The 48,952-nt window shown below is 72.5% G+C and carries 48 protein-coding genes, 4 tRNA genes and 1 pseudogene; 32 read left to right on the top strand and 21 right to left on the bottom strand.

Going from position 1 to position 48,952, the window contains the following annotated elements; genetic code table 11:
* From ACZ34W_RS26050 to ACZ34W_RS26035, 4 genes are all read right to left on the bottom strand, one after another.
* A partial coding sequence (locus ACZ34W_RS26050; protein ID WP_465607502.1) for a DEAD/DEAH box helicase occupies window positions 1–1,929 on the bottom strand: 1,929 nt, incomplete at its 3' end.
* 195 nt (window positions 1,930–2,124) lie between these two features.
* The gene (locus tag ACZ34W_RS26045) at window positions 2,125–2,952 is read right to left on the bottom strand and encodes a hypothetical protein (RefSeq protein WP_329489027.1); all 828 of its coding nucleotides are present in this window, start codon (window positions 2,950–2,952) and stop codon (window positions 2,125–2,127) included.
* A 294-nt stretch (window positions 2,953–3,246) separates the two neighbouring features.
* Window positions 3,247–3,621 carry a fluoride efflux transporter CrcB gene (gene crcB, locus ACZ34W_RS26040; RefSeq protein WP_465607500.1) on the bottom strand — a complete coding sequence of 125 codons (375 nt, stop codon included), beginning with the start codon at window positions 3,619–3,621 and terminating at the stop codon, window positions 3,247–3,249.
* Between the two features lie 58 nt (window positions 3,622–3,679).
* A complete protein-coding gene (locus ACZ34W_RS26035) occupies window positions 3,680–4,156 on the bottom strand; it encodes a fluoride efflux transporter FluC (protein WP_465607498.1) in 477 nt (158 codons plus the stop codon).
* 70 nt (window positions 4,157–4,226) lie between these two features.
* Here ACZ34W_RS26035 and ACZ34W_RS26030 point away from each other — a divergent pair, with 70 nt between their 5' ends.
* The 4 genes from ACZ34W_RS26030 to ACZ34W_RS26015 all read left to right on the top strand — a co-directional run bounded on the left by ACZ34W_RS26030 (window position 4,227) and on the right by ACZ34W_RS26015 (window position 4,985).
* Entirely contained in the window at window positions 4,227–4,568 is a 342-nt protein-coding gene (locus ACZ34W_RS26030; protein WP_329489024.1) for a metallopeptidase family protein, read from the top strand.
* A 113-nt stretch (window positions 4,569–4,681) separates the two neighbouring features.
* A tRNA-Glu gene (locus ACZ34W_RS26025) sits at window positions 4,682–4,754 on the top strand.
* A 56-nt stretch (window positions 4,755–4,810) separates the two neighbouring features.
* Window positions 4,811–4,884, top strand: a tRNA-Asp gene (locus ACZ34W_RS26020).
* 27 nt (window positions 4,885–4,911) lie between these two features.
* Window positions 4,912–4,985, top strand: a tRNA-Phe gene (locus ACZ34W_RS26015).
* 180 nt (window positions 4,986–5,165) lie between these two features.
* Here the strand turns inward: ACZ34W_RS26015 and ACZ34W_RS26010 are convergent.
* Window positions 5,166–7,376, bottom strand: coding sequence for an MMPL family transporter (locus ACZ34W_RS26010; protein ID WP_465607495.1), 2,211 nt, complete (start codon window positions 7,374–7,376; stop codon window positions 5,166–5,168).
* Window positions 7,377–7,641: 265 nt separating this feature from the next.
* On the opposite strand from ACZ34W_RS26010, the gene ACZ34W_RS26005 reads away from it, so the two are divergent.
* The 3 genes and pseudogenes from ACZ34W_RS26005 to ACZ34W_RS25995 all read left to right on the top strand — a co-directional run.
* Window positions 7,642–8,913, top strand: a complete 1,272-nt coding sequence (locus ACZ34W_RS26005) for a sensor histidine kinase (RefSeq protein ID WP_465607493.1) — start codon at window positions 7,642–7,644, stop codon at window positions 8,911–8,913.
* Window positions 8,910–9,617, top strand: coding sequence for a response regulator (locus tag ACZ34W_RS26000; protein WP_465607491.1), 708 nt, complete (start codon window positions 8,910–8,912; stop codon window positions 9,615–9,617). Before ACZ34W_RS26005 ends, ACZ34W_RS26000 begins: the two co-directional genes overlap by 4 nt.
* A gap of 17 nt (window positions 9,618–9,634) precedes the next feature.
* Window positions 9,635–9,826: pseudogene (locus ACZ34W_RS25995) on the top strand (Uma2 family endonuclease); the annotation flags it as partial.
* 74 nt (window positions 9,827–9,900) lie between these two features.
* Here the strand turns inward: ACZ34W_RS25995 and ACZ34W_RS25990 are convergent.
* Window positions 9,901–10,986 (bottom strand): alpha/beta hydrolase family protein, encoded by a 1,086-nt coding sequence (locus tag ACZ34W_RS25990; RefSeq protein WP_465607489.1) that lies wholly within the window; start codon window positions 10,984–10,986, stop codon window positions 9,901–9,903.
* Window positions 10,987–11,073: 87 nt separating this feature from the next.
* Window positions 11,074–11,994 carry a zinc-binding dehydrogenase gene (locus tag ACZ34W_RS25985; RefSeq protein WP_465607487.1) on the bottom strand — a complete coding sequence of 307 codons (921 nt, stop codon included), beginning with the start codon at window positions 11,992–11,994 and terminating at the stop codon, window positions 11,074–11,076.
* Window positions 11,995–12,175: 181 nt separating this feature from the next.
* On the opposite strand from ACZ34W_RS25985, the gene ACZ34W_RS25980 reads away from it, so the two are divergent.
* The 3 genes from ACZ34W_RS25980 (at window position 12,176) to ACZ34W_RS25970 (ending at window position 17,514) form a co-directional block, all read left to right on the top strand.
* A complete protein-coding gene (locus tag ACZ34W_RS25980; RefSeq protein ID WP_465607485.1) occupies window positions 12,176–13,147 on the top strand; it encodes a LysR family transcriptional regulator in 972 nt (323 codons plus the stop codon).
* A 185-nt stretch (window positions 13,148–13,332) separates the two neighbouring features.
* Window positions 13,333–17,334, top strand: a complete 4,002-nt coding sequence (hrpA, locus tag ACZ34W_RS25975; protein WP_465607483.1) for an ATP-dependent RNA helicase HrpA — start codon at window positions 13,333–13,335, stop codon at window positions 17,332–17,334.
* Between the two features lie 106 nt (window positions 17,335–17,440).
* Window positions 17,441–17,514, top strand: a tRNA-Asp gene (locus tag ACZ34W_RS25970).
* Between the two features lie 359 nt (window positions 17,515–17,873).
* Here ACZ34W_RS25970 and bldC read toward each other — a convergent pair.
* Complete coding sequence (gene bldC, locus ACZ34W_RS25965; protein WP_014137253.1) at window positions 17,874–18,080, bottom strand: developmental transcriptional regulator BldC; 207 nt, start codon at window positions 18,078–18,080, stop codon at window positions 17,874–17,876.
* 603 nt (window positions 18,081–18,683) lie between these two features.
* Entirely contained in the window at window positions 18,684–19,664 is a 981-nt protein-coding gene (locus ACZ34W_RS25960) for a DUF8083 family protein (RefSeq protein WP_359805538.1), read from the bottom strand.
* Between the two features lie 216 nt (window positions 19,665–19,880).
* Between ACZ34W_RS25960 and ACZ34W_RS25955 the strand changes: the two genes are divergently transcribed.
* Both ACZ34W_RS25955 and ACZ34W_RS25950 read left to right on the top strand, forming a co-directional pair.
* Complete coding sequence (locus tag ACZ34W_RS25955) at window positions 19,881–21,044, top strand: Glu/Leu/Phe/Val dehydrogenase dimerization domain-containing protein (RefSeq protein WP_442906835.1); 1,164 nt, start codon at window positions 19,881–19,883, stop codon at window positions 21,042–21,044.
* 473 nt (window positions 21,045–21,517) lie between these two features.
* A complete protein-coding gene (locus ACZ34W_RS25950; protein ID WP_329489015.1) occupies window positions 21,518–21,775 on the top strand; it encodes a DUF3073 domain-containing protein in 258 nt (85 codons plus the stop codon).
* A 167-nt stretch (window positions 21,776–21,942) separates the two neighbouring features.
* On the opposite strand, the gene purM is transcribed toward ACZ34W_RS25950, so the two are convergent.
* From purM to ACZ34W_RS25935, 3 genes are all read right to left on the bottom strand, one after another.
* Window positions 21,943–23,028, bottom strand: coding sequence for a phosphoribosylformylglycinamidine cyclo-ligase (gene purM, locus ACZ34W_RS25945; protein WP_329489014.1), 1,086 nt, complete (start codon window positions 23,026–23,028; stop codon window positions 21,943–21,945).
* Between the two features lie 78 nt (window positions 23,029–23,106).
* Window positions 23,107–24,690, bottom strand: a complete 1,584-nt coding sequence (gene purF / locus ACZ34W_RS25940) for an amidophosphoribosyltransferase (RefSeq protein ID WP_329489013.1) — start codon at window positions 24,688–24,690, stop codon at window positions 23,107–23,109.
* A 339-nt stretch (window positions 24,691–25,029) separates the two neighbouring features.
* Entirely contained in the window at window positions 25,030–25,878 is an 849-nt protein-coding gene (locus ACZ34W_RS25935) for a diacylglycerol kinase family protein (RefSeq protein ID WP_329489012.1), read from the bottom strand.
* A gap of 126 nt (window positions 25,879–26,004) precedes the next feature.
* Here ACZ34W_RS25935 and ACZ34W_RS25930 point away from each other — a divergent pair, with 126 nt between their 5' ends.
* Both ACZ34W_RS25930 and ACZ34W_RS25925 read left to right on the top strand, forming a co-directional pair.
* Window positions 26,005–27,288, top strand: a complete 1,284-nt coding sequence (locus tag ACZ34W_RS25930) for an adenylosuccinate synthase (RefSeq protein ID WP_329489010.1) — start codon at window positions 26,005–26,007, stop codon at window positions 27,286–27,288.
* 122 nt (window positions 27,289–27,410) lie between these two features.
* On the top strand, window positions 27,411–28,013 hold the full coding sequence (locus tag ACZ34W_RS25925; RefSeq protein ID WP_465607479.1) for a GNAT family N-acetyltransferase: 603 nt from the start codon (window positions 27,411–27,413) through the stop codon (window positions 28,011–28,013).
* Between the two features lie 76 nt (window positions 28,014–28,089).
* On the opposite strand, the gene ACZ34W_RS25920 is transcribed toward ACZ34W_RS25925, so the two are convergent.
* On the bottom strand, window positions 28,090–28,506 hold the full coding sequence (locus tag ACZ34W_RS25920) for an ATP-binding protein (protein WP_329489008.1): 417 nt from the start codon (window positions 28,504–28,506) through the stop codon (window positions 28,090–28,092).
* 288 nt (window positions 28,507–28,794) lie between these two features.
* On the opposite strand from ACZ34W_RS25920, the gene ACZ34W_RS25915 reads away from it, so the two are divergent.
* The 6 genes from ACZ34W_RS25915 (at window position 28,795) to metG (ending at window position 33,684) form a co-directional block, all read left to right on the top strand.
* Window positions 28,795–29,691, top strand: a complete 897-nt coding sequence (locus ACZ34W_RS25915; RefSeq protein ID WP_465607476.1) for a DUF5753 domain-containing protein — start codon at window positions 28,795–28,797, stop codon at window positions 29,689–29,691.
* Window positions 29,692–29,695: 4 nt separating this feature from the next.
* A complete protein-coding gene (locus ACZ34W_RS25910; RefSeq protein ID WP_329489006.1) occupies window positions 29,696–29,896 on the top strand; it encodes a DUF397 domain-containing protein in 201 nt (66 codons plus the stop codon).
* Window positions 29,897–29,973: 77 nt separating this feature from the next.
* Window positions 29,974–30,162, top strand: coding sequence for a DUF397 domain-containing protein (locus ACZ34W_RS25905; protein WP_329489005.1), 189 nt, complete (start codon window positions 29,974–29,976; stop codon window positions 30,160–30,162).
* A 34-nt stretch (window positions 30,163–30,196) separates the two neighbouring features.
* Window positions 30,197–30,598: a hypothetical protein gene (locus ACZ34W_RS25900; RefSeq protein WP_465607474.1), complete on the top strand. Its 402-nt coding sequence runs from the start codon at window positions 30,197–30,199 to the stop codon at window positions 30,596–30,598.
* A complete protein-coding gene (locus tag ACZ34W_RS25895; protein ID WP_465607472.1) occupies window positions 30,567–31,742 on the top strand; it encodes a damage-control phosphatase ARMT1 family protein in 1,176 nt (391 codons plus the stop codon). The genes ACZ34W_RS25900 and ACZ34W_RS25895 overlap by 32 nt, the downstream gene beginning before the upstream one ends.
* A gap of 211 nt (window positions 31,743–31,953) precedes the next feature.
* Window positions 31,954–33,684 (top strand): methionine--tRNA ligase, encoded by a 1,731-nt coding sequence (gene metG / locus ACZ34W_RS25890; RefSeq protein WP_465607470.1) that lies wholly within the window; start codon window positions 31,954–31,956, stop codon window positions 33,682–33,684.
* A gap of 70 nt (window positions 33,685–33,754) precedes the next feature.
* Here metG and cutA read toward each other — a convergent pair whose 3' ends face one another.
* Entirely contained in the window at window positions 33,755–34,084 is a 330-nt protein-coding gene (gene cutA / locus ACZ34W_RS25885; protein ID WP_465607468.1) for a divalent-cation tolerance protein CutA, read from the bottom strand.
* Window positions 34,085–34,239: 155 nt separating this feature from the next.
* On the bottom strand, window positions 34,240–34,707 hold the full coding sequence (locus ACZ34W_RS25880; protein ID WP_465607466.1) for a MarR family winged helix-turn-helix transcriptional regulator: 468 nt from the start codon (window positions 34,705–34,707) through the stop codon (window positions 34,240–34,242).
* A 127-nt stretch (window positions 34,708–34,834) separates the two neighbouring features.
* On the opposite strand from ACZ34W_RS25880, the gene ACZ34W_RS25875 reads away from it, so the two are divergent.
* Both ACZ34W_RS25875 and ACZ34W_RS25870 read left to right on the top strand, forming a co-directional pair.
* A complete protein-coding gene (locus tag ACZ34W_RS25875) occupies window positions 34,835–35,245 on the top strand; it encodes a DMT family transporter (RefSeq protein ID WP_329488999.1) in 411 nt (136 codons plus the stop codon).
* A 62-nt stretch (window positions 35,246–35,307) separates the two neighbouring features.
* Entirely contained in the window at window positions 35,308–35,628 is a 321-nt protein-coding gene (locus ACZ34W_RS25870) for a DMT family transporter (protein WP_465607464.1), read from the top strand.
* A gap of 44 nt (window positions 35,629–35,672) precedes the next feature.
* Here the strand turns inward: ACZ34W_RS25870 and ACZ34W_RS25865 are convergent, their stop codons facing one another.
* The gene (locus tag ACZ34W_RS25865; protein WP_465607462.1) at window positions 35,673–36,629 is read right to left on the bottom strand and encodes a class I SAM-dependent methyltransferase; all 957 of its coding nucleotides are present in this window, start codon (window positions 36,627–36,629) and stop codon (window positions 35,673–35,675) included.
* 395 nt (window positions 36,630–37,024) lie between these two features.
* Between ACZ34W_RS25865 and ACZ34W_RS25860 the strand changes: the two genes are divergently transcribed.
* Window positions 37,025–38,080: an aldo/keto reductase gene (locus tag ACZ34W_RS25860; RefSeq protein ID WP_465607460.1), complete on the top strand. Its 1,056-nt coding sequence runs from the start codon at window positions 37,025–37,027 to the stop codon at window positions 38,078–38,080.
* Window positions 38,081–38,130: 50 nt separating this feature from the next.
* Here ACZ34W_RS25860 and ACZ34W_RS25855 read toward each other — a convergent pair whose 3' ends face one another.
* Window positions 38,131–39,033, bottom strand: coding sequence for an NAD(P)-dependent oxidoreductase (locus tag ACZ34W_RS25855; protein WP_329488995.1), 903 nt, complete (start codon window positions 39,031–39,033; stop codon window positions 38,131–38,133).
* A gap of 97 nt (window positions 39,034–39,130) precedes the next feature.
* Here ACZ34W_RS25855 and ACZ34W_RS25850 point away from each other — a divergent pair, with 97 nt between their 5' ends.
* On the top strand, window positions 39,131–39,490 hold the full coding sequence (locus ACZ34W_RS25850) for a winged helix-turn-helix transcriptional regulator (RefSeq protein ID WP_465607458.1): 360 nt from the start codon (window positions 39,131–39,133) through the stop codon (window positions 39,488–39,490).
* Between the two features lie 104 nt (window positions 39,491–39,594).
* Here ACZ34W_RS25850 and ACZ34W_RS25845 read toward each other — a convergent pair whose 3' ends face one another.
* Entirely contained in the window at window positions 39,595–40,017 is a 423-nt protein-coding gene (locus ACZ34W_RS25845) for a DUF350 domain-containing protein (protein ID WP_465607456.1), read from the bottom strand.
* Between the two features lie 160 nt (window positions 40,018–40,177).
* On the opposite strand from ACZ34W_RS25845, the gene ACZ34W_RS25840 reads away from it, so the two are divergent.
* A complete protein-coding gene (locus tag ACZ34W_RS25840) occupies window positions 40,178–40,525 on the top strand; it encodes a hypothetical protein (protein WP_352291219.1) in 348 nt (115 codons plus the stop codon).
* A gap of 5 nt (window positions 40,526–40,530) precedes the next feature.
* Window positions 40,531–41,760, top strand: coding sequence for a glutathionylspermidine synthase family protein (locus ACZ34W_RS25835; protein WP_352291220.1), 1,230 nt, complete (start codon window positions 40,531–40,533; stop codon window positions 41,758–41,760).
* Window positions 41,761–41,823: 63 nt separating this feature from the next.
* On the opposite strand, the gene ACZ34W_RS25830 is transcribed toward ACZ34W_RS25835, so the two are convergent.
* Window positions 41,824–42,309: an LURP-one-related/scramblase family protein gene (locus tag ACZ34W_RS25830; RefSeq protein ID WP_329488990.1), complete on the bottom strand. Its 486-nt coding sequence runs from the start codon at window positions 42,307–42,309 to the stop codon at window positions 41,824–41,826.
* 182 nt (window positions 42,310–42,491) lie between these two features.
* On the opposite strand from ACZ34W_RS25830, the gene ACZ34W_RS25825 reads away from it, so the two are divergent.
* Together ACZ34W_RS25825 and ACZ34W_RS25820 are read left to right on the top strand one after the other, a co-directional pair.
* Window positions 42,492–42,974 (top strand): GNAT family N-acetyltransferase, encoded by a 483-nt coding sequence (locus ACZ34W_RS25825; RefSeq protein ID WP_465607556.1) that lies wholly within the window; start codon window positions 42,492–42,494, stop codon window positions 42,972–42,974.
* Between the two features lie 193 nt (window positions 42,975–43,167).
* Window positions 43,168–44,322 (top strand): acyltransferase family protein, encoded by a 1,155-nt coding sequence (locus tag ACZ34W_RS25820; RefSeq protein ID WP_329488989.1) that lies wholly within the window; start codon window positions 43,168–43,170, stop codon window positions 44,320–44,322.
* A gap of 1,050 nt (window positions 44,323–45,372) precedes the next feature.
* On the opposite strand, the gene ACZ34W_RS25815 is transcribed toward ACZ34W_RS25820, so the two are convergent.
* Complete coding sequence (locus tag ACZ34W_RS25815) at window positions 45,373–45,843, bottom strand: NUDIX domain-containing protein (protein ID WP_465607453.1); 471 nt, start codon at window positions 45,841–45,843, stop codon at window positions 45,373–45,375.
* Window positions 45,844–45,847: 4 nt separating this feature from the next.
* Window positions 45,848–46,591, bottom strand: coding sequence for an XRE family transcriptional regulator (locus ACZ34W_RS25810; RefSeq protein ID WP_465607451.1), 744 nt, complete (start codon window positions 46,589–46,591; stop codon window positions 45,848–45,850).
* 146 nt (window positions 46,592–46,737) lie between these two features.
* On the opposite strand from ACZ34W_RS25810, the gene ACZ34W_RS25805 reads away from it, so the two are divergent.
* The 4 genes from ACZ34W_RS25805 to ACZ34W_RS25790 all read left to right on the top strand — a co-directional run bounded on the left by ACZ34W_RS25805 (window position 46,738) and on the right by ACZ34W_RS25790 (window position 48,674).
* On the top strand, window positions 46,738–46,992 hold the full coding sequence (locus tag ACZ34W_RS25805) for a hypothetical protein (RefSeq protein WP_465607449.1): 255 nt from the start codon (window positions 46,738–46,740) through the stop codon (window positions 46,990–46,992).
* Window positions 46,993–47,484: 492 nt separating this feature from the next.
* Window positions 47,485–48,003 carry a hypothetical protein gene (locus tag ACZ34W_RS25800; RefSeq protein ID WP_465607447.1) on the top strand — a complete coding sequence of 173 codons (519 nt, stop codon included), beginning with the start codon at window positions 47,485–47,487 and terminating at the stop codon, window positions 48,001–48,003.
* Window positions 47,958–48,440: a protein-L-isoaspartate O-methyltransferase family protein gene (locus tag ACZ34W_RS25795; RefSeq protein WP_465607445.1), complete on the top strand. Its 483-nt coding sequence runs from the start codon at window positions 47,958–47,960 to the stop codon at window positions 48,438–48,440. Before ACZ34W_RS25800 ends, ACZ34W_RS25795 begins: the two co-directional genes overlap by 46 nt.
* 33 nt (window positions 48,441–48,473) lie before the next feature.
* Entirely contained in the window at window positions 48,474–48,674 is a 201-nt protein-coding gene (locus tag ACZ34W_RS25790) for a hypothetical protein (protein WP_465607443.1), read from the top strand.
* Window positions 48,675–48,952: the final 278 nt, after the last annotated feature.

Here is a 48,952-nt window from a genome sequence, read left to right as displayed (position 1 = left end):
ACCGGAGCGGCCGCCGCGGTCGTCACGGTCACGGTTGAAGCCACCGCCGCGGTTGTCACGGTCACCGAAGGAACGGCCACCGCGGTCGTCACGGTTGAAGCCACCGGAGCCACCGCCGCGGTTGTCACGGTCACCGAAGGAACGGCCGCCGCGGTCGTCACGGTTGAAGCCACCGGAGCGGCCGCCGCGGTCGTCACGGTCACGGTTGAAGCCACCGCCGCGGTTGTCACGGTCACCGAAGGAACGGCCACCGCGGTCGTCACGGTCACGGTTGTACGCCGGGCGCTCGGTGCGCGCCTCGCGGTAGGACGGGGCCCGCTCCTCGGTCACGGCGGCGGCCGGGGCGGCCGTCTCCGCGGGAACCTCGGCGGCCTCGGCGGTCTCGGCGGCCTCGGCCTCGGCGGCGGGCGCCTCGTCCTCGATGCCCAGGTCGGCCCGCTCGCGCGCGGCGCGGGCGGCCAGGCGGTCGGCCTCCTCGCGCAGCTCGGTGGCGCGGCGCTGCGCGCGCTCCAGCTGGCGGGTCATGTCGGCGAGCTCGCGCTCGGCGGCACCGGCGATGCCGGCGGCGCTCTCGGCCTGGACCTCGATCAGCGAACGGGCGCCGGTGATCTTGGCGACCTCGGCGTCGAAGGCGTGGTCGAGGATGTGGCGCGAGGCGTCGACGCCCGCGTCCTCCATCAGGCGGAACACGCCACGGCGCTGGTGCGGCAGCACCAGGGTGACGACGGCGCCGGAGCGGCCGGCGCGGGCGGTGCGGCCGGAGCGGTGCAGGTAGTCCTTGTGGTCACCGGCCGGGTCCACGTTCAGGACCAGGTCGATGCCGTCGACGTGGATGCCGCGGGCGGCGACGTCGGTCGCGACGACGACGTTGACGTAGCCGTCCTTGAAGTCGCCGAGGACGCGGGTACGGGCGCCCTGGGTCATGCCGCCGTGCAGCGCGTCGGCCTTCACGCCGGCCTCGATGAGCTGCTCGGCGACGCGGTCGGCGCCCATCTGGGTGCGGACGAAGATGATCGTGCGGCCCTTGCGGGCGGCGATCGCGTTGGTGATCGGCGCCTTGTCCTTGGGCTTCACCACGAGGATGTGGTGGGTCATGGTGGTGACCGCGCCGGCCGACGGGTCGACCTCGTGGGTGACCGGGTTCTTCAGGTAGCGCTTGACCAGGCTGTCGATCTCGTTCTCCAGGGTGGCGGAGAACAGCAGGCGCTGGCCGCCGGCCGGCACCTGGTCGAGGATCTCGGTGACCTCGGGCAGGAAGCCCATGTCGGCCATCTGGTCGGCCTCGTCGAGCACGACGGTCTTGACCTCGCCCAGCTTGGCGCTGCCGCGGTTCAGCAGGTCGCGCAGGCGGCCGGGGGTGGCGACGAGGACGTCGACGCCGCGCTCCAGCGCGTAGATCTGGTTCGACATCGAGGTGCCGCCGCAGACGACCTTGAGCTTGAGGCCGAGCACCGAGCCGAACGGCTCCAGCGCGTCGGCGACCTGCATGGCCAGCTCGCGGGTCGGGACGAGGATCAGGCCGCGCGGGTGCTTGGGCTTGGTGCGCTCGCCGTCGGCGAGGCGGGTCAGCAGCGGCAGGCCGAAGCTGAGGGTCTTGCCGGAGCCGGTACGGCCGCGGCCCAGCACGTCCTTGCCGGCCAGCGCGTCCGGGATGGTCGCGGCCTGGATCGGGAACGGGGTGGTGACACCGCGCTTGGCGAGGGCGCGCACGACGTCGTCGTGCAGGCCCAGGTCGCCGAAGGTGACGGTGGGCTCGGCGGCCTCGGCGCTCTCCTCGGTCGCGGCCTCGTCGGCGGCGTCCTGGTCGGCGGCGGGGTCGATGTCCTGGTCGGCGTCGAACAGCTCGACCTCGGGGGCATCGACGAGGGTGACATCGGCGGCGGACTCGCTCGCGGGCATGGCGAAGCGGGCGTCGTCAACGAGAGACATGCAAAACCTTCCGGAAGTGGCACGCGCCAAAGTCCGGGTTCTGTTTCACAACCGCCTCTATGCGGTCAGCCACGGATCGCCGGTACGCGCCAAGGGCGCCAGATGGGAATTAGGGCGCCAGTCAAATGAATCAAACGAACGATCTACCACCATAGGGGAACCTCGGGATCAAAGGCAAATGCACTGGCCAGCGCGCTAGTGGCCGCCCGAAGCGGCGCTCGGGGCCGAAGATCCGGAGTTGCCGGGCGTGGGCTCGGGCGCCGGCGTGGCGGGCGGGGCGGGGGTGACCGGGCTCGGATCGGGGGAGGCCGACGGCCGGACGGTCGGGCTCGCCGCCGGCGGGGTCGCGGCGCCGCCGCCGGAGCGCCCGTCCCCGGTGCCGCCGGTGGAACCGCCGCTGCCGGTGCCTCCGGCCGCCCCCGCACCGCCTGTGCCACCCGTACCGGCCGCCGCCCCGCCGGCCGAGGTACCGGTACCCGGTTGGGGTGCGCTACTGGCGTTCACGCCCCCGGCATCACCGTTCGCGCCCGGCGCGTCCTGCCCGGGGACGGCTCCCGGGGCCTCCTCCGCACCGGCGGCCGCACCGTTCGCGCCCGAGGACGCCCCGCCCGCCGCCGCGTTCTGGCCCGCTCCCGGCGTGCCCCCGGGCTGCGCGCTCCCGGAACGCTCCGGCCGCCCGGACGCGCCACCCTGGCGGACGCCGGCCGGCGTGGCCGACGCGCCGCCCGCGGGCTTGCCCACCGTCCCGGCCTGCCCGACCGGGACGGTGCCGTGCTTCTCGTCCGCGCCCGGTCCGACCGACATGCACCCGGTCAGGCCCAACCCGGCCACCGCCAGCACCGCCGCCGCGCGCACCACACCGTCGCGCACCGCCACCGCCCTGGGCTTGCGCTCCGGCGCCTGCCGGACCACCACGGCCCGCACCACGACCGGCCGGTCGACCGCCGGACGAACCACCGGCGCCCGACCGGCCGAACGTTCCTCCTGAGCACCCACCTCGCGCACCGAACGCATCGCCGCCACCGAGCTCCCTCTTCCACTGCCCCACCCGGGCCCGGGCCGCCGCCGTCGCGCGCGGCACTTTCGGTGCCCAACGCGCGCCCCGGGCACCGGGACACGGGCCGCCCGACAGGAAGCGCCCGGCGCCATCCACCCGGCGCAACACCACCGGCGCGAACCCCGGCGCTCACCACGGCGCTCACCACGACGCCGAACACCGGTACGAGCGCCGGCGGAAGCCCCGACCACCGCGCCGGACCCGCCCGGACCCGCCCGGCCCGCCCGGCCCGCCCGGCCCGCCCGGCCCGCCCGGCCCGCTCAGCCCCAGAGCGCCGAGGCCGCCTCCGCCCCCGCGTACACCGCGGCGAGCCCCGCCGCCACGCTGCCCGCCACGTTGGCCAGCGCGTACCGTCCGGGCCCGCCCTCGGCCAGCCGCAGGGTCTCCCAGGAGAAGGTCGAATAGGTCGTCAGCGCCCCGCAGAAGCCCGTCCCGAGCAGGAGTTGGACGTGCGAGGAGGCCGCGCCGGCCGCCACCGCCCCGGTCACCAGCCCGAGCACCAGGCAGCCGGCCACGTTCACGGTGAAGGTGCCCCACGGGAACGCCGAGTCGTGCCGGGCCCGCACCGCCCGGTCGGTCAGGTACCGCAGCGGCGCGCCGACCACCGCCCCGGCCACCACCAGCAACCAGTTCACCGCCCCGCCCCCTCCGCCGCCTGAACGGCGGGCGCCCCGGCCGACCCCGCCGACCGCCTCACCCCGGCCTCCGGACCGCGCCCGGGAGCAGACGGCGCGTCATCCCCGCCGCCCCCCGGACCGCGGCCAGCGCCACCAGCAGCGTCAGCCCCAGGTAGGCCGCCCCGGCCCCGGGCCGCCCGTGCGCCAGCAGCTGCCGGATGTCCAGCGCGTACGTGGAGAAGGTGGTGAACCCGCCCAGCACCCCCGTGCCGAAGAACGGCCGGAGCAACGGGTGCGCGGGCCGCCCCTCGGTGACCACCACCAGGAAGACCCCGATCACCGCGCAGCCGGTCCCGTTCACGACCAGCGTGGTCCACGGGAAGCCGGCCGGCCCGGTCGGCCAGAGCAGGCCGGCCCCGTACCGCGCCGACGCCCCGATCGCGCCGCCCAGCGCGACCGCCGCCACCGCGGGCCCCTGCCCGCGCAGCACCGGCTCCCGGCGCGGGGGCACCGCGTCGGGAGCCGCGCCCGCCCCGCCCTCCGATGTCGTCATGGGGCCATGAAACACCGGCCCCCACCGCCTGGCACACCGTCACCCCAGACCCGACAATGATCCGGTGGAGATGACCCGGGAAGACTTCGAGACGCTCGTCAGCGACGCCCTCGACCGGATCCCCCCGAAACTCGCGGCCATGATGGACAACGTCGCGGTGTTCGTCGAGGAGGAGCCCGACCCCGCCGACCCGGAGCTCCTCGGCCTCTACGAGGGCACTCCGCTCACCGAGCGCGGCGAGTGGTACGCCGGTGTGCTCCCCGACCGGATCATCATCTACCGGGGCCCGACCCTGCGGCACTGCGAGACCCACGAGCAGGCGGTCGAGGAGGTCCGCACCACGGTCATCCACGAGGTCGCCCACCACTTCGGCTTCGACGACCACGAGCTCGACGAGCTCGGCTGGTCCTGACCGGCCCGCCGGGCCCGCCACCCGGCCGGGCCGAAGTCGTTTTGGCGATCCGCCCGACATCCCATATGCTTCTCGACGTCCCCGAACGCTGGAAACAGCCGGACAGGCCGCAAGCCCTCATCGTCTAGTGGCCCAGGACGCCGCCCTTTCAAGGCGGTAGCACGGGTTCGAATCCCGTTGGGGGCACAGCAGTACCGTAGTAAAGTGCAGTGCGCAAGACCTATGTGGAGCAATCCACACCAGGTCCCGTGGAGCAGTTGGTTAGCTCGCCACCCTGTCAAGGTGGAGGTCGCGGGTTCAAGTCCCGTCGGGATCGCTCGTCTCGCAAGAGACGGTGCAGTACGGCCAGGTAGCTCAGTTGGTACGAGCGTCCGCCTGAAAAGCGGAAGGTCGCCGGTTCGACCCCGGCCCTGGCCACAGCTGCGAACAGCAGAAAGGCCCCGGAGAGTTCGCTCTCCGGGGCCTTTTGCGTGCCTGCCGCGTCCACCGGGCGCCGGGGCACGCCGACGGGGCGGGTACTCGATCCGAGTACCCGCCCCGTCGGCGGTGTGCGTGCGGTGTGCGCGCCGGTCCTCCGGCTCCCGGCCGGGAGGGGCCTCAGTAGGCCGAGATCCGCTCGGGTTCCCGCGCGGCGCCGGCCGCCGCGTGCCGGGGGTGGGCGACCGCCGCGGGGCGGGGCCGGACCGGCCACCAGAGGGAGCGGCCCAGGAGGGCGGCCAGGGCGGGGACCAGGACCAGGGACAGCACGAGCGCCGAGAGCATGATGCCGAGCGCCATCGCGAAGGCGACCTGTTCGCTGCCCGGGGTGGTGGCGAGGGTGGCGAAGGAGCCGGCGAGCACCAGTCCGGCCATCGCGATGGCGGGTGTGGTGTGCCGGACCGCTCGGGCCACGGCGCCCCGGGCCGGGCCCGGGCGCTGCATCTCCTCGCGGATCCGGTCGGTGATCAGGATGTTGTAGTCGGTGCCCAGCGCCACCACGAACAGGAACAGCACCAGGGGGAGGGTGAAGCTGATGCCCGGCTCGCCGAGGGCGTGCTGGAAGAGCAGCGTCGCCGCGCCGAGGGTGGCGGCGAAACCGAGGCCGACCGAGAGCATCAGGACCACCGGGGCGAGCAGGCTGCGCAGGAGCAGCAGCAGGATCAGCGCGATCAGCGCGGCCGCGACCGGGAAGACGATCCTGAGGTCGTGGTCGACGGCGGCCGAGACGTCGGCGAAGATCGCCGGTGTGCCGCCGACGTGGGCCGTCGTCCCGGCGGGCGTGTGCTGGGCGACCGCGGCCCGGATCGGGCCGGAGGCCAGGTCACGGGCCTCCGGGCTCTGCGGGTCGACGGTCGGGTAGAGGTCGATCCGGGCGGCGCGGTGGTCCTGGTTCAGCACGGTGGCCGCGACCTGGCCCACGCCGTCGACCCGGGCGAGGGCCCCGGAGAGGCCGGTCAGCCGGTCCGTGCTGAGGGTGCCCCCGTCCGTGACGGTGACGTAGACGCTCGTCGGGTCCGACACACCGGCCGGCAGCGCGTGGGAGATCTCGACCGCGGTGGCCGCCGCCGCGGTCTGCGGGCCGGAGTCGCCCCGGCCGTAGTCCATCCGCAGGCCGATCGTCCCGGCCGCCAGTGCGGCGAGCAGCGTGACGGAGGCGGCCAGCATCAGCAGCGGCCGCCGGGCGACCAGTTCGCCGAAGCGGGCGGCGCGGCGGTCGCGCGGCTCGCGGAGCAGCGCCTTGGAGGGCCAGAACATCTTGCGCCCGGCGACGGCGAGCAGCGCCGGCAGCAGGGTGAGGCTGCCCAGCAGCATCACCAGGACCGCGACGGCTATCGCGGGGCCCATCGAGCGGAACTGCCCGAAGGTGGCCAGGCCCAGCGTGGCGAACGCGGCCACGATGGTCAGCGCCGCCGAGGTGATCGCGGTACCCACCCGGGCGGAGACCTGCGCGGCCGCCTCCCGGGCCGGCTGCTCGGGCCGGGCGCGCAGGTGCTCGCGGAAGCGGAACAAGAGGAACAGCATGTAGTCGATGCCGATGCCCAGCAGGACGACGCTGATCAGCCCCGGGGTGCCCGCGTCCAGCTTAAGCCCGGTGAGCAGGGCGGCCCCCGCGACGGCCCCGCCCGCCACGCCGCCGATCAGGGCGACCGCGAGCAGCGGTAGCACCGCGGCCAGCGCGCTGCGGAACACCAGCACGTTGAGCAGGACGATGAGCCCCATCACCACGGCGCCCCCGACCGTGGACGCGGTCTTGTGGGAGTCGGCGGAGTCGACGGAGTCGGCGAGGCCGCCGGTGAAGCCGGTGCGCATCCCCGCCTCGGCGAACTGCGTCCGGGTGCCGTCCCGGAAGGCCCGGTAGACGCCCTGGACGCCCTGGTCCGCGGCGTTCCCGACCAGCTCGACCGAGAGCAGCTCGAAGCTCCGGTCGGGCGCCACCATCGCCGGGGCGATCCGGGGCGTCTGGGAACGGTCGGGGAGCAGGAACGTCGGCTCGTCGTCCGCCCTGGGCATGGCGACCCGGCGCTTGCCCAGCTTCTCCGCCTCGGCCTCGACCCGCGTCTGGTCCGCCGCGCTGAGGGCCTTGCCGTCGGACCGGGCGACCAGCACCGTCACGACGGTGGCGTCGGGGTTCAGCCCGAACTGCTCCTCGGCGATCCGCATCGCGGCGGCCGAGTCGTAGCTGCGGGGCAGGAAGTCGGCGGTCTGGCTCTGCGTGACGCGGGACATCAGCATCGGGGCCAGGGCGGTCAGGACGACGGCCAGCACGCCCCAGAGGGCGACGACCTTCCAGGGATGTCTGGTGGAGTACCCGGTCAGGGCGCGGATCACGATGTCCTCCGACGGACGGACTTGAGTGCGGATGCCTGCCGGGGACGGACTCCCCGACCGGTCTCAAGACCATCACCGCGCAGGCCCTCCGGGCGTCGTGGCGGCGGATGATCCGCACCGGGGCCCGCGCTCCCGCCCGGGCCCGCACCCAGGACCCTGGTCCTGGTCAGGGCCCCGTCCCCGGCCGTCGGGCGGGTCCGCGCACGGCGGCGGCTGTGCGAGGCTGTCGGGGGGACAGGAGGCCGGACGCAGGGGGAGTACCCAGATGCCCAGGAACCGACGGAGCGGGCCCGGCGATGCCCGGGAGCCGCTGGACGCCGACGGCTTCGAGCCGCCGTGGACCCGCAACGACGCGCTGGTGACCGGCGGGGCCTGCGCGATGAACCTGCTCAGCTACGTGTTCTTCGCCTACCCCGACGGCCGGCACGCCGTGAGCGTGCTCGGGTTCCTCCTCGTCGCGCTGGCGGCCCTGCCGCTGCTCGCCCGGCGCAGCCACCCGGGGGCGGTGCTGGCCGCCGTCCTGGTGCTCGACGCGGCCTCCTCCCTGACGGCGTCACTGCCCGTCCACTTCGGGTCCGTGCTGGTGGTCGCCCTGTTCTCGGCGGCCCGGGCCTGCACCGGCCGGGTGACGGCGGTCGCGGCCGTCGCGACGGTGACGCTGACGCTGCTGAGCCAGAGCCACGGCCGGACGCCGACCTGGGAGGCCACCGTCAGCGCGGTCCTCTCCACCCTGATCGTGGTCGGCACCGCGCTGGCGGTGAACCAGTGGCAGCAGCAGGTGGCGGCCAACCGGCAGCTCCTCGCCGACCGCGCTGTGGCGGACGAACGGCGCCGCATCGCCCGGGAGCTGCACGACATCGTGGCCCACCACATCACCACCATGCAGCTGATGGCCGGTGGCGCCCGGGCCAACCTCGGCCGTCCGGAGGTGGTCCGGGAGGCCCTGGTCACCCTGGAGTCCTCCGGGCGGCTCGCGCTGCGCGAGATGCGCCAGCTGCTCGACGTGCTGCGGGCCGGCGACGAACCGGAGGCCGCGCCGTCGCCGCCCCAGCCCGGCGCCGACGACCTCGACCGCCTGGTGGGCGAGGCCCGGCTCGGCGGGCTGCAGACCGAGTTCGTCGTCCGCGGGCCGCAGCGTCCGCTGCCGCCGACCGTCGGCCTCACGGTGTTCCGGATCGTCCAGGAGGCCCTCACCAACACCCGCAAGTACGCCGGGCCGGCCCGTGCCTCCGTGCACCTGACGTACCGCCGGGACGGGGTCACCGTCGAGGTGCGGGACGACGGCGGGGGCGCTGCGCCGGCGGAGCGGACGCCGGCGACGGGTCCGGGCGGTTACGGCCTGATCGGCATGCGCGAGCGGGTCGCCCTGCACGGCGGCACCCTCACCGTCGGTCCGCAGGCCGGCGGCGGCTTCGCGGTGCTGGCCGACCTGCCGCTGAGCGGCAACGACACGGCCGACGCGGCTGAAGCGGCCGACACGGCTGACACGGACCGGACGGCCGGAGCGGCCGTCCGACAGGAAGGGGCGTACCGATGACCGGGACGGGGCCGACGACACCGCCGAGGATCAGGGTGCTGATCGTGGACGACCAGCCGCTGGTCCGGCGCGGCCTGTCACTGATCCTCTCCCCCGACCCGTCCTTCGAGGTGGTCGGGGAGGCCGAGAACGGCGCCGAGGCCGTCGCCCTCGCCCAACGGCTGCGCCCGGACGTGGTGGTGATGGACATCCGGATGCCCGTCCTCGACGGGGTCGGCGCGACCGGCGAACTCGCCGCCACCGTCCCCGGCTGCCGCGTCCTGGCCCTCAGCACCTTCGACCTCGACGAGTACGTGGTGGGCGCCCTGCGCGCCGGCGCCTACGGGTTCCTGCCCAAGGACAGCTCCCCGGAGGACCTCGCCGCGGCGATCCACACCGTGCACGCGGGCGAGGCCGCCGTCGCGCCGCGCCTGCTCACCCGGCTGATCTCCACCTACGTCCGGGCCCCCGGTGGTCCGCAGCCGGCGCCCACCGGTCTGGGCGACCTGACCCCGCGCGAGGTCGAGGTGTGGCGCCTGATGGCCACCGGCCTCGACAACGGCGGGATCTCCCGTGCGCTGGACATCAGCGTCTCCACGGTCAAGAACTACATCACCAGCATCTTCGACAAGCTCGCCGTCCGGGACCGCGCCCAGGCGGTCATCGCGGCCTACGAGTCCGGACTCGTCACCGCGCGGGCGACGGCCGGGGACCAGCCCGGGTAGCACGCGCGGGTGCCTCACTGGTCTCCCCCTCGAACCCCGAGAACGACTGGGTCGGCAAGGTCCGCGACTACCCCCAGATGGGCATCCCGCTCTACCTGCTGATCGACGCCGGGCAACGGACCGTCACCCTGTTCAGCCGGCCCGACGGCACGAAGTACCACCGCCGCGAGGACGTCGACTTCGGCGAGACGCTGCACATCCCCGAGCCGTTCGGCTTCGACCTGGTCACGGGCGACCTGCTGCCGTACCGAGCGGGCCCCGGCGCCGGGGCCCGCGCCGCCCGTCAGGCTGTCCGGGTCTCCGTCGGACGGGTCAGCTCCGTGGTGAGCCAGTCCGCGGTGGCGGGGAGCCAGTCGGCGAGGGCGTTGCCGAGCAGGTGGTTGCCGTGCGGGACGTGCAGGAGTTCGCCCCGGGGTGCCCGGTGGGCCAGTGCCTCGGCGTTGGTGACACCGGGGATCCGGTCCTCGCCGCCCTCGACGACCAGCAGCGGGACGGTGATCTCCGGGGCCAGGGCGGTCAGGTCGACCCGGCGGGCGAAGGCGCGGGCCGCGTCCGTGCTCCCGCAGCGCTGGGTCAGGGTCGCGGTGACGAACGGGACCAGGGCGTCCCAGTCCAGCCGGTAGGGGCCGCTGACCACGGCGGCCGCCCGGATCCGCGGTTCGCGGGCGGCCGTCACCGCCGCGTAGTAGCCGCCCAGGCTGAGCCCGGTCACGCCGATCCGCCCGGTGTCCACGCCCTCCCGGCCGGTGACCGCGTCGATCGCCCGGCCGACCACCCGGTGGTAGTCCGGCTCCGGCGCGGCGGCCCCGGCCAGGACGCCCTGCCCCGGGCCGTCCAGGGCGAGGACGGCCGTACCGCGCGCCAGCAGCGCCTCGGCGACCGCGTGGAACTCCTCCTTGCCGGAGTCCATCCCCGGGACGACGATCACCAGCGGTGCGGGGCCGGGCCCGGCCGGGCGGCGGAGCCAGCCCGCGAAGGACTCGCCCTCGATCCGCTCGGCCGTCGGTTCGAGGTGGGCCAGCGCGGCCCGCATCGCCTCGTCCGCCTCGGTGGCGGTCGCGCCGGCCGCCGCGCGGTCGGGGTGCGGGAGCAGGCCGGCGAAGTGGAACCAGCGGGCGGCCCTCCGGTAGGCCTCGCCGGCCGAGACCGACCGGCCCTCGGCGGCGGCGCGGTCGGCGGCGGCGCGGTGCCGCCGGCCGGCCGCCCGGAACGCCTCGGGCCACTCCTGTGCGGAGCGCAGCGCCGAGGTGACCCGGGTGTACTCGTGCGGGTCCAGGCCGGCGCCGGTGGCCCGCGGGCGGTTCTCCTCGACGAGGGCGGCCGGCAGGTCGGGGTGGTCGAGGAAGGAGAGGTCGGGGGAGCCGGTCATCGGGGAGCACGCTCATCTCATGGTCGGTGGGGCACGGTCGGGCGGAGTCAGGACGGGCGGTCAGGGCGCTCAGGGCGCTCAGGGCGCTCAGGGCAGGGTGAGGACGGCCCTGCCCCGGATCCGCCGCTCCCGCAGGTCGGTGAGCACGGCGGCGGTCCGCGCCCAGGGCGCGACCCGGCCGACCTCCGGGGTCAGCCGCCCCTCCCCCACCAGCCGGACCAGGGTGGCGAGGTCCTCACCGTCGGGTACGTCGGAGTCCGTGTAGTGGAAGTGCCGGAGCGTGGCGGACTCCGGCCCGGCGAAGAAGTCGAAGAAGTCGAGCGTCACCGGGGTCCGGGAGGCCTGGCCGAACCAGATCAGCGTGCCCCGGCGGGCCAGCCGGGCGAGCGCGAGCGGCAGGTCGGCGCCGCCCGTCGACTCCAGCACCAGGTCGTACGGGCCGCGGGCCGCGCCCACCGAGTGGACCACCTCCGCCGCACCCAGCTCGACCAACCGCCGCCCGCGCTCCGCCGAGGCGGTGACCGCGGTCAGCTCCGCACCCGCCGCCGAGGCCAGCTCGGTGACGTAGTGGCCGACGCCCCCGGAGGCGCCGGTGAGCAGCACCCGGCGGCCGGCCAGCGCACCGGCGGTGCGCAGCAGCCGCAGCGCGGTGAGACCGGCCAGCGGCAGGGCGGCGGCGCGGACGGCGTCCAGCCCGTCCGGGATCTCGGCGAGCGAGCCGACCGGCACGCACACGTACTCGGCCCAGCCGCCGGCCGGCGGGTGGCCGACGACGCGGCGGCAGACGGCCGGCCCGGAGCCGTCGGCGGCGGCCTGCACGACCAGGCCCGCGATGTCCTTGCCGGGGCGCCAGCCCGGCCGGGGCGCCTCCAGCTGGAACGTCTCGCCGCGGTTCACCGCGAACGCCTCGACCTTCACCAGGGCCTCGCCCGGGCCCGGTCGCGGCTGCGTCACCTCCGCGAACGCCACCGTCGCGTCCGCCCGTCCGGTCGGTGTCAGCGCCCTCATGGCCCTCGGCCCTCCGTCTCCCCCTCGCCAGCCGGTCCGGCCGAGCTCGTGGTCCCAGCAGACCGCGACCGCCCGGAGCCGGTCCAACAACCGCTCGGCGGTCCCGACAACCGACCGTTGTCGGGGCCCTCCGGGCGGCGGCAGGCCGTGAGCGGGCCGGGAGGCCCTAGGGTGGGCGGCCATGGATCTCGATCTCTCCCAGGTCCGCGCCTTCACCACGGCGGCCGAGGAACTGCACTTCGGCCGCGCCGCCGCCCGGCTGGCGATCAGCCAGCAGGCCGTGTCCAAGCGGATCGCCCGGCTGGAGGCGGCGCTCGGCGCCCGGCTGCTCGACCGCGACCCGCGCGGCGTCGGGCTCACCGGGGCCGGGCACCGGTTCCTGGAGCCCGCCCGGCGGCTGCTCGCCCAGGGCGACCGCGCCGTGGCGGCGGTGGCCCGTACCCGGCGCCCGCTGCGCGTCGACGTCTGGGGGCACCTGTACGCGCCGATGCGGACGGTCGCCCGGGCCGTCGACGGGGTGCCCGGGCTGGAGGTGGAGCCCGTCCCGGGGCGGGACCTCCCCTCGGTGGCGGCGGCCCTGCTGCGCGGCGAGTCGGACGCGGGCTTCGGCCGGGTGCACCCGCTGCCGGACGGCCGGGACGCGGGGCTGGCGCACCGGCTGGTCCGGCTGGAGCCGGTGGACGCGCTGCTGAGCACCGACCACCCGCTGGCCCACCGCGACGTGCTGCGCCCGGAGGACCTGCGCTCCGGCGTGCTGCGCTACCCGGCCGCGGTGGACCGGCTGGACTTCCTGACCCGGTTCGCGGACCGCTTCGGCATCGCGGAACGGGCCGGCTCGACCAATCTGGGCCTGGAGAGCTTCGCCGACCGGATCCGCACCGACCCGTCCTGCTTCTCGCTGCTCCCCGCCGACTGCCCGCTGCCCGGCCCCGCGGGCGGCCCCGGCCGTCCCGGCATCCGGACCGTCCCGCTGGTCGACCCCACCCCGCTCTACGCCTGGTCGCTGCTCTGGCGCGACGGCGCCGAACCGGCGGCCCGGCTGGACCCGCTGCTCGGGGCGTTCACCGAGGCGGCCCGGCGCAGCCGCTGGCTGGAGTACGACCCGGCCCGTGACTGGCTGCCCGGCCCGGACGAGGCGGCCCTGGACGGCTGACGGCCTCCGGGCGGGCCGTCCTCGGCGCCCCCGGCGCCCGGAGCACCGACCGTCGCCCCGGTCCGCCGCGGTTCCTCCGGGCGCCGCCCCGGGCGGGGTTCGCCCGGAGGCCGTGGCGGCTGTGACACTGGAGGGGCTCGAAAACCGAGGTGCGCGCCGCCGCATCTCCTTGCGAACCTAGAGGGATGCCCGCAGTGAGTTCTCCCGCAGTCCAGTCCGCCGACGCGTCCACGGAGGGCGGCGGCCCCGGTATCGGCGAGCTGGCCGCCCGTCTGCCCGAACTGACCCTGCGCGACCAGGTCCGGATCGGGCGGCGGCTGGAGGGCGCCCGGCGGGTCCGCAAGCCCGAGGCCCGCCAGAAGGTCGCCGCCGAGATCGCCCGCGACGTCGAGCGCGCCGAGCTGCTGGTCGCGCAGCGCCGGGCCGCCGTCCCCGAGATCACCTATCCCGCCGAGCTGCCGGTCAGCCAGAAGAAGGACGAGATCCTCGCCGCCATCCGCGACCACCAGGTGGTGATCGTGGCGGGTGAGACCGGCTCCGGCAAGACCACCCAGATCCCGAAGATCTGCCTGGAGCTGGGCCGCGGGGTCCGCGGCCTGGTCGGGCACACCCAGCCCCGCCGGATCGCCGCCCGGACGGTGGCCGAGCGCGTCGCGGAGGAGATGCGCACGCCGCTCGGCGAGGCGGTCGGCTGGAAGGTCCGGTTCACCGACCAGGTCGGCCCGGACACCCTGGTCAAGCTGATGACCGACGGCATCCTGCTCGCCGAGATCCAGACCGACCGTGAGCTGCGCCAGTACGACACCCTGATCATCGACGAGGCGCACGAGCGCAGCCTCAACATCGACTTCATCCTCGGCTACATCAAGCAGCTGCTGCCCCGCCGGCCCGACCTCAAGGTCGTCATCACCTCGGCGACCATCGACCCCGAGCGCTTCGCCCACCACTTCGGCGACGCCCCGATCGTCGAGGTCTCCGGCCGCACCTACCCGGTCGAGGTCCGCTACCGGCCGATCGTCGAGGACGCCGACGACGCGGACGGCGACCACGGCCCCAGCGACGCCGACCGGGACCGCGACCAGATCCAGGCGATCTGCGAGGCCGCCGAGGAGCTCCAGGCCGAGGGCCCCGGCGACATCCTGGTCTTCCTCTCCGGCGAGCGCGAGATCCGCGACACCGCCGACGCCCTCAACAAGCTGAAGCTGAAGTTCACCGAGGTCCTCCCGCTCTACGCCCGGCTGAGTTCGGCGGAGCAGCACAAGGTCTTCCAGCGCTCCAGCTCCCGCCGGATCGTCCTGGCGACCAACGTCGCCGAGACCAGCCTCACCGTCCCGGGCATCAAGTACGTGATCGACCCGGGCACCGCGCGCATCTCCCGCTACAGCCACCGCACCAAGGTGCAGCGGCTGCCGATCGAGGCGATCAGCCAGGCCAGCGCCAACCAGCGCAAGGGCCGCTGCGGCCGTACCTCGGACGGCATCTGCATCCGGCTGTACTCGGAGGAGGACTTCCTCTCCCGCCCCGAGTTCACCGACGCCGAGATCCTGCGCACCAACCTGGCCTCGGTCATCCTCCAGATGACCGCCGCCGGTCTCGGCGACATCGCCGCCTTCCCGTTCCTGGACCCGCCGGACTCCCGCAACATCAAGGACGGCGTCAACCTCCTCCACGAACTCGGCGCCCTCGACCCCGACGAGAAGGACGTCCGCAAGCGCCTCACCCCGCTCGGCCGCCAGCTGGCGCAGCTCCCGGTGGACCCGCGGATGGCCCGGATGGTCCTGGAGGCCGACAAGAACGGCTGTGTCCGCGACGTCATGGTGATCGCCGCCGCGCTCTCCATCCAGGACCCGCGCGAACGCCCCACCGAGAAGCGCCAGGCCGCCGACGACCGGCACCGCCGCTTCCAGTCCGAGACCTCCGACTTCCTCTCCTACCTCGCCATGTGGCGCTACGTGCGGGAGCAGCAGAAGGAGCTCTCCTCCTCGGCCTTCCGCCGGATGTGCAAGGCCGAGTTCCTCAACTACCTGCGGATACGGGAGTGGCAGGACATCTACTCGCAGCTCCGCACGGTCGCCAAACAGCTCGGCGTCACCATCGAGGAGCCCCATCCCGACGCCGAACCGGACGCCGACCGGATCCACCAGTCGCTGCTGGCCGGCCTGCTCTCGCACCTCGGCCTCTACGACGTCGAGAAGCGCGAGTACGGCGGCGCCCGCGGCGCCCGGTTCGCGGTCTTCCCCGGCTCCGGCCTGTTCAAGAAGCCGCCGCGCTGGGTGATGTCCGCCGAGCTGGTCGAGACGTCCCGGCTCTGGGCGCGGATCAACGCGAAGATCGAGCCCGAGTGGGTGGAGCCGCTGGCCGGCCACCTGATCAAGCGCAGCTACAGCGAGCCGCACTGGGAGAAGAAGGCCGGCGCGGTGCTGGCCTACGAGAAGGTGACCCTCTACGGGATGCCGATCGTCGCCCAGCGCAAGGTCAACTACGGCCGGATCGACGTGGAGCTCTGCCGCGAGCTGTTCATCCGCAACGCGCTGGTCGAGGGCGACTGGGAGACCCACCACCGCTTCTTCGCCGAGAACCGCAAGCTGCTCAGCGAGGTCGAGGAGCTGGAGAACCGGGCCCGCCGCCGGGACATCATGGTCGACGACCAGACCCTGTTCGACTTCTACGACAGCCGGCTGCCCGAGGACATCGTCTCCACCCGGCACTTCGACTCCTGGTGGAAGAAGACCCGGCACGACCAGCCGGACCTGCTCAGCTTCGAGAAGTCGATGCTGATCAACGACTCGGCGGACGGCGTCACGGAGGCGGACTACCCGGACTACTGGCAGCAGGGCAAGCTCCGCTTCAAGCTGACCTACCAGTTCGAGCCCGGCAGCGACGCGGACGGCGTGACCGTCCACATCCCGCTCCCGGTGCTCAACCAGGTCACCGCCGAGGGCTTCGACTGGCAGATCCCCGGCCTGCGCGAGGAGCTGGTCACCGCCTACATCCGGGCGCTGCCGAAGGCGATCCGCCGCAACTTCGTCCCGGCCCCGGACTACGCCAAGGCGGCCCTGCGCCAGGTGAGGGACCGCCAGGAGCCCCTGCTGCCCACCCTGGAGCACGTCCTGAAGCGGATGACGGCGATCACCGTCCCGCCGGAGGCCTGGGACGACGAGCGGGTGCCGGACCACCTCAAGGTCACCTTCCGGGTGGTCGACGGCCGCAAGAAGCTCGCCGAGTCCAAGGACCTGGAGGACCTCCGGCTGCAGCTGAAGCCCAAGCTCAAGGAGACCCTCTCCTCGGCCGCCTCGGGCCAGGGCATCGAGCAGTCCGGGCTGACCGCCTGGCCGGCCTCGCTGCCGGTGCTCCAGCGCACCTTCGAGCAGCGCTCGCGCGGCCATTCGCTGCGCGCCTACCCGGCCCTGGTGGACGAGCGGGACACGGTCGGGATCAAGCTCTTCGACACCCCGCAGGCGCAGGCCCAGGCGATGTGGGAGGGCACCCGGCGGCTGCTGATGCTGACCACCAACTCGCCCGCCAAGTCGATCCAGGGGCGGCTGGGCAACCAGGCGAAGCTCGCCCTGTCGTACAACCCGCACGGGTCGATCCCGGCCCTGTTCGAGGACGTGGTGGCCTGCGCCACCGACCGGCTGATGACCTCGGCCGGCGGACCGGCCTGGGACGAGGCCGCCTTCGGCAAGCTGCACGAGAAGGTCCGCACCGACCTCTACGAACTGTCGGCCGACACCACGCTGAAGACGGCCACCGCGCTGATCGCCTACCACCGGGCCTCGACCCGGCTGAAGGCGGTGAGCAGCCCGGTGCTGCTGACGGCGGTCAACGACATCCGGCTGCACCTGGCCTCGCTGGTGCACCCGGGGTTCGTCACCGAGGCCGGCTGGCAGCGGCTGCCGGACCTCAAGCGCTACCTGCTGGCGGTGGACCGCCGGCTGGAGGCGCTGCCCAACCACCCGCAGCGGGACGCCCAGCAGCTGCTGAAGGTGCAGCAGGTGCAGCAGGAGTACGGGGAGCTGCTGGCGGCCGTGCCGGCCGGGCAGCAGCCGTCCCCGGCGGTGCTGGCGATCCGCTGGATGATCGAGGAGCTGCGGGTCAGCTTCTTCGCCCAGTCACTGGGTACGCCGACCCCGGTCTCGGAGAAGCGGATCTCCAAGGCGATGGAGGCGGCCAGGGCCACGCTCTGAGCTGGGAGGGGCCCTCAGGAGCCAGTTCGACCTGGGGGCCCACCATGGGCTACAGTCTGTCTTGTTCGCAGCGCAGCAAAGCGAGCGAACAAGATCAGAACACTCTGGTCCTGTGGAGCAGTTGGTTAGCTCGCCACCCTGTCAAGGTGGAGGTCGCGGGTTCAAGTCCCGTCAGGATCGCCGTAGCCGAGAGGCCCGGAACCGTTTGGTTCCGGGCCTCTCGCGTTTACCCCGGGAGGGATGCCTACCCCGGACTAGGTCTAGACCACAAGCAACGACCCGCGTGATCGTCGTCACTTATCTTTTCCCGAGACCGGACACATGGCACCCCTTCCCCAGGGGTGCCAATTTAATATGTAAAATTGCACAGCTATGAACTGTATATCCCCCCCGCCCCAGGGGCCTCAAATCGTTATCCGGAGTTCAACATTCCGGCCGCCCGGCACGATCTCCGGGAGCGCCCGCGGGCATGCAAAGGGGCTGCTTACCGGACCCGGCGGAGTCCGGTAAGCAGCCCCTTTGAAAGAGCCTTCGGCCTATCAGGCCTCGGTTCGCTGGGCGGGAATACCGGCCAGCAGGGCGCGCACCTCCGCCTCGCGGTAACGACGGTGCCCGCCAAGCGTGCGAATGGACGTGAGCTTGCCTGCCTTGGCCCAGCGGGTAACCGTCTTCGGGTCCACGCGGAACATGGTGGCGACCTCTGCCGGCGTCAGCAGGGGTTCAGCATCAGGGGTACGAGCGGTCATGAGCGGCCTCCTCGGGAGAACCGAACCAGGGCGGTTCTATCCTTCAAATTCTGCACCTTGGCCCGCGATGCCCGAAATGGCATAGACGGGCCGAGTCGGTTATAGGACGAACGGCTTGTCCTGGTGTCTACAACTACACCATCCGTCCAGCCCTATCGACCAAACCGCCAAAATTGACCCCTCACGGGTTCAAGGCTGACGGATGGCGATGGACCACCCCATAACGGGCAGTCACCTTATAGTGACATCCGGTTACGAGGAGACCAGACCCGCTGTTTCCTCGCAAGGTACGCATCGGTTCCAGAACCACCCAAAAGTGGGCACGCTCATGTGAAGTTGGGCTGGTTGTCCCATTTTTGCACATAGGGGTAAGTTCGCGTCAACGGTGAGTAGTGTCACGTTCGATAGCTATTGACCCGAACCAGGACCTTGGTCATACGGCTCGGGCCGTAGGACTCTTCCAGTCTTACAAGTACCACCGACACCCCGCCCCGCCAGCACTGACGCCCCGTCGACCGGGCCCACGCGGCACCTCGCACCCCTCCCCGCGGCCCTCCGACGCCTCCCCCGGGCCGGACCGACCCCCCTCCCCTACCCGCTGACTCAGTTCGCGTACCGCAGTGCCAGGACCCGCCGCCAGCGCACCGTCAGTTCCTCGTACACCCGCAGCGCCTCCGCCGCCTCGCCGGCCCGCAGCGCCCGCAGCCCGTCCTCCAGCTCCCCCGCCGAACGGTCCGCCAGCAACTGCTCCGGCCCCAGCAGGTGCACCAGCCCCCCGTAGTCCAGCTCCACCAGGGAACGCGGGTGGAACTCCTCCAGCCACCGCCCCACCAGCTCCGCCCCGCGCACCAGGTCCCCCTCCGGCACGGCCTCGCGCAGCGCCCGGTAGGCCCGGGCCACCCGGCGGCGCGCCTGCGCCATCGGCGTCAGGTAGAACAGCGCCGCCTGCTCCCCCTTCTCCCCGCGGTCGAACCCGGCGCCGCCCGCCGAGGCCGCACCCGGCCGCCCCGCCGCGCCACCGGGCTCCGCCGCGCCGCCGGCCGGCTCCTGATCGCCCGTCCCGCCCGGGCCGCCCGCCGGCACGAAGCAGCGGTCCTCCTCCCCGAACGGCAGGAACCAGCGCACCGGCACCTCCCATCGGCTGGTCACGATCCACGGCCGGGCGTCCGGGTGCTCGGCCCGCCAGCGCTCCCGGTCCGCCTCGGCGGCCGCCCGGGTGGCCGGCGGCAGCGCGGTGTCCAGCAGCGCCACCGGCGCCGCCGCCCGCAGTTCGTCCAGCGCCTGCCAGGTGCGCAGCCGGGTCGCCCAGGGGCAGACGTACAGCACCCCGTCCACCGACCGCACGAAGGCCCGCTCGCTCTCCCGCTCCGGCAGGGCGCGGGGGGTGCGGCCGACCAGCTCCGCCAGTGCCGCCCGCTGCTCCTCCAGCGCCGCCACCGCGACCGGACGGCCGGCCTCCGCGGCATCCGGCCCGTGCGCCGCGGCGTAGGCCTGCCAGCGCGCGCGCTCGGGCTCCGGGTAGGCGGCCAGCGGCTCGTAGACCCGCAGGTGGGCGGCGTAGGGCGGCAGTACGGAAGTGCGCACGACGGTCACGTTCTGCATCGTCGCACGCACCGGCCCCCGCCCGGGAGGCCTTCGGCCGGGAGCCCTTCGGGAACGCGCTCCGCCCGCCCCCGTCTCAGTACGCGGACAACCCGCGCAAGCTCGTACAAGAGGGCAGATCGAGGACGACCGCGCGACTACGCTTCGCCTTAGGCGCCCGCACCACAGCAGCGGGCCTCGGATACTGGAGTCACCACAGTGACCGACGTACAGACCGCATCCGCCGCGTACCCCGCACCCGGAGTGCTCAGCAGGATCTTCCGTACCGAACAGGACGGCGCCGCTCCCGGCGACGGCCACGAGCAGGTCGTCCTCTGCCACGACCGCAGCTCCGGCCTCAAGGCCATCATCGCCATCCACTCCACCGCCCTGGGCCCGGCCCTCGGCGGCACCCGCTTCTTCCCGTACGCCTCGGAGGAAGCGGCCCTGGAGGACGCGCTGAACCTCTCGCGCGGCATGTCGTACAAGAACGCGCTGGCCGGGCTCGACCTCGGCGGCGGCAAGGCCGTCATCATCGGCGACCCGAACAAGGACAAGAACGAGGCGATGCTGCGGGCCTACGGCCGCTTCGTCGAGTCCCTGCGCGGGCGCTACATCACCGCCTGCGACGTCGGCACCTACGTGCAGGACATGGACGTCATCGCCCGCGAGACCGGGTTCGTCACCGGCCGCTCGCCCGAGAACGGCGGCGCCGGCGACTCCTCCATCCTGACCGCCTTCGGCGTCTTCCAGGGCATGCGCGCCAGCGCCCAGGCCCGCTGGGGCCAGCCCACCCTGCGCGGCAAGCGGGTCGGTGTGGCCGGCGTCGGCAAGGTCGGCCACTACCTCGTCGGCCACCTGGTCGCGGACGGCGCCACCGTCGTCATCACCGACGTCTCCGAGGCCGCCGTGAACCGCGTGCGCGCCGCTCACCCGGAGGTCGAGGTGGTGGCCGACAGCGCCGCCCTGCTCCAGAGCAAGCTGGACGTCTACGCCCCCTGCGCCCTCGGCGGCGCCCTCACCGACGACACCGTGGGCACCCTCGGCGAGTTCGGCACCTCCGTCGTGTGCGGCGCGGCCAACAACCAGCTCGCCCACCCCGGCGTCGAGAAGGACCTGGCCGACCGCGGCATCCTCTACGCCCCGGACTACCTGGTGAACTCCGGTGGCGTGATCCAGGTCGCCGACGAGATCGAGGGCTTCAACTTCGACCGGGCCAAGAACAAGGCCACCCGGATCTTCGACACCACCCTGGAGATCTTCACCCGGGCCGCCTCCGACGGCGTGCCGCCGGCCGTCGCCGCCGACCGGCTCGCCGAGAAGCGGATGCGCGAGATCAGCGCGCTCCGCTCGGTCCTGCTGCCGGGTGCCCGCCGGGGCTGACCCCCGAGCGGCCGGAGCCGCTCCCCGGCGCGTCGCGGACTCCGTGACGCGCCCGGGGGGCGGCTCCTCCGTCTCCGGCCCGCGGCGGGGCCCCGAGGGCCCTCCCGGCCCCGCCGCGGGGGCCCGGGCCGACTCGTCCCGCCTGCATCACGATGTGGAACCGGATTCTCACTTCTGCGCCCGATCGGGTGATCCACCACCCCCCTTGGGGGGATAATCGATCCCGGAACGACGGACCTCAGCTACCTCCGGACAGCGCGCAAACTGCCGCAAAACCTCCCGTGACCTGGGAAGACCTGGTCTCGGGTGCGGCCGGTGCGCGCCACGTCACACCGACGACGTACCGTCCAGCGGCAGAAACAGGTACCGTTAATGCTCCAAGGGACGGTTCTCCCCATTCGGGCAGGCCGCTCTTGATCATGAACACGTGTCAGACTCGGGGCCGTGAGCCCCATCGTTGAGGGGGTCGACCCATGGGGCGCGGCCGGGCCAAGGCCAAGCAGACGAAGGTCGCCCGCGAGCTGAAGTACAACAGCGGCGGGTTCGACGCCAATCGTCTGTCCAACGAGCTGGGCGTATCGCCCTCTACCGCCTCGATCGAGCCTGAGCCGATCGAGGAAGAAGAGGACGACGACCCCTACGCGGAATACGCGGCTCGGTACGCCGACGACGACGAGGACGATGACAGCACGTCGGGGACCGGGCCTTCGCAGGCCCGCCGCCGCGCGTAGTCACAGTCTGGCCTGACCGGCCCGCGCGCCCAGAGCGCCGGGCCGGTTTTCGGCGTTCCCCGGGTCCGGTTGCTCCGCTCCGGCCCCGCCGGTCCCGTCACGGCTCCCCGGACACGCGAAGGGCCCCTCCCGCGGTCTCCCGCCGGAGGGGCCCTTCGTCATGCCGCTCAGCCCGCGGTGAAGGCCTCGTAGGCGTTGTAGAGCGCCGCGCCGCCCTCGTGCTCGCCGGAGCGCTCGACGATGTCGCCGAGCAGCCAGGACTCGACGCCGCGGTCCTCCAGGATCGACAGCACGACGTCCACCGAGTGCGGCGGGACGACCGCGACCATGCCGACGCCCATGTTCAGGGTCTTCTCGATCTCCAGGGTGGCCACCTTGCCGACCTCGGCGACGGTCTGGAACACCGGCAGCGGCGTCCAGGTACCGCGGTCCAGGCGGGCGTGCAGGCCGTCCGGGATCACCCGTGCCAGGTTGGCCGCCAGGCCGCCGCCGGTCACGTGCGAGAAGGCGTGCACCTCGGTGGCCCGGGTGAGCGCCAGGCAGTCCAGCGAGTAGATCCGGGTCGGCTCCAGCAGTTCCTCGCCGAGCGTGCGGCCGAACTCCTCGACCTTGCGGTCCAGCTTCCAGCCGGCCTCGTTCAGCAGCACGTGGCGCACCAGCGAGTAGCCGTTGGAGTGCAGGCCGGAGGCGGCCATCGCGATCACCACGTCGCCCGCGCGGACGCGGTCGGCGCCCAGCAGGGCGTCCGCCTCGACCACACCGGTGCCGGCGCCCGCCACGTCGTACTCGTCCGGGCCGAGCAGGCCCGGGTGCTCGGCCGTCTCGCCGCCGACCAGGGCGCAGCCGGCGAGCGCGCAGCCTTCCGCGATGCCCTTGACGATCGCGGCGACCCGCTCCGGCACGACCTTGCCGACGCAGATGTAGTCGGTCATGAACAGCGGCTCGGCGCCGCAGACCACCAGGTCGTCCACGACCATGCCGACCAGGTCGTGGCCGATGGTGTCGTGCTTGTCCATGGCGGCGGCGATGGCGACCTTCGTCCCCACGCCGTCGGTGGCCGAGGCCAGCAGCGGCCGCTCGTAGCGCTTGAAGGCGGACGCGTCGAAGAGCCCGGCGAAACCGCCGATGCCGCCGACCACCTCGGGGCGGCTGGCCTTCTTCACCCACTGCTTCATGAGCTCGACGGCGCGGTCGCCCGCCTCGATGTCGACGCCGGCGGCGGCGTAGGTGGCGCCGTTCTGGTTCGTGGTCACTGCGGTGCGGCCCTTTCGGGTCAGTGGGGGTTGGAACAGCGGTGGGGCCCCGGGTTCCGGGACCCCACCGTCAGGTCGTTACGGGCGGCGCAGGGCGTCGGCCGCGCCCGCTCCGCCGAGCAGGGACTGGACGCCGTCCAGGTCGCTGCCGCTGGTCGGCTTGCCGCGGACCGCGGGCGGCTGCTGGCCGCCCTTGATCTCGGCCTCCAGCAGGAGCTTCCCGAGCAGCGCCGGGTCGGGCAGCTCCATCGGGTACTCGCCGTCGAAGCAGGCCCGGCAGAGCCGGTCCTTCGGCTGCTTGGTGGCCTCGATCATGCCGTCGATCGAGATGTAGGAGAGTGAGTCCGCACCGAGCGTGCGGCCGATCTCCTCGATGGTCATGCCGTTGGCGATCAGCTCCGCGCGGGTGGCGAAGTCGATGCCGAAGAAGCAGGGCCACTTGACCGGCGGCGAGGAGATCCGGATGTGGACCTCGGCCGCGCCGGCCTCGCGAAGCATCTTCACCAGCGCGCGCTGGGTGTTGCCGCGGACGATCGAGTCGTCCACGACCACCAGGCGCTTGCCCTGGATGACCTCGCGCAGCGGGTTGAGCTTCAGGCGGATGCCGAGCTGGCGGATGGTCTGGCTGGGCTGGATGAAGGTGCGGCCCACGTAGGCGTTCTTCACCAGGCCCGAGCCGTACGGGATCCCGCTGGCCTCGGCGTAACCGATGGCGGCCGGGGTGCCGGACTCCGGGGTCGCTATCACCAGGTCGGCCTCGACGGGCGCCTCGGCGGCCAGCCTGCGACCCATCTCCACGCGGGAGAGGTGCACGTTGCGGCCGGCGATGGAGGTGTCGGGGCGGGCCAGGTAGACGTACTCGAAGACGCAGCCCTTGGGCTTGGCCTCGGCGAAGCGGGAGGTCCGCATGCCGTTCTCGTCGATGGCGATGAGTTCGCCGGGCTCGACCTCGCGGATGAAGGAGGCGCCGCAGATGTCCAGCGCCGCCGTCTCGGAGGCGACCACCCAGCCGCGCTCCAGCCGGCCGAGCACCAGCGGGCGGATGCCCTGCGGGTCGCGGGCGGCGTAGAGCGTGTGCTCGTCCATGAAGACGAGCGAGAACGCGCCCTTGACCTTGGGCAGGACGAGCTTGGCCGTCTCCTCGATGGAGAGGTCCGGGTGGCCCGCGAGGAGGGCGGTCACCAGGTCGGTGTCGTTGGTCGCGGCGGACCGGCCCGAGCGGGAGACGTGCTCCTCACCGGGCAGTTCGGCGACCATGGCCGCCAGTTCGGCGGTGTTCACCAGGTTTCCGTTGTGCCCGAGGGCCAGCGAACCGTGAACGGTCGCGCGGAAGGTCGGCTGGGCGTTCTCCCAGACCGAGGAACCGGTGGTCGAGTAGCGGGCGTGTCCGACGGCGATATGCCCGTGCAACGACCCCAGGGAGGCCTCGTCGAAGACCTGGGAGACGAGTCCCATGTCCTTGAAGACGAGAATCTGGGAGCCGTTGCTCACTGCGATGCCCGCGGATTCCTGACCGCGGTGCTGCAGGGCGTAAAGGCCGAAGAACGTGAGCTTGGCGACCTCCTCGCCGGGAGCCCAGACACCGAAGACGCCGCAAGCGTCCTGGGGGCCTTTCTCACCGGGAAGAAGATCGTGGTTGAGTCTTCCGTCACCACGTGGCACGCCTTCGAGTCTAGGGCAGTTGGCACAGGCTTCCGGAACCAGGGCGGCGCGGATTCTTGGGCGATCGCTCGGCAACGCGCGTAGACAAAACCCCTTACCGGGGGCGGATTTCGAGGGCGCGGAATTCGGTCGAGGGGCGCTTGGCCTTGTGGGTCGCGCCCGTTGGGGCCTTTCCGCCCGCGGACGGCCCGGAGGTTAACGACGGGCAACGTGAGCCTGCTCACCCAGGGGCCCACGGGGGCCGGGCGGGGCCGTCGGGCCTCGCGGGGCCGTCTTCGGGCCTCGGTTCAGTCCTCGGGTTCAGTCCTCGGTTCGGCTCTCCCCTGGCCTCCCCCGGCCTCAGGTGCTCGGGAGCAGGAGCCCCCAGGCGCCCGGGTGCACCGTCCAGGTCCGGTCCCGGACCGGGCCCACCGGCTGGCCGTCCGCCTCGTAGCCGAACCCGCGCCCCGTCACCGCGAGGGTCGCCGCCCGGGCGCGCACCAGTGCGCCGGGCGTGCGGACCACGATCTCCATCACGCCGCCGATCGCCTCCCCGCCCGGCAGGGTCACCTCGACCACCCGGACCGGCTGGTCGAGGTCGGCCAGCAGCCGGCCGTCCGCCTCGACCCGGAGCAGGGCGCTGTGCTCGCCCCGGCCGGCCTCGACCGTGAGTGAGGTCCCCTGCTCGGCCGCAGCAAGTTTCGCCCATAGCGAACGCCAGCCGCCCGTACGGCCCGCTATCCGGCGCGCTCCGCTGCCGGAGATCCGCACCGTGCCGAGCGCCACTCCGCCACCGTCGTCCACCAGCAGGTCCAGCTTGCGCGGCACGCCGCCGAGCACCGCCCGCGCGGCCGGCACCGGCTCGCCCGGCACACCGAGCGCGCGGGCCGCCACCAGCTCGTCGGACCGGCCCACCGGGACCATGCCGACCGGGTCCGCACCCAGCTCACGCTGGCGGTAGAGGGCTTGGAGCACCCGTTGCATCGCCAGGTCGGAGCCGATCACCACCGGTCGGCGGCGGCCCCGGTGCGAAAGCACCCGGTCGAGTTCGGAAGGGCTCTCCGGGTAGGCCACCTTGGCGTCCGTCCCTCCGCACAGGACGTCCCTCGCGATCCGCACCGACTCGCCGTCGGTCTGCCGGGCCGCCGGGTCGAGGAGCAGGAGGAGCGGTTCGGGGCCGCCGGTTGCGGGCGTGGACAGGGACGACACGACCGGTCCTTCCTCAGGTAATCTCTCGGTGCAAGAGCCCCTTGCGCTATTGCGCCAGGGGCTTCGTCTATCTCGGGGCAGACTGCGGCCTTCGCAGGATGCCCCAACCGGAAGGGGTGTACGCCTGTGCCGGCACTCGTGCTCGTTGGCGCTCAGTGGGGGGACGAGGGCAAGGGGAAGGCGACCGACCTCCTCGGCGGCTCCGTCGACTACGTCGTTCGCTACCAGGGCGGCAACAACGCCGGTCACACGGTGGTCATCGGCGACCAGAAGTATGCCCTGCACCTGCTGCCTTCCGGCATCCTCAGCCCGAATGTGACGCCGGTGATCGGCAACGGCGTCGTCATCGACCCGGGCGTGCTGCTCTCCGAGCTCAGCGGGCTGAACGAGCGCGGCATCGACACCTCCAAGCTGCTGATCTCGGGCAACGCCCACCTGATCACGCCGTACCACCGCACCCTGGACAAGGTCACCGAGCGCTTCCTCGGCAAGCGCCGGATCGGCACCACCGGCCGCGGCATCGGCCCGACCTACGCGGACAAGATCAACCGCGTCGGCATCCGGGTCCAGGACCTCTTCGACGAGTCGATCCTGCAGCAGAAGATCGAAGCCGCGCTGCACGACAAGAACCAGCTGCTGGTGAAGCTCTACAACCGCCGCGCCATCCCGGCCGAGCTGGTCCTGGAGGAGTACCTCGGCTACGCGGACAAGATCAAGCCGTTCCTGGCCGACACCACCCTGGTGCTCGACGAGGCGCTGAAGGCCGACAAGGTCGTCCTGCTGGAGGGCGGCCAGGGCACCCTGCTCGACGTCGACCACGGCACGTACCCCTTCGTGACCTCGTCGAACCCGACCGCCGGCGGTGCCTGCACCGGCGCCGGCATCGGCCCGACCAAGATCGACCGGGTCATCGGCATCCTGAAGGCGTACACCACCCGCGTCGGCTCGGGCCCGTTCCCGACCGAGCTGCTGGACGCCGACGGCGAGGCACTGCGCCGGATCGGCGGCGAGCGCGGTGTGACCACCGGCCGCGACCGGCGCTGCGGCTGGTTCGACGCCGTGATCGCGCGCTACGCGACCCGGGTCAACGGCCTGACCGACTTCTTCCTCACCAAGCTGGACGTGCTGACCGGCTGGGAGCAGATCCCGGTCTGCGTCGCGTACGAGATCGACGGCAAGCGCGTCGAGGAGCTCCCGTACAACCAGTCCGACTTCCACCACGCCAAGCCGATCTACGAGACGCTGCCGGGCTGGACCGAGGACCTCAGCAAGGCCCAGACCTTCGCCGACCTGCCGAAGAACGCGCAGGCCTACGTGAAGGCGCTGGAGGAGATGTCGGGCGCCCCGATCTCCGCCATCGGCGTCGGCCCGGGCCGGTACGAGACGATCCAGATCAACTCGTTCGTCTGAGCCTGAGCATGTGAGGCCCTGCGGGACACTGCGTCCCGCAGGGCCTTCTTCTTGGCATTTCGACTCTGCACTAGTGCAATGAGCTCTTGCGTCTAGTGCAGAGTTTGGCTACTTTCGGGATCATGACTGCGAAACTGCCTGCCCCCGTCACCCTGACCGGCCGCCACGTCCGCCTGGAGCCGCTGAGCCGGGACCACGCGTCCGACCTGTGGGCCTCCGTCGGCCCCGACCCGGACGTCTGGCGCTGGATCCCGTTCGGCGCCCCGGCGACGGAGGAGGAGCTGGGCGCGATCCTCGACGTCCGGCTGGCGGAGGTCGAGGCCGGGAACGCCGTGAAGTTCGCCGTGATCGACCTCGCGAGCGGCCGCGCGGTCGGCATCACCGGGTACTACGACTTCAGCGCGGCCAACGAACTCGTCGAGATCGGCGGCACCTGGTACGCGCGGTCGGTCTGGCGGACGGCGATCAACACCGAGGCCAAGCTGCTGATGCTCGTCCACGCCTTCGAGGACCTGGGCATGGGCCGGGTGTTCTGGAAGACGGACGCGCTCAACGACCGCTCCCGCAACGCGATCCTGCGCCTCGGCGCGTCCTTCGAGGGCATCCACCGGCGGGACAAGCTCCGCGCCACCGGCGTCTGGCGCGACAGCGCCTACTTCTCGATGCTGGCGGACGAGTGGCCGGCGGCCAAGTCCCGCCTGGTGGAGCGCCTTTCCCGCGGCTGACGGTGCGCGATGAGCTGCGCGACGACGCCGACGAAGAGCACCGACGCCAGCAGTCCGGCCAGCAGGACGACGCCCATCAGCCGCCGACCGCCACCACGGCCCACACCGCTTTGCCGTACGACCCGATGAGTTTCACACCCCACTCATCGGCAAGCCCGGCCACGAGGTCAAGCCCCCGTCCGCTTGTACGGGAGTCGTTCGGATCCGGGCGGACGACGGGGGCGGCGGAGGCATCCGAGACGGCGATGTAGAGCCTGCCGCACCGGAGTTCGAGCACGACGGTCGGCGGGCCGTCACCGTGGACCAGGGCATTGGTGACCAGCTCGGAGAGGACGAGGCAGGGGGCGTCGGAGTCGAGGCCGATGCTGCGGAGGGTGTCGCGCAGGAGGCGGCGGAGCGCCCCGACGATCTCCGGCAGGGCCGGCGGGAAGAGGTCGAGCCTGAACTCGACAGCCGGGTCGGAGGCCGGCGGGCGAAGGAGCGGGAGCAACATCGACTGTCTCCAGTCCAGTTGAGGTGAGGGTGCGGAGGAGAGGGCCATCCCCCGTGGCTTGCCCCCGCCGACGATGAGGAGGACAGGCGTCGGCAGCCTGCACGCCCATCCGGGGTGCACTTCGGGGTCATCGATCGACCATCAGTAAGTGATTCGCTACTCAAGGTAGGCTCACCCCCTCATTAGTGCAACCACTCGTATGGGTGATCCTAGATTGACCCTCCCCAGCGAGTGGCGGCGTGCCGCCCCAGCGCGCGACACTGCCGATGCCACGGGAAGGGACGAACTTTGGCTCTACGAGCGCACATCAGCGAGCGCCAGCGTCGGTACGGCGCCGAGGTGCGCCGCCTTCGCCTGGACGCCGACATCGCGGTGCAGGCGGCCGCGGCACACATTGGGATGCGCGGCCCGCAGCTGAACCACATCGAAGCGGCACGCACCGGCCTCGACGAGGACAGGATGCGCCTGCTCGCAGCCTTCTATGGCTGCACGAATGAGGAGTACCTGGCCACACTGGCCGCGATGGGTTCGAGCGATGGCAAGGGCTGGTGGAGCCGGCACCGGCGCAAGGTCCCCTCCTTCGCACTGGACCTCGCCGAGTTGGAGCACTGGGCAACGTCGGCGTATCTCAACTACGAGACATTCCTGGTGCCCGGGCTGCTGCAGACCGAGCAGTACATGCGCAAGCTGTTCGAGAACAGCGAGACATCGCTCTCCGTCGAGGAGATCAACGACACCGTGTGCTTCCGCCGCGACCGGCAGCAGGCTCTCGACGGGCCCGCCTCGTTCCGCTTCGTCATCCATGAGGCGGCGCTGCTGATGGCCTTTGCCGGAGGCGATGTCATGCGAGGCCAGCTCGCCCACTTGCTCGAAGCGGCCGAGCGTCCAAACGTCACCATCCAGATCTTCCCGTTCAGCGTCAGGGCGACGCTGCCGTACAGCGGCCCGTTCCTCATCACCGAACCGGCCTCTTCCGCTCTCTCCACCGTCGTGATCGATGCCCCGGGCGAGTCTGCATTCAATGACCTGCCTGAGGCCGTGGCCCAGTTCCGCAGCAGGTTCGATGCCCTCTCCAGGCTTGCCCTCCCGCCCGGCGACCCGACTACCTCATCCCGGCCACAGTCAGGACGGGACTCCTGGGGCGTCATCCAACACATCAAGCACGGTCTGGAATTGGAAAGGTAGAGGCATGCCTCAGCAGTGGCAGAAGTCGACCAGCAGCTCCCAGGACGGAGGGAACTCCGTAGAGGTCTCCACAAACAGTGAAGGCCTGGTCGAGATCCGCGAGTCCGACGACCCCGACTCGATCGTCGTCACCACGCCCAGGAAGTTCGCCCTCTGGCTCGAAGGGGTCAAGCGCGGCGAGTTCGACCACTTCGGCCGCGCCTAGACGAATCGTTCCGGCGGCCCCTCGCAGGGTGCGAGGGGCCGCCGGGTCAAGTCCACCGATCTGAAAGGTTGAGGAGCATGAACGACTGGAAGAAGGCCTCACTCGGCGGCGAGGCCCACGAGTCCCTGGAAGTCCGCACCGCCGACGACATGGTCGAGATCCGCGATCCCGATACCGGCGACATCATCGTCCGCACCACCCCCCGCAAGTGGGCCGCCTTCCTCCTCGGCGTGAAGGCCGGCGAGTTCGACCACTTCGTCGCCTGACGCCCCGCCCCCCGGCGGCGACTGTCTCCTGCACGTGGACCTGCGCGCCGACAACCTGCTGATGCGCGACGGGGCTGCCCTCGCCATCGACTGGTCCCATCTCCACCAGGGCGCCGCCTGGATCGACCCGGCCTTCCTCGTCCAGCAACTGATCCGGGCCGGCCACACCGCCGGGCGGGCGGAGGAGCTGATCGGGCGCGCCGCCTCCTGGCACGGCGCCCCGCCGGAGGCGGTCACCTCGTTCGCGGTCGCCCAGGCCGGATACTGGGAGCGCAACTCCCGCCTCCCGGCCCCGCCCGGCGTGCCGTACCTGCGCGACTACCAGCCCGCATGGCGGCGGTCGGACGGACCTGGATCGCCCACCGGACCGGGTGGCGCGACCGACCGACAGAGACGAGCCGCCCGTGCCGACCAGCGCGCCCCTGATCCGCAGTGACGTCCCCGGCTCGTTCCCCTGGGGCGTGTTCCACGAGCGGCATCCGAAGCTCCTGGGCCAGGTCCTCGACGCGCTGCCGTACGGGCCCGGCGAGCGGGCGGCGGTGGAGCGGCTGCTGGTGGAGAGCACCACGGGCGTCCTGACGCCGCCGGGCGCGGGCGTCCACGACCGGGAACGGTGGCTGGCGTGGGGCGAGGGGCTCTGGGGCCGGCCGTGGGGCGAGGCGCCGTTCCTGTGGGCGGAGAACTGGTTCTACCACCGTCTGCTCGACGCCACCGGCTACTTCCGCCCCGGGGCCTGGCAGGGCATCGATCCGTTCGGCCCGTTCAAAGCTGCCGAACTGGCGGGCCCGGCGGTGGACGACGAGCTGGCCGCGCTGGAGCCGCTGGGCGAACTGCCACCCCGGCAGCGGGCGCGCGCCCTGGTGACGTCGGCCCTGTGGGGCAACCGCGCGGACCTGAGCTTCGGGCTGACGGCGGCCGACGACGGCCCCGTCGCCGAGCTGGTCGCCGACGACAGCGCGGTGTTCTGGACCGAGCTGGAGCGGACCCGCGGCGGCCGGGTCTGCGTCGTCGCGGACAACGCCGGCCGGGAGCTGCTGCCGGACCTGGTGCTGATCGACCACCTGCTCGACGACGGCCTGGCCGCCGAGGTGGCGCTGTACGTGAAACCCCGGCCGTACTTCGTGTCGGACGCGACCCCGGCCGACCTGCTCGCCACCGTCGAGCGCCTGCGGGCGGCGCCCACGCCCCGGGCGGCAGCGATCGGCCGGCGGCTGTGGCGGGCCCTCGGCACGGGTGAACTCACCGTCCGCGCCGACGCGTTCTTCTGCGCGCCGTTGACCTTCCACGACCTGCCCGCCGGCCTCCGGGCGGAGTTCGCCGGGGCGGCCCTGACGGTCTTCAAGGGCGACCTCAACTACCGCCGCCTGGTGGGCGACCGGCTCTGGCCGCCGACCACCCCGTTCGCGGCGGCGGTGGCGCACTTCCCGTCCTCCGTCGCGGCGCTGCGGACCCTCAAGTCGGACGTGGTCGTCGGCGTCGAACCCGCTGCCCTCGCCCGCCTGGAGGCCACCGGCGCTCCGTGGCGCACCACCGGCCGGCACGCGGTCGTCCAGGTGCACCGCCGGGCGGCCGCGGGCTGACGGCGGCCGCGCGCCGTCCGAGCGGTGAAAAGGGCGGGAGGAGGCCGCCCGGGCTTCGATACACTGCGCACGCCCACAGTGGACCTTCGCTCTGTGTGGCAGCCCGGAGCCCGGCCGACTGCGGCGCGGCCTCCGTTGCGGCCCCCAGACCCTGCGCCTGTCACGGCACTCCGGGCTGGGGTGCGTGCGGGAGAAATTGGAGCATCCGAGGATGGCTCGGCACCTGATCACCAGCGCCCTTCCGTACATCAACGGGATCAAGCACCTGGGCAACATGGTCGGGTCCATGCTCCCGGCGGACGTCTACTCCCGGTACCTGCGCCAGCGCGGGCACGAGGTGCTGTACATCTGCGCCACCGACGAGCACGGGACGCCGGCCGAGCTGGCCGCGCAGGAGGCCGGGCTGCCGGTCGCCGAGTTCTGCGCGCAGGCGCACGACCAGCAGAAGGCCGTCTACGACGGGTTCCGACTGTCGTTCGACCACTTCGGGCGCAGCTCCTCGCAGCAGAACCGGGAGATCACCCAGGAGATCGCCCGCGAGCTGCACGCCAACGGGTTCATCGAGGAGCGGGCGATCCGCCAGGTGTACTCGGTCACCGACGGGCGGTTCCTGCCGGACCGGTACATCGTCGGCACCTGCCCGCACTGCGGCTACGACAAGGCGCGCGGCGACCAGTGCGAGAACTGCACCCGGGTGCTCGACCCGACGGACCTGCTGGAGCCGCGCTCGGCGATCAGCGGCAGTTCGGACCTGGAGGTGCGCGAGACGAAGCACCTCTTCCTGCTCCAGTCGAAGCTGACCGACCAGGTCGAGGAGTGGGTCGACGCCCACGGCGACCAGTGGCCCGTCCTGGCGTCCTCGATCGCCCGCAAGTGGCTGACCGAGGGGCTGCAGGACCGCGCCATCACCCGTGACCTGGAGTGGGGCGTCCCGGTGCCGGCCGACGTGTGGCCGGAGCTGGCGGCCGCGGGCAAGGTCTTCTACGTCTGGTTCGACGCCCCGATCGAGTACATCGGCGCGACCAAGGAGTGGGCGGACTCGGCGGTCGGCGGCGAGACCCGGGACTGGAAGTCCTGGTGGTACGAGGCCGACGACACCGTCCGGTACACGGAGTTCATGGCCAAGGACAACGTCCCGTTCCACACCGTGATGTTCCCGGCCACCCTGCTCGGCTCGCGCAAGCCGTGGAAGAAGGTCGACTACGTCAAGGCCTTCAACTGGCTGACGTACTACGGCGGCAAGTTCTCGACCAGCCAGAAGCGGGGCATCTTCACCGATGTCGCGCTGGAGCTGCTGCCGGCCGACTACTGGCGCTACTTCCTGATGGCGCACGCCCCCGAGTCGGACGACTCCAGCTTCACCTGGGACCTCTTCTCCTCGGTCGTCAACAAGGACCTCGCCGACACCCTCGGCAACTTCGTGAACCGCGTGCTCTCCTTCAGCCGCAAGCGGTTCGGCGACGACGTCCCGGCCGGGCACGCGGCGGGCGAGGCGGAGCAGCGGCTGGGCGCGCAGATCGCCGACCTGCTGGCCGAGTACGAGGCCCAGCTGGAGGCGCTGAACTTCCGCAAGGCCGCGCAGAGCCTGCGCACGCTGTGGAGCGCCGGCAACGCCTACCTGGACGAGAAGGCGCCCTGGCTCCAGGTGAAGACCGACCCCGAGGCCGCCGCGCTGACCCTGCGGACGGCGATGAACCTGATCCACCTCTACGCCGTCGTCTCCGAGCCGTTCATCCCGGCGGCGGCGCAGGCCATGCGCGAGGCGTTCGCGCTCGCGGACGACGCCCCGGCCCGCACCCGGGCGTGGGTGAGCGCCGAGGAGGCGCGCGCGCTGGACTTCGTGCCGCCGGGCACCGCGTTCACCGTGCCGCCGGTGCTGTTCGCCAAGATCACCGACGAGGACCTGGCCGCCTGGACCGCCCGCTTCGGCGGCGGTGAGTAGCGGCACACCGTAGGTGTGGTGGCCCCCGTCGCCGGCCGGCGACGGGGGCCGCTCCTGCGAGGACGGCCGGTCAGGGGCCCGTTTCGGCGGCCACCCAGGAGAGGTAGTCGCCGCTGCCGGAGACCACCGGGACGGCGACGACCTCGGGGGTGTCGTAGTCGTGGTGCTCGGTGATGAACGCGGTGAGCCGGGTGGTGAGCCCGGCGCGGGTCTTGAGGTCGACGCGCCACTCGGCGCTCTCCCGCACCTCGCCGTCCCAGCGGTAGACCGACCGGACCGGGTAGAGCTGCGCGCACGCGGCCAGCCGCTCGCGCACCGCGGCGGCGGCCAGGGCGCGGGCCTTGGACTCGTCGTCGTGGGTGGTGGTGACCACGACGACATCGGGATTCGAAGCTGCCATGCGGCGACCGTACCGCCCGGCGTTCGGCACCGTCGGACCCGGCATTCGGCACCGGGCCGCCGGCGTTCGGCACCGGGCCGCGCAGGAAGTCGGCCGGGTCGACTTCCTGGGCGCGGGGGGGCGGATGCGGGTACGGGAGCGGCCGGGTGGTGCGCTCAGCCGAGGGAGCGGCGGGCCGTACCGAGGAGCGGGGCGAGGTCGGGGGCGGCGGCGGCCTCCTCGTCCAGGGCGGCGCCGAGGGTCTCCTCGTAGGTGGCGCGGGCCTCCTGGTGACGGGCGCGGCCGGCGGCGGTGATCACCGTGTAGACGCCGCGCTTGTCGTCCGGACAGAGGTCCCGGTAGGTGAAGTCCGCGCTGTGCAGGCGGGCGACCAGGCGGGTGACCGAACTCTGGTTGAGGCCGAGGACGGCGGCGAGGTCCTGCATGCGCAGCTCGCCCTTGGGAGCCTCGGAGAGGAAGCCGAGGGCGCGGTACTCGGAGAGGCCGAGCCCGTGCCGGCGCTGGAGGGCGGTGGCGAGCCGGCCCTCGACATGGGCGTGGAGGGCGGTGAGCCGGCTCCACATCCGGGAATCCGACGGCCCGGCGTCCGGGTCGCCGCTGGTGGGGCTGGGTTCCGGGTCCATGGGCTGCTCCTGGCACAGGCGGGGCGGATTGACACAGGTTACTTGTACATGCATGCTCTTGCCCAGTCGACATCAATTTGCACATACATGCAATCACTTGCCCGCGACGAACCCGGGGGGTTCTCCCATGGCCTGGATCTACCTGCTGATCGCCTCGCTCTTCGAGGTCGTCTTCGCCCTCGCGACCAACGCCACCCACGGCTTCACCGTGCTGGGCCCGTCCCTGCTGACCGCCGGGGCGGCGGCGGGCGGGATCTTCTTCCTCAGCCTCGCCCTGAAGACCCTGGACGTCGGGGTCGGCTACACGGTGTGGACCGGGATCGGCTCGGTCGGCACCGTCGTCCTCGGCTCGGTGATCTTCCACGAGTCGATGAACCCCGGGAAGGCGGCGGCCTTCGTCCTGATCATCGGCGGGGTGCTCGGCCTCAAGCTCTCCGACCGCCCCGGCGGCGCGGAGCAGCCGGCGGGGAGCGCCGGGCAGCCGACCGGGGGCAGCGACCGGCCGACCGGGAAGGCCGAGCGGCCGGCCACCGCCTGATCGCGCGCCGCCGACCGACCCCGCCCTCCCCCGCCGTCCCACCACCCAAGGAGCCCACCGTCATGGCCTGGATCTTCCTCGCGATCGCCGTCGTCTTCGAGATCGTCTTCGCCCTCGGCACCAACGCCACCCACGGCTTCACCAAGCTCTGGCCGTCCGTCCTCACCCTGGTGGCCGCCGCGGGCGGCATCTTCACACTCAGCCTGGCGCTCAGGACGCTGGACGTCAGCGTCGGCTACACCATCTGGACCGGCCTCGGCTCGATCGGCACGGTCGTCCTCGGCGCCGTGCTCTACAAGGAGCGGATCACGCTCCCCAAACTGCTGTCCTTCGCCGCGATCATCGCCGGCGCCGTCACCCTGAAGCTGGCCTCCGGCCTCTGACCGGCGGCGGGCGCGCCGTCCGCGCGCCCGCCGGGCGGTCCCCGTCAGGCCGTGCCGGTCGCCCGGGCGGTGTGGACGGTGATGGCGGTGAGGTAGAAGGCGTCGGGGCGGTTCAGGATGCCGGTCGGCGCCTCGCGGTCGAGCAGGGCGTCCAGAGTGGCCAGGTCCTCCGCGTCCAGGCCCGCGTCCACCTGGGCGCGGCGGCGCTCCAGATGGGCGTACAGGTGCTCGCGCCCCGGGGCGGCGAGCGGGGCCGGCCACTCCACCAGGAAGGTGCGCGAGCCGGCCGGGGTGAGGCCCGCGCGGGACAGCATGCCCGGCCAGTCCTCCACCTCCGCCACGGAGCCCGGGAGTTGGGCGCGCATGGCGGCGAAGACGTCCTCATGGGCCGCGTCCAACCGGGCCTGCAGGCCGGGGCGGCCGAGGCCGAGGTCACGCGGCAGGAAGCGCAGCGGCAGACCGCGCTCGGCTACGGCGAGCAGACCGCCCGGACGCAGCGAGCCGGCCAGCTCGGTCAACGCCGCCTGCTGGTCGCCGAGATGGTGGATCGCCTGGGAGGACCAGATCAGATCGGCCGTGCCCAGCCCGCCGAACTCGGCGGGCAGCTCGGCCTGCCGGGCGGTGACACGGCCGGACGAAAGGGCCACCGCGCGCTCCAGCAGGGCGGCGGACTGGTCGACGGCGACCACCTCGGCGGCCGGGAAGGCATCGGCGAGCACGGTCGCGACGACCCCCGGGCCGCTGCCGATGTCGAGCACCCGCCCCACGGGGATGCCGTCCATCAGCTCGCCCAGCCACCCGGCGGCCCCGACGAACGCGGGGGTGTTCAGCTCGCCCTCGCGCTCCAGGTAGGTGACGAGCGCCGCCCAGTCCGGCTCGGACCCGGAGCCGTGGTGGCCGTGATGGTGGCTGTGGCCATGGCCGTGCGCGTCGGCGTTCGCCGACTCGGGGGCGGGGGCGGGAGCGGGGGCGGGCGCGTCGTGGTGGTGCGGGCGGTGCATGGGGTGCTCCGTTCAGGTCGGTGGCGGCTTCGGCGCCGGCGTCGGCATCGGCATCGGCATCCGGACCGGCGGCTTCACCGCACGGCGGCGGGTCCGGCGAGCCCGGCAGCGGGTCCGGCGGCGGACCGCACCGGTGCGGTCGCCGGCACCGCCAGCCTGCGACGAGCCCCGCATTATCGGCAAGCTATGTTGCCGTTTCCGCAAACCGTGCCCCGGCCGGCCCCGGTGCGACACCGGACGAACGCGCGGCGGCCACCGGGGTCACGCCGGAGCCGGTCACCGACGGGACGCCGCCGCCCCTTGCCCTGGAGTGCACTCCAAGATCTACCGTCGGGGGCGAGCGACCCGGCTCCCGGCCGGGGACGGCCACCCACCACAGCAGGGGGACCAGCACCATGCGCTACCGCATCCTCGGCGGCACCGGCATCGAGGTCAGCGCCTACTGCCTCGGCACCATGATGTTCGGAGCGGTCGGCAACCCCGACCACGACGACTGCGTCCGCATCATCCACACCGCCCTCGACCAGGGCATCAACTTCGTCGACACCGCCGACATGTACTCGGCGGGCGAGTCCGAGGAGATCGTCGGCAAGGCGCTGCAGAGCCGCGGCAACCGCGACGACGTCGTCCTCGCCACCAAGGTGCACTTCCCGATGGGCGAGGGCCGCAACCGGGGCGGCAACTCACGGCGCTGGATCATCCACGAGGTGGAGGAGAGCCTGCGCCGGCTGCGCACCGACCGGATCGACCTCTACCAGGTCCACCGGCCCGACCACACCACCGACATCGAGGAGACCCTCTCCGCACTCGGCGACCTCGTCACGGCCGGCAAGATCCGCGCCTTCGGCTGCTCGACCTTCCCCGCCGCGGAGATCGTCGAGGCGTACCACGTCGCCGAGCGGCGCGGCCTGCCCCGCTTCCGCACCGAGCAGCCGCCGTACTCGCTGCTCGCCCGGGGCATCGAGCGGGACGTGCTGCCGACCGTCCAGCGGCTCGGCATGGGCGCGCTGACCTGGAGCCCGCTCGCCTCCGGCTTCCTCACCGGCCGCTACCGCAAGGGCCTCCCGATCGACCTCGGCACCGGCCGGGCCGCCCTCCACCCGGGCCGCTTCGACCCCGCGCTGCCGGTCAACGCGGCCAAGCTGGACGCCGTCGAGGAGCTGACCGCGCTCGCCGAGGACCTCGGCCGCACCCTGCCCGAACTGGCCCTCGCCTTCCCGCTGGCGCACCCGGCCGTCACCTCGGTGATCATCGGCCCGCGCACCGGGGAGCAGCTGGCGGCCGCCCTGAAGGGCGCCGACCTCACCCTGGACGACGCCGCCCTCGACCGGATCGACGCCATCGTGGCGCCCGGCACGAACGTCTACCACCCGGACGGCGTCTGGCAGCCGCCCGCCCTCACCGACGCGGCGCTGCGCCGCCGCCCCGCGACCGACCGCGCGGCGGGCTGAGGGCGCGGCGGGCTGAGGGCGGCGCGCGCCGGCCCGCCCGCCCGCTCCGCCTACCGGCGAAGCAGGTCGACCACGCCGGTCAGGTCCTCCGCACCGGAGCCCTCCGCGAGCCGGCGGGCCATCAGCGCGAAGTACGGGGCGAGCAGCTCGGCGCTGACACCCTGCTCCTCGGCGGTGCGCAGGAAGGTGGGCGTGCCGGCGACCTGCATCGCGAGGTTGGATACCACGCCCACGGTGTAGTCACCGCCCTCCAGCTGCAGGGCGGTCCGCGTCACCGAGCCGGCCATCGCCCGGAGCCAGGAGGTCAGCAGCGGCGCGAGGTCGCTCGGGGCCACCGCCTCCCCGCCGATCAGCGCGAAGGCGTGCGCCACCCCGGCGAACATGCCGTACATGGCACTCAGCAGCGCCACGTCGTACAGGGCGGCGAACCCGGCGTCCGCCCCGACGAAGCGGGTGCCGGCCGGGACGGACAGGGTGTCGCGGTGCTCCTCGAACAGCGCCTGCGAGCCGCTGTAGAAGACGTACGGACCGGCCTCGGGAACGCCGATCATCGGCGGGACGGCCATGATCCCGCCGTCCAGGTAGCGGCCGCCGCGCTGCTCGACCCACGCGGCGCGGGCGCGGGCCAGGCCGGGGGTGCCGGTGACGAGGTCGACCACGTCCCGGCCGGCCAGGTCGACGCCGTCCAGCGCCGCCTCGACGGAGGCGTCGTCGAGCAGGCAGACGACCACCAGGCGGTTGGCCGCGACCGCCTCGGCGGGGGTGGCGGCGACGGTGGCGCCCAGGGCGGCGAGCGGTTCGGCCCGCGCGGCGGTGCGGTTCCAGACGGTCAGCGGATGCCCGGCGGCGAGCCAGGTCCGGGCCAGCGCGGTGCCCATCGCGCCGAGGCCGAGCAGGGTGAGGGAGGGAGCGGGGGTGGACTTCGACACGGGGTCAACGCTGTTCTCTGCCATGCCGATCAGGCTCGTCGCCCGGGCCGCCGGCCGACAAGTACGCACCTCGGAGTGGGTGGTTACCCTGGGGTGAGCGAGCAGGTCGGAAGGGGTGGGCATGGCGACGGTGCCGAGGCCGGGCGGGTACGTCTGCGGGATCGACGCGGCGATGGACGTGATCGGCGGCAAGTGGAAGGTACTGATCCTCTGGGCGCTGGACGAGCGGCCGAACCGCCGCTTCGGCGAGCTGCGCCGCCTGGTGCCGGGGATCACCGAGAAGGTGCTCGCCGCCCATCTGCGCGAGTTGGAGGCCGACGGCATCGTGCACCGCGAGGCGTACGACGAGGTGCCACCGCGCGTCGAGTACTCGCTGACGCCGGTCGGGGCGCGGCTCAACGCCGCGCTGGCACCGCTGGGGGCCTGGGGCCGCGAGCACGTCCTCGGCGGGGCCCCGCACCCCGGCGGGGGAGCCGCGTAGGGCCCGGACGGCGCGGGTCGAACGGCGCGGGTCGGACGGCGCGGGTCGGACGGCGTGGTCCCGGACCCGCAGGGGGGGCGGGCGCCCGGGCCTCCGACGGCGGCTCAGGCGATCGCGGCCGCCACGATCGCCGCCACCGCGATGTTGCAGCTGGCGGTGACCCAGACCGCCGGGTGCGGCTCGGGGTCGACCAGGATCGCGCCGAGCCTGCCGGGCGTCAGGACGTCCACCGCCCAGAACGCGACGGCCATCAGCACCAGGCCCAGCAGGCCGAAGCAGGCCGTGGAGACGAGGCCCTTGCCGAAGTCCTCGTAGGTGTACATGATCGCCGTGAAGACGATGCCGCCGATGCCGAGCAGCGCGGAGCTGAGCACCGCGGCGGCGTTGCGGTTGCGCTCCACCCAGATCTGGTGGCCCAGCTTGCCGGGCGTCAGGACGTCGACCAGGCCGACGCCGAGGAGCAGCAGCACCACACCGACGGCGCCGAAGGCGGCCGCCGCACCGAGGCCGTGCAGGATGTCGTTCATGGGTGTTCGTCCCCCGTGTCCGCTCACTGGAGGCCGCCCGGTCCGGCTCGGCCCGGTCCGACCGTCAAGGATCGGCAAAACATATCCCATCGGGCGTGGCCGGAACAGGAATCCGAGGCCCCTCCCGTACCATCCCGGCCCACGCGTACCATCGGGCGCCATGACGCCGTCCCAGTCCCCCACCACAGCCACCGGCACCGGCAGCCCGGGGCCGGACGCCCGGCGCCGCTCGGGCTTCGTCACCCTCGGCATGGTCGGCACCCTCGCCCTGGCGCTCTCCGGCTGCTCCTCCGGCGGCGGCACCCCGCCGAGCCGCTGCGTCGACCCGACGACGCTCAAGGTGCTCGACAGCCACGCGTGCGCGGGCGGCACCACCGCCGCCGCCGGCCGCTGGTACTACTGCGGCTCCGGCGGCACCACCGCGCTCGGCGGCACCTTCGACAAGGCCGCCACCAAGCGCGGCGGGTTCGGCTGCCCCGCCGGCTCCAGCGGCTCGGGCGGGGGCTGACCCCGGTGCGCCGCAGAACCATCGCCCCGCGCCCGGACTGGCTGGCCACCGTCGAGGGCCAGGGCCTGATCTACGCCATGTGCTCCGACCCCTGCAACCAGGGCGGCCCGCACGCCTACTGGGACGAGAGCGGGTACTACGAGTTCTCGCTGCCCGAGGTGGAGGCGCTGGAGGAGGTGGTCGAGGAACTGCACCTGATGTGCCTGGCGGCCGCCGACCACGTGGTCCGCACCGGGCGGTTCGCGGACTACGGGATCACCGACCCCCGGCTCGCCGCGACCGTCGCCGAGTCCTGGCGGCGGCGCGCCGAACAGCCGGCCCTCTACGGGCGCTTCGACCTCGCGTACGACGGCACCGGACCGGCCAAGCTGTTCGAGTACAACGCCGACACCCCGACCTCGCTGATCGAGGCGGCCGGCCCGCAGTGGTTCTGGATGGAGGAGCGCTTCCCCGCCGCCGACCAGTGGAACTCGCTGCACGAGCGGCTGGTCGCGTCCTGGGCCCGGCAGAAGCACCTGCTGCCGTCCGGCCCGGTGCACTTCGCCCACTCGCGCGGCGACACCGAGGGCGAGGACTGGATGACCACCCTCTACCTCCAGGAGTGCGCCGAACAGGCCGGCATCGAGACGGTCGGCATCGCGATGGAGGACATCGGCTGGGACGGCCTCTCCGGCCGGTTCGTCGACCTCGAACACCGCTTCATCCGCTCGGCGTTCAAGCTCTACCCGTGGGAGTGGCTGGCCGAGGACGAGTTCGGCGAGCAGCTGCTGGACGTCATCGACCACGGCGGCGGCACCGGCTCCACCCTCTGGATCGAGCCGGCCTGGAAGATGCTGCTCTCCAACAAGGCGCTGCTGGCGGTGCTCTGGGAGCTCTACCCGGGCCACCCCAACCTGCTGCCCGCCTACCTGGACGGCCCGCGTGAACTCGCCGACCCGGGCGGCCCCGGGTACGCGGCCAAGCCGCTGCTCGGCCGGGAGGGCGCCGGCATCCGGATCGTCGGGCCGGACGGCGCCGAGACCCGGCTCGCCGACTGGGCCGGCGACCCGGACCGCTACGGCGCCGAGGGCCACTGCTACCAGCAGTACCACCCGCTGCCCGACTTCGACGGCAACCGCCCGGTGCTCGGCACCTGGGTGATCGACGGCGAGGCGGCGGGCCTCGGCATCCGCGAGACGGACGACAGCCCGATCACCCACCAGGGCGCCCGCTTCCTGCCGCACGTCATCGTCTGACCGGCCCGTGAGGGGTGCGGGTGCGGGACCGGCCGGTCCCGCACCCGTCACGGACCACCCGGGTCAGTCCTGCGCCGTCAGGTGGTCCACGCAGGCGGCGACGGCCAGCAGCAGCCCCACGTCCGCGCCGTCGGCCACCTCCACGCCGTAGGTGTCACGGATCCGGAACCACTTGCGGGAGATCCGGGCGAGCTCGTCGCCGTGCTCGTCCTCGATCCGGTAGTCCTTGTCGATCAGGTCCCCGTGGACCTTCAGCTCGCCGCCACCGGCCAGCTCCACCAGGTACTTGTCGCGGAACGGCGTGAACAGCTTCTCCCGGACGGTCGCCACCACCTCGCCGTCGGCGTCCTCGATCCTCATCGCGTCCCGGACGGTGAACGCCTTCTCCTTCACCACCGCGACCACCCGGCCGTCGGCGTCCTTCAGCTCGAAGGTGTCGCGCAGCCGCAGCACCTTGCCGTCCACCAGGAACGCCTTGTGCCCCTGATCGTCCTCGATCCAGTAGTCGTCACCGATCGCGAACAGCTTCTCCCTGACCAGGTACCGCATACCGCCTCCTTCGCGTGGACGTGCGATCCATTCGACCCGATCGGCCTCCCCGTGCGAAGCACCGCCACACGACGGAGTTGAATGGGCCCGTGGACCAGTCCGATCCGTCCGACGTCACCGCTGCCGCAGCCGTCACCGACGACACCGCCGACACCGCCGTCACCGCCGTCACCGCCGCCGTCCTGCGTGCCGAGCGCCTGGACCTGCTGCCGATCGGCCCCGAGCACGCCGAGGGGATGGCCGCCGCCCTCGCCGACCCGGACCTCTACACCTTCACCGGCGGCGGACCGGCCACCGCCGGTGACCTGCGGGCCCGCTACGCCCGGCTCGCGGCAGGCTCTCCCGATCCCGCCGAGGCCTGGGGCAACTGGGCGCTCCGGCTGCGCGCCGACGGCCGGCTGACCGGCTACGTCCAGGCCACCATCGGCCCGGACACCGCCGAGATCGCCTGGGTCCTGGGCACCCCCTGGCAGGGGCGCGGCCTCGCCACCGAGGCGGCGCGCGCCCTGCTCGACCACCTCCGGGCGTCCGGCGTCACCACCGTCCTCGCCCACGTCCACCCCGACCACCGGGCCTCCGCCGCCGTCGCCCGGGCGCTCGGCCTGCGCCCCACCGACGAGCGGCAGGACGGCGAGGTCCGCTGGCGCTCGGCGCCGCGGTCCTGAGCGCGGCCCGGTCCTGAGCGGATCCACTCCCGAGCGCGGTCCGGTCCCGAGCCGGCTCCGGGCACACGGAACCGTCACACTCCACCACCGGATGGTCAAGAACGGCCGCGGTCGGCCATGATGTCGCTGCCCTGACCGTCGGTGCCCGCACGGGTGCCCCGGCGACGACGCCCCGCCCGTCCGGAGACTCCCCATGCGCCGACTGACCCATGCCGAATTCCTCGCGATGCGGCGGTTCGACGCGCTGGACGGACTGCGCGCCGTCGCCGCCGTGATCGTCGTCTTCTTCCACTACGGCGGCCCGCAGTCCCGGTTCCTCTCCGGCTGGATCGGGGTGCACGCCTTCTTCGTCCTCTCCGGCTTCCTCATCACCACCCTGATGCTCCGGGAACGGGACCGGACCGGGCGCATATCGCTGCGGAACTTCTACATCCGGCGGGTGTTCCGGATCGTGCCGCTGTACTACCTGGGGCTGCTGATCACCATGGTCGCCGTCTACCGCTCCGGCCACGGCTGGGCGGTGCTGATGGACCACCTGCCGAACTACCTCGGCTTCATGAACGAGTACCACCTCGCCGGCGACACCCCGTACCTGCACACCTGGACCATCGGCATCGAGCAGAAGTTCTACCTGGTCTGGCCGCTCGCGCTGATCCTGGTCGGCCTGATCTCCGACCGGCTCCGCATCCCGCTCGCCGTGGCCGCGATCGCCCTCGTCCTGGTGCCGTACAACGAGACCTGGAAGGGCATGGGCCTGCACTACTCGGTGCTGCTGATCGGCGCGCTGCTCGCCGTCGTGCTGCACAGCCGCCGCGGCTTCGCCCTGCTCAGCCCGCTGACCCACCCGGTGGTCGGCGCGGTGGCCGGGGCCGGCTTCCTCGTCCTGCACGCCCACCTGCCGGACCTGACCGACCACTTCGGCAGCGAGCAGCCCACCGTCTTCCTCTTCGGCCTCGGCGTCGCCCTCCTGCTGCCCACCCTGCTCGGCCCCGGCCCGGGCCGCCTGCTGCTCTCGCTGCGCCCGCTGGTCTTCGTCGGCGAGCGCTCCTACGGCCTCTACCTGCTCCAGGCCTCGGCCGTCAGCCTCACCGCCGCCCTGGCCCCGTGGCTGCCCGGCGGCACCCCGACGTTCGCCGCCGCCGTCTGCCTGGTCGCGCTGGCCGCCGCCGACCTACTGCACCGCCGCCTGGAGACACCGATGATCGAGGCCGGCCGCCGTCTGATCACCTGGTGCGACACCGTCTCCCGACGGGCCCGCCCCACCGTGCCCGCCCCGGCCGTCGCCCCCGACACCACCGCCGACCCCCCGGCCACCCCCGCCCTCGCCGGCAGCCCCCGCCCGGAGTGACCACCCGCCGGAAGCCCCCGGCCCCCGGGCGCACTCCCCCGCCGACCGCAGGCGCTCAGTCCTCCACAGAGCCCGACCCGGCCGAGCCGGCGAGGGCTACCAGCACGACGGGGAACGGCACCAACAGCGACAGGTCGGGGTGCCCGCGGCAGGGGTGATGCGGTTCCCCTGCCACATAGACAAGCCCGCTGACCCAACGGCAGAGGTGCGCGGTACCGGCCCTGACGGGACATCGGCCGCAGAGATCCCCGGTTCGACTCCGGGGGCGGGCGCGTTGTCGTAGAGCATCTACGCGAAGTGCGGCACGACCCAAAGCCCTGGATCAGAAGTTCTATAGAACCGCTGATCCAGGGGCACCAGGACGACGACCACGGGGGCGGACATGCGCTGTATCGATTGCACCGAGACCGCCACCCCTCGGGGGCGTTGCGAGGGCCACCACCAGGCGTACGCGGGGCGTGCGAGCGTCCGTGCCCGGCAAGCCGTGATAGCCCGAGGGAACTAGGCTGCTGCTCGGCTCAGGAAGGCACTTCGCCGGGCCGGCCCATCCGTCGTGCCTACCTGTCCGCCCACTCGTGGTGTGTGCTGTGTGGTCGCTCGGCCGTGGTCGCTCGGCCGTGGTCGCTGACCACTTCCCCGAGTCGCGCCGCTCGCTGGTCGCCCGAGGCGTGGCCGATCCGGACGCTTGGCATCGGCTCCGTCCGCTGTGCACTCAGTGTCACAGCCGCGTGACCGCGCAGCACCAGCCCGGCCGTTGGGCTGCTGAAAGAGTCAAGCCGACAAGGCTCTGACCTGGGCTTTTACCAGGGGGGTACCCCCTGCCCCTCCCGACCCTGACCGGCAGGGAGGGGGAACTCGCTTGGTTAATCACGCCGCTTTGGTGGGCACTGGGCTGGGCAAGGGGACATATAGCCGCTCCCTTCAAAGCTTGAAATGGGTCACAGCCCGGTGAATTCCGCGAATACTGACAGCTGGGGCCGCCGCGCATGGCCCTGTATCTTCCTTGCCCCATGGGGCGGTCGATACGGGGCCATTTGTCGTGTCGCTGACCTAGCCGAGATGAGGGCTGGCTCGGTTTTCCAGAAAGTGTTGCAGCCGAAGCTTCTGAGTGTGATGCATCGGCAAGTTGCCAATGTCCTCCGGAGCTACGAACTGAAGATCGGTCGACTCGCTGGAGATGCGGAGTTCCCCGCCTGTGATGCGTGCGGTGAAGCAGACGTTGAACTGTTGCCGCACCTCGCCATCCGAGTAAGCGATCACGTGTCGCGGATCGGTGTACGTGCCGACGAGTCCAGTGATCTCGACGTCGAGACCGGTCTCTTCACGGACCTCCCGAACGGCCGTTCCCGGAAGCGACTCACCGAGATCCATCGTGCCGCCAGGCAGCGCGTACAGACCATTGTCGGTACGTCGTTGAAGCAGGATGCGCCCTTCACCATCGGTCACCACTGCGGACGCTGCCACCACCAGCCGGTTTGGCTTGGGCGCGTTGGGATCGTCATAGAACTCGGTGCGTGCCACGTGATCAGCTCTCCTCAACGGTTCGGGCGGCGTTCCACACTGCGTCGAAGCTCGCAGCATAGGTGTCGAACAGCGTCCCTGCGCCGGTCCTCCGCAGATGCCAGACCGGGGCTCCGAAGGCGTTGACGCCCCAGACATGTGCGTTCACCAGGACCTGGTCATCTGCTCGGTAGAGGCTGTTGTAGAGCGTGGTCCCGTGGGTGCGGATCTCGATGCCCGGCGTGCCGAGCAGCGGGCGGTAATGCATGAAGGCGAGCCTGCACCGGGACTCGATGCCGTGGCCGAACCGCTCTTCCTCCCCGCGTTGCTTGACGTTCTCACTGTCGGCATCGCCGAGGGCGATCCGGACCACGCATCCTTCGGCGGCGCGCTCACGAAGTAGATCGTTGAGCCGAGGGTAGGCCTCGTGCAGGAACACAGCCGCGTAGACCAGCACGTCGATGCGCTCCGTGGCCTTTCCCAGCAGGTCCACGAAGACGGATACCGGCAGGTCGGCTCGCTGTTCGTACAGGGCGACCAGTTCGGGGCTTATCGCGCGTGCAGCGCGCGGCTGCCGCAGGCTCGGCCACAGTGCGAACATGTCTTCTCCGAGGGCTTCGGCAGCCAAGCGGGCTGTGCCTAACCGAGGCGTGCGGTTCTGGTTGGCCCACCGCTCAACCGACTTGGTGTCAACGCCGGCTCTCTCGGCTAGGGCTGAGCACGTCCAACCGCCCGACGCCATAACGTCTTTCAGTCTCTCGTTCGGCATCTCGCTTGTCTCCCCGCACATCACGGACCTTTGGTAGGGACGTTCTACCGCACGGGGGACGTTCTGAAGTGTCCCTTGCGCGAGGTTCCACCGTCCCGGGTGACTGCCCGATCTTGGTGTCAACTCGGCGGAGAGGAGCGGAGGCAGTGGCACCGCGCAAAACAACCCGGACGATCTACAGGCCCAAGGTCGGCGAGGTGGTCAGGGACCGTGCCCACAGGGGCGTGGAGGGCACTTACATGGGCACCCAAGGCGGCATGGTCTACCTTCGCCCCCGAGGCGGCGGGCAGGAATGGGAAACCTATCCGAACGAGATCGAAGCCTTGCCGGACGGCCCGGAGCTGATCGCCGTGATGCGACCGAGTGCGCCGCGCTGTACTCCGGAGCGGGTTGCACCGTGAGGCCATCGCGCCTGGTCATCGTGGGGCGTGTTGTCCGGGCGCTGGCGACGGAGCCCCGCAATACGATCGCGTGGGGGTGGGGCGCTTATGTCCAATTCACTTGGCCTGTAACGATGTTCAGTCCGTATCGCAGGAAACTGGCCCGCCGGATGAAGCTCCGTCGAGGGCTCGACCAGCAGATGCGTGGGCGCCCGAGACGTGCAACCGGCGCTGATGCCTGACCCTTATGAGCCACCGGTGTTCGGTATCGGTGGCCTGTGGGTGAGGCAACGCCGGGCGCGCGACGGCCTACCGGCCCCCGTCCCCGCAAGGGGCGGGCCGCACGACCCGGCGACCACCCGGCCGCCGGTTCCGCCGATGCAGGGAGGTAACTCTCATGCTCAACGCCGATGGCGGGCACGGGGGCAACCCGGCCCCGATCCAGCCCCCGCCGCCTCCTCCACCGCCGTCCCCCGACGGTAGTTCGCCGCCCGGAGACGGGGGCCACCGGAAGTGACTGAGACCCTCCGCGAGGAGGGTGCGGACCGCCCTGGCTCCAAGCTGGGGCGGTTCCTGCTCTCCACCGGCCACATGTCCCCGGACTGGGCAGGCACGTTCAACGCCGTGCCCCGCTCGCTGTTCACGCCCTCGCGCGTCTGGTCGCACGACATGGCCACCGGCCGCAGCGTGCTGGTGGACCGGGACGCGGACCCGGCCGGCTGGCAGACCGTCACCGAGGCCAACGTCCCGTTGGTCACACAGTTCGACGACGGCAAGCACGATGGGCCCGATCCGGGCACTGTGCCGACCAGCAGTCTCAGCATGCCGAGCGTCGTCATGTCGATGCTGCGCGACCTGGACGTGAAGCCGGGCATGCGGGTGCTCGACGCGGGCACCGGGTTCGGGTGGAATGCGGCGCTGCTTGCTCACCGCCTCGGCTCACGGCAGGTCGCCTCAGCATCGAGTACGACCAGGACGTGTCAGCCATGGCCGCCGAGAACATGGCGCGCGCCGGACTCGCACCCGAACTGATCGCCGGCGACGGCCAACTCGGCTGGCCCAAGGGCGGCCCCTACGACCGGATCATCGCGACGTACGGAATCCGCAAGATCCCTCAGGCGTGGATCAGGCAGTCTCAGACCGGCGGCGTCATCCTGGCCCCATGGGGAACCGACTTCAGCCCGCTGGACGCCGTGGTGAAGCTTCACGTCGGCCCCGATGACACGGCATCCGGCCGCTTCACCGAGATGGTGGAGTTCATGAAGTCGCGGAACCAGCGCCTCACCTTGCCCGAGCACGTTGCCTACGTCCCGGAGTTCCCCGGCAACGCCGATACGAAGTACCGGACGACGCTTACGGAGGACGATCTCGGCGGGCGCTGGGCAGTCCAACGGTTCGTTACCGGGCTGGCCGTGCCGGACGTGACGCACCTGGTCCACCACCAGGACGAGGACACCACCGTGGCGTAGTTCTACAGCCTGTCCGACCGGTCATGGGCGGCCGTGGCGTGGCGCAAGGACCAGCCCGAAACCACCGTGTACCAGGCCAGCCCCCGGAGGCTCTGGCAGGCCGTAGAGCGTGCGCTCAACTGGTGGCACGACCAGGACAGGCCCGAGCTGCCCCGGTTCGGCCTCACGGTCGGGCCGGACGGCACCGTGCCATGGCTGGACAGCCCGGACAACCCGGTGCCGATCCGAGGCTGACCGCACCTGCCCGGCCGCCATGCGCCCCCCACGGAGCGGCCGGGCTCGCCGGCGGTCCGGTCAGTGCGCCGCCCCATGGCGCATGGCCGGGACGCGGCTTGCGCCGCACATCCAGCGGCAATCACCCACTGCCGCCCTGCCACAACGGCCAGGCACCCGGAATGCGGACCCCCGAGGTCCTGACCGCACCTGCCCGGCCGCCATGCGCCCCCCACGGAGCGGCCGGGCTCGCCGGCGGTCCGGTCAGTGCGCCGCCCCATGGCGCATGGCCGGGACGC

This window comes from Kitasatospora sp. NPDC022856, from assembly GCF_055561235.1.
Note: the sequence above shows the minus strand (reverse complement) of the source record. Positions and strands in the feature narration are given on the sequence as shown.

Excerpts from the sequence above, each read along its gene's own strand:
- ACZ34W_RS26035 (WP_465607498.1), bottom strand. The coding sequence starts at position 4,156 with ATGACGACATCGGAGGGCGGGGCGGGCGCGGCTCCCGACGCGGTGCCC.
- ACZ34W_RS26030 (WP_329489024.1), top strand. The coding sequence starts at position 4,227 with ATGACCCGGGAAGACTTCGAGACGCTCGTCAGCGACGCCCTCGACCGG.
- ACZ34W_RS26005 (WP_465607493.1), top strand. The coding sequence starts at position 7,642 with ATGCCCAGGAACCGACGGAGCGGGCCCGGCGATGCCCGGGAGCCGCTG.
- ACZ34W_RS26000 (WP_465607491.1), top strand. The coding sequence starts at position 8,910 with ATGACCGGGACGGGGCCGACGACACCGCCGAGGATCAGGGTGCTGATC.
- ACZ34W_RS25990 (WP_465607489.1), bottom strand. The coding sequence starts at position 10,986 with ATGACCGGCTCCCCCGACCTCTCCTTCCTCGACCACCCCGACCTGCCG.
- ACZ34W_RS25985 (WP_465607487.1), bottom strand. The coding sequence starts at position 11,994 with ATGAGGGCGCTGACACCGACCGGACGGGCGGACGCGACGGTGGCGTTC.
- ACZ34W_RS25980 (WP_465607485.1), top strand. The coding sequence starts at position 12,176 with ATGGATCTCGATCTCTCCCAGGTCCGCGCCTTCACCACGGCGGCCGAG.
- hrpA (WP_465607483.1), top strand. The coding sequence starts at position 13,333 with ATGCCCGCAGTGAGTTCTCCCGCAGTCCAGTCCGCCGACGCGTCCACG.
- bldC (WP_014137253.1), bottom strand. The coding sequence starts at position 18,080 with ATGACCGCTCGTACCCCTGATGCTGAACCCCTGCTGACGCCGGCAGAG.
- ACZ34W_RS25950 (WP_329489015.1), top strand. The coding sequence starts at position 21,518 with ATGGGGCGCGGCCGGGCCAAGGCCAAGCAGACGAAGGTCGCCCGCGAG.
- ACZ34W_RS25925 (WP_465607479.1), top strand. The coding sequence starts at position 27,411 with ATGACTGCGAAACTGCCTGCCCCCGTCACCCTGACCGGCCGCCACGTC.
- ACZ34W_RS25920 (WP_329489008.1), bottom strand. The coding sequence starts at position 28,506 with ATGTTGCTCCCGCTCCTTCGCCCGCCGGCCTCCGACCCGGCTGTCGAG.
- ACZ34W_RS25910 (WP_329489006.1), top strand. The coding sequence starts at position 29,696 with ATGCCTCAGCAGTGGCAGAAGTCGACCAGCAGCTCCCAGGACGGAGGG.
- ACZ34W_RS25905 (WP_329489005.1), top strand. The coding sequence starts at position 29,974 with ATGAACGACTGGAAGAAGGCCTCACTCGGCGGCGAGGCCCACGAGTCC.
- metG (WP_465607470.1), top strand. The coding sequence starts at position 31,954 with ATGGCTCGGCACCTGATCACCAGCGCCCTTCCGTACATCAACGGGATC.
- cutA (WP_465607468.1), bottom strand. The coding sequence starts at position 34,084 with ATGGCAGCTTCGAATCCCGATGTCGTCGTGGTCACCACCACCCACGAC.
- ACZ34W_RS25880 (WP_465607466.1), bottom strand. The coding sequence starts at position 34,707 with ATGGACCCGGAACCCAGCCCCACCAGCGGCGACCCGGACGCCGGGCCG.
- ACZ34W_RS25875 (WP_329488999.1), top strand. The coding sequence starts at position 34,835 with ATGGCCTGGATCTACCTGCTGATCGCCTCGCTCTTCGAGGTCGTCTTC.
- ACZ34W_RS25870 (WP_465607464.1), top strand. The coding sequence starts at position 35,308 with ATGGCCTGGATCTTCCTCGCGATCGCCGTCGTCTTCGAGATCGTCTTC.
- ACZ34W_RS25865 (WP_465607462.1), bottom strand. The coding sequence starts at position 36,629 with ATGCACCGCCCGCACCACCACGACGCGCCCGCCCCCGCTCCCGCCCCC.
- ACZ34W_RS25860 (WP_465607460.1), top strand. The coding sequence starts at position 37,025 with ATGCGCTACCGCATCCTCGGCGGCACCGGCATCGAGGTCAGCGCCTAC.
- ACZ34W_RS25855 (WP_329488995.1), bottom strand. The coding sequence starts at position 39,033 with ATGGCAGAGAACAGCGTTGACCCCGTGTCGAAGTCCACCCCCGCTCCC.
- ACZ34W_RS25850 (WP_465607458.1), top strand. The coding sequence starts at position 39,131 with ATGGCGACGGTGCCGAGGCCGGGCGGGTACGTCTGCGGGATCGACGCG.
- ACZ34W_RS25845 (WP_465607456.1), bottom strand. The coding sequence starts at position 40,017 with ATGAACGACATCCTGCACGGCCTCGGTGCGGCGGCCGCCTTCGGCGCC.
- ACZ34W_RS25840 (WP_352291219.1), top strand. The coding sequence starts at position 40,178 with ATGACGCCGTCCCAGTCCCCCACCACAGCCACCGGCACCGGCAGCCCG.
- ACZ34W_RS25830 (WP_329488990.1), bottom strand. The coding sequence starts at position 42,309 with ATGCGGTACCTGGTCAGGGAGAAGCTGTTCGCGATCGGTGACGACTAC.
- ACZ34W_RS25820 (WP_329488989.1), top strand. The coding sequence starts at position 43,168 with ATGCGCCGACTGACCCATGCCGAATTCCTCGCGATGCGGCGGTTCGAC.
- ACZ34W_RS25810 (WP_465607451.1), bottom strand. The coding sequence starts at position 46,591 with ATGCCGAACGAGAGACTGAAAGACGTTATGGCGTCGGGCGGTTGGACG.
- ACZ34W_RS25795 (WP_465607445.1), top strand. The coding sequence starts at position 47,958 with ATGGCCGCCGAGAACATGGCGCGCGCCGGACTCGCACCCGAACTGATC.